The organism is Leuconostoc lactis KCTC 3528 = DSM 20202 (genome assembly GCF_014651235.1).
GTDB classification, from domain to species: Bacteria; Bacillota; Bacilli; order Lactobacillales; family Lactobacillaceae; genus Leuconostoc; species Leuconostoc lactis.
Genome location: NZ_BMWM01000008.1, coordinates 1 through 57671 on the forward strand (window position 1 = coordinate 1; position 57671 = coordinate 57671).

A 57671-nucleotide genomic window follows, 5' to 3' on the forward strand; every position below is an offset into this window, starting at 1 on the left:
ACCATTAAAGACCTTGATGGGTTTTTCTGTCCACTTAAATGTTCAACTTAAATTTTACAATCTGCCATAATGAAAAATGTAAGCGGTTACAAAAGGAGAAAATCATGCAATACATTAACTACTTTAACCATGATGCCTACACAAACATTGCCATGGATGCGTGGTTATTAAAGCATTTAAAACCAACCGAACCAGTTTTTGCTTTGTGGCAAAATCAACGGGCCGTCATTGTCGGTGAAAATCAAAATACGTTTTCTGAAGTGAACGCTGACTATGTCACTGAAAATGATGTGCAAGTTGTCAGACGAGTTTCTGGTGGTGGGGCAGTTTATCATGATTTAGGGAACATTTGCTTTACTTTTTTTGTACCGGTGGTTAGTAGTGCCAGCGTTGATTTTCATCAATTTGTGCAGCCAATGGCAGATGCTCTAGCAGCAGTTGGCATTGACGTGACCATTTCGGGTCGTAATGATTTGGAGATTGATGGCAAGAAAGTGTCTGGTAATGCGCAGCGCTATGCGGGTGGTTATTTAATGCATCATGGCACATTGTTGTGGGATACCGATGTGGATGCAATGGTAAGGTCGTTAAACGTGGCTGACGAAAAGTTTATGTCGAAAGCAGCAAAGTCAGTTCGCGCACGAGTGGGTAATATTAAGGATTATGCCCCTGATAATTTGACCATCGATGAATTTATCGCACAATTACGCTATTATCTCACTAATGAAGGGCGAGATGGGGAATATCAGTTAACCGACACACAAAAAACGGCGATTTTAGCCTTACGTGATCAACAGTTTGCGCAGTGGTCATGGAATTATGGGCAAAGTCCGGATTTTATGTATCACAACCATGCGAAATATCAAGGTGGCAGCATCGACGTACATGTTAATGCGGTTGATGGCAAAATCACTGATATTGATTTCACGGGTGACTTTTTGGGTGTGCGTGATTGGCGTGAGATTCAACCACAATTTATTGGCTTACCGTTTACCAAGACTGCAGTGGCTGGCGTGTTATTAGCAAATCAAGATGGCCAGTACTTTGGCACGATCACGAACGAGGAACTTTTGGCAGTATTTTTTCAGAAAGATGAGGTAGAAACGCATGTCTGATATCACAGTAACAAATGAGAAAATTTTGGACTTTAGTGGCCAATTAGCGCTGCAGGATGAGACATTTCCAACGCTGCAGATTTTAAATCCTGCGGGTGAGATTGTTGATGAAGCTGGTTTAGCACGTGCAAACTTGTCATCGGAAGACTTAGTCCAAATCATGCAGCGGATGTTGTTGAGTCGACAGTTGGATATTCGGTCAACCAAGCTTGCTAAACAAGGACGCTTTGGCTTCTTTGCGCCAACAGCTGGCCAAGAAGCCTCACAAATGGCATCTTCTTATGCCTTTAATGATAATGATTGGCTTATGCCAGGTTATCGTGACATTCCACAAATTATTGTGAAAGGGTGGCCGATTTGGAAAGCGATTCTTTGGTCACGTGGTCATGTATTAGGTAATGTGTTCACAACGGCAGATGAGCAACCCGTCAATGCTTGGATGCCACAAATTATTATCGGCGCGCAATACGTTGAAGCAGCTGGGATTGGTTTAGGACTCAAAAAGCGGCAAAAAGACGCGGTTGCCTATGCCTATACGGGTGATGGCGGTTCGTCACAAGGTGACTTTTACGAAGGGGTCAATTTTGCTGGTGCCTATCAAGCCAATGCCGTCTTCTTTATTCAAAATAATGGCTACGCCATTTCAACACCACGTGGGTTACAAACGGCAGCAACCCATTTGGCGGCCAAAGGTTGGGCTGCTGGAGTACCGAGTGTCGTGGTTGATGGGAATGATCCAATTGCCGTTTATTTGGCGGCTAAGGAGGCGCGTCAGTGGGCAGTATCAGGTAATGGGCCAGTCTTGATTGAAACGCTGACAGATCGCTTAGAGCCGCATTCAACTGCGGGTGACGATCCATTGCGTTATCGCACACAAGATGACATTGATGCTTGGTGGGCAAAAGAACCTCTTATCCGCATGCGCAAGTTTATGACCGACCAAGGTATTTGGGATGAGGAAAAGGAAGCAGCTTATATTGCGGAAGTCAATGCCTTAATTGATGAACAAATTAAGATTGCGGATAATGTGCCAAAGCAAAAGATTTCTGATTTAATTAAAAATACACTTGAAGTCCCAAGCTATGCCATGACGGAACAAATCGTAAAGTTTGAAAGTGAGGGAAAGTAAAATGGCTGTTAAAAGTTATATTGATGCTGTCCGTGAGGCAATGGATCTTGCCCTTGGTCAAGACGAGAACGTCCTCATTTTTGGTGAAGATGTTGGCAAAAATGGTGGGGTGTTCCGAGCCACGGATGGTTTGCAAGCCAAATACGGCGAAGATCGGGTGTTTAACACGCCTTTAGCTGAATCAGGTATTGGTGGACTTGCCATTGGCTTAACCACACAAAATTATCGGCCAGTGATGGAAATTCAATTCTTTGGTTTTGTGTTTGAAGTGATGGATTCCATTGCTGGGCAAATGGCTCGTAATCGTTTCCGTTTTGGTGGGACAAAGCAAATGCCAATTGTGGTTCGCGCACCCTATGGCGGTGGCACGAAGACACCAGAAATGCATGCGGATAATCTCGAAGGGATTGTGGCCCAAATTCCTGGGATTCGGGTCGTGATGCCGGCTAACCCAGCAGATGCTAAAGGCCTACTGCTCAGTGCAATCGAATCAAATGATCCTGTGGTTTTTTTGGAAAACTTGCATCTCTATCGTTCATTAAAAGGCGAGGTGCCAGAAGGTTACTACACAACGCCACTTGATCAAGCAGCAATTGCGCGTGAGGGCAGTGATGTGTCAATCATTTCCTACGGTGGCGGAGTACCAGTCGCGTTGAAGGCGGCAGAAGCCCTAGCAAAAGACAATATTTCGGCCGAAGTTCTAGACTTACGGACGGTTTCGCCACTTGATATTTCGAGTATTGGTGCCACAGTCCAAAAAACTGGTCGCGTGGTTGTTGTCCAAGAAGCCCAACGCATGGCTGGTATTGGTGCCAATGTCATGAGTGAAATTGCTGAGCGCTTTATTTTAGATTTGAAAGTGCCAATCGGTCGGGTGGCGGCACCGGACTCAGTTTACCCATTTGGTCAAGCTGAAAACGATTGGATGATCAAAGCAGATGATGTCGTGGCAAAAGTGATGGAGGTTGTGAATTATGACTGAGATTTTTAAAATGCCAGATATTGGTGAAGGGATGGCCGAAGGCGATATTACGTTATGGCTGGTTAAAGTTGGCGACACGGTTGCCATGGATGATCCCGTTGCCGAAGTGCAAAATGATAAGTTAATTCAAGAAATTTTATCACCCTATGCGGGGAAAGTCACCAAGTTATTTGTCGAGGCGGGGGCAACAGTATCCGTCGGCGATCCTTTGATTGAATTTGATGGGGATGGCAGTGGTGCTGCTACTGCAACGCCAGAATCAGCATCTGAAATGGCATCGGTTGCATCTGAACCTGAGCCAACACGGCCGACCCCCGAACCTGCTACCAGCACGGTTCAGACGGTGAATGGGCACGTCTTGGCGATGCCTTCAGTGCGTCATTTGGCGTTTGAAAAAGGCATTGACCTGACGCAAGTACCCGCTACGGGTCGGCATGGCCATGTGACTTTGGCCGATGTGATGAACTTCCAAGTAGATACCACAGCAGCGCCCACACCGGTGGCTGCTGTGGCCCCAGCGGCACCAACCCCACCAAAGCCTGCAGATAACAAGCCAGAACAACCTGTTGCACCAGCGCCACTACATGAAGGTCGGCAACCAATGACACCAATCCGGAAGGTCATTGCCAAAGCGATGGCCAACCAGAACGCAACGATTCCGGCGGTCACTAACTTTGATAGTGTTGAGGTGAGTCAACTGGTGGCACATCGTCAACAGTTTAAAGCACAGGCGGCTGCACAAGGGATTCATTTGAATTACTTGGCTTATGTGGTGAAAGCGTTGGCGGCGACGGCTAAAAAATTCCCAGAAATTAATGCCAGTTTGGATATGACCACCCAAGAAATTGTTTACCATGATGAGGTTAACATGGGGATTGCGGTGAATGCACCGTCTGGTTTGTTTGTACCGGTCGTGGCGCAAGCTGACCGGAAGTCGATTTTTCAAATTGCCAAAGAAATTGCCATCTTGGCCGATGCCGTGCGTGATGGGTCGATTTCGCCTAAGCAAATGCAAGGCAGCACGATGACGATTTCTAACCTCGGTTCAGCACGAGGCACTTGGTTCACACCGATTATTAATGGCCATGAAGTGATGATTCTTGGCTTAGGCTCAATTGTCAAGGAGCCAGTCGTCAATGCAGCTGGAGAAATTGTGGTGGGTCAGAATATGAAATTGTCCTTAACTTATGATCACCGGTTGATTGATGGTATGTTAGGTCAAAGTGCCTTGAATTATTTGAAGCAGTTATTGGCCGATCCGGCGTATATGTTGATGGAGGTGTAAGATGGTTGTTGGCGCACAAGCACGTGAAATTGATACAGTTGTGATTGGTTCTGGGCCTGGCGGTTATGTGGCAGCCATTCGTGCCGCCGAATTGGGGCAAAAGGTGACCATTATTGAGCGCGACGCCATTGGCGGCGTTTGTCTGAATGTCGGCTGCATTCCATCAAAAGCGTTAATCCATGTTGGTCATCGCTACCAAGAAGCCCAATCAGACACACCATTTGGTCTGACAACCAGTGGGGCAACCTTAGATTGGCAACAAACCCAAGATTGGAAGCAAAATCAAGTCGTGAATACCTTAACCAGTGGGGTGGCGATGCTGTTGAAAAAGCATCAGGTAGAAATTGTCTACGGGGAAGCGACTTTTACCGATAATGAAACATTAAACGTGGTGCAAGAAGATGGCCACGAATTATTACAATTCAACAACGCTATTATCGCAACTGGGTCGCGGCCGGTTGCGATTCCAAGTATGCCATTTGGTGGTCGTATTATTGACTCAACGGGTGCCTTAAGTTTACCTGAAGTGCCTAAGCGTTTAATTATTGTCGGTGGCGGTGTCATTGGTTCTGAGTTAGGTGGTGCCTATGCCAACCTTGGTGCACAAGTCACCATCATTGAGGGACTAGATCATACCCTCAATGGGTTTGACGCCGAAATGACACGACCAGTTTTGGCTGACTTTAAGCAAAAGGGTGGCGTGATCGTCACTGACGCGCAGGCCAAGGCAGCCACGCAAACTGATGATGAGGTGCGTCTCACGTACACCGTGGCTGGCGAGGCGCACACGATTACTGGTGATTATCTACTCTTGGCGGTTGGCCGTCGGGCAAACACGGATACCTTGGGCTTAAACAACACGGATGTGAAACTCACAGATCGTGGATTGATTGAAATTGCGGATAACATGCAGACGAGCGTGCCACATATTTATGCCATTGGGGATGTAACTGCAGGGCCACAACTGGCCCATAAGGCGAGCTTCCAGGGTAAGATTGCCGCTGCAGCGATTGCGGGGGATCCGCAAGCACATGACCTGCATTATGGGTTACCAGCCGTTGCGTATACGCAAGTTGAGCTGGCAACTGTTGGCGAGACACCAGAATCAGCCCAAGCCAACCAACTGGACGTTAAAGTGTCCAAATTCCCCTTTGCGGCCAATGGTCGTGCCATTTCAATGGAAGAAACGGCGGGGTTCATCCGCTTAATCAGTGATAAGACCTCCAATGCAGTGTTAGGGGCGCAAATTGTTGGCCCAAGTGCTTCGGATTTGATTTCAGAGTTGGCTTTGGCCATTGAAAATGGCCTGACCACACAAGATATTTCATTGACGATTCACCCACATCCAACCTTGGGTGAGGCGATTATGGATACCGCTGAATTGGCAGATGGGTTACCCATTCACATTTAACATGCAATACTGACATAAGCAGCAAATGACGTTGCCAACACTTGGCAACGTCATTTTAATTCTAGGAGAGTTATGGTTTATATTACAACAAACGACAACGTACAATTAGCCTATCACGTTTATGGGATTGGCCAGCCAATTGTCTTAATTGCTGGCTATTCTGGCAACCAAGCGACGTGGACAGCACAAATTCCGGCATTCGTAGCAGCCGGGTATCAAGTGATTACTTATGACCGCCGCAATCATGGGCAGAGTGATCAGGTGGCCTATGGGATGCGGCTATCGCGTCACGGGATGGATCTCGCCACGATTATCTCAGCCTTAGCACTCAAACAACCCATTTTATTAGGGCATTCGATGGGCGCCAGCACAATTTGGGCGTATTTGTCACTATTCGGGGATGCTGACATTCGTGCTGTGATTACTGAAGATCAAATCCCCAAAATGATTCAGACAGCGGACTGGCCGTATGGTTTGTTGGGGGCTGATGGGCAACATTTGCAGGCGGCCTTGACCCAATTACCCGTCACCAAATTGACCAACATGAAGCTCTCGGCTGACATCAAACGTGCCATTGGACAACATTTCTACCCATTTGATTTCAATTTCAATGCCCCGTTATTACTGAATAGTGCGGTGCAAGATTGGCGGGATGTTTTGCGGCGTGAAGCGGTGCCGCACTTGTTTATTGCGGGTGGCCAGTCACCATTATGGCCAGCTGAACATGCCAAAGTGTTAGCACAGATGACGGCGCATGGGCAATACGTCATTCTGCCTGAAGCCGGCCATATCCCCCATATTGAAGATCCAGCGACGTTTAATGACGCAATTTTGACTTTCTTAAAGCGTTTATAAAAAAGCAACGGCCATCATTGGCTGTTGCCTGGATAATCAGTTAGCATTAAGCAAACAAAAAAATCAGCCGTTAATGGCTGATTGGTTTTAAAAGCGTGATTGATGTGCCGCGACGCTGCGACGAATAGCTTGCTTTGACACTTCTTCGTGTTGTGCTTCAGCTTCTTCGGCTGGCTTGATAACTGTTTGGCGATACCCAAGTGCAGAAGCAGCAGCAACAAGGGCTGATCCAATAATACCAACGATAACGCCTGACTTAAATGACTTCATAATCCCTCTCTTTTCTTACGTTTTTCTAAAGTCTATTATCAACTATTTTGCCTTATTTGTAAATGAATTTAGTATAATAAAAATTATGACAAAACAAACACAAATTATTGCGCATCGCGGTTATCGCGCGGTGGCCCCTGAAAATACATTACCAGCGTTTGAAGCAGCCTTGGCGTATGACATTGATATGCTCGAAATGGATTTGCATCGGACCAAAGATGGCCACCTTGTCGTGATTCATGACGAAACGGTTGATCGCACAACGAACGGGACTGGTCTTGTCAAAGACCTGACTTTAGCTGAGATTAAAGCGTTAGATGCCGGCCAATATAAAGACCCCAAAATGCTCGGCGTGACGGTGCCAACTTTTGCGGAATTTTTAACGTTTTTGCAAGCACAACATTTTGCTAAAACGTTACTGATTGAAATTAAGACAGATCATCAGGACTATCCAGGTATTGAGGCTGATATTTTAGCGTTGGTGGCTGAGTTTAAGCCAAGTTATCCAATTATTTATCAAAGTTTTAATTTGGAAACCCTAAAGACCATTCGTCGGTTAGCGCCAACAGCTGATATCGCAGCGCTAGCGGTATGGGGCGGCTATAAGGTCTATTGGTTAAAATGGCGTGGGGTCTTTGATTATGTCCATGTCGATATGCGTATTTTAAAGCATAAGCCGAAAATTTTTTGGCGCTCAAATTGGCATACCCGTGTTTGGACTGTGGACAACGAAGCTGATATGCGCCGAGTGTTTAAAGCGGGGTTACGGGGTTTGATTACCAATAACGTGGCGCTGGCGACGCGCATTCGTCAAGAAATGCAAGGAGGGCAGCATGACTAAAATTGTCGTAATTGCAGGGCCAACCGCTTCTGGTAAAAGTGATTTGGCCATTAAAATGGCGCAACAATTTAATGGCGAAATTATTTCTGCTGACGCCATGCAAATTTATCGGACGTTAGATGTGGGTACAGCGAAGGTGAGTCCAGAGGAGCAAGCATTGGTGCCGCATCATTTAATTGATATTGTTGATGTGACAGCTAACTTTTCAGTCGCGGATTTCGTGGCGCAAGCGGATCAAGCGATTGCTGATATTGTGTCACGGGGGAAATTACCGATTATTGCTGGCGGGACTGGTTTTTATGTGAAGGCCCTACTTGGCGCGCAACCACTAGAGTATGTGGCGAGTGATGTGACGGAAGTGGCTGCCTTACAAGCTGAGGCGTTACCTGACTTAGTCGCAATGTTGCAGGGATTAGATCAATCGTTGGCTGAACGGGTTGACTTAAACAATAAACAACGCGTTATCCGCGCCATCCAAATTGCACGGCATGGCAAACACGATGCGCAACCAGCACGACCAAACTATGAGGCCTTCGTGGTGGGTTTGGATTGGTCACGTGAGGTTTTGTATGAGCGGATCAACGCCCGCGCCGAGAAAATGTTAGCAGCAGGGGTGCTTGATGAGGCTAACCGGATTTTAGCGGCGGGTGGTGAAACCATTCAAGCTGGTAAAGCCATTGGGTATAAAGAATTCTTCCCGTATTTAACTGGGAATGTGACACTCGCGGAAGCCACTGCGCAAATGCAACAAGATTCGCGCCGTTATGCAAAACGCCAATTGACTTATTTGCGGCATCAAATTCCTGGCTTGATTTGGTTACCAGGTCAGCATGCGGCTACGATGTTGTCAGACTGGTTGACAACGTGGTTAGCCGCATCAGAATAAAAAAACACGCCATGTGACAACACATGGCGTGTTTTTTTATGCTTCGAGTTGTGTTTGTTGCAACTGGAGTGATTGTGCCTGGTTAATTTCAGTATACAGTGCAGTTGCTAAAGCAACTGGAATTTTATCCGTTGCGACTTGTTGTTGAACAAACGAGTATTCTGCCTGGAAGGCTTGGATATACCATTGACTATCAACAGGTGGTTGACTGGTGTCATAATCGCGACGCACGCGGGCAAAATAGTGATTAAACGCACGGCGGACGAGATGAATATCATGGGTATCCTGCTTTTGGTCAACACGGGCCTGTAAGAGATCATCCAAATGGGCATTGACAGTAGTGTCAACCGCATCATTTAAAGCAAGTAAATCGGTGATGAGTGCTTGCCAAGCGGCATGTTGTGGGTTATCGGCTGTTTGTTGCGTTGCTGGGTGTGTTTTTAAGAAGTGTGCCTGCAATCGTTGCCATTGCCAACGGCGCACTAACTGACGTAGTCGACGACTGATGTTCTGTCGTAATTTTGACCAACCATGCGCATCGCTGTCATGTTGTTGCATCAGAAGGGTCATAATTTTCTGATAGGCCAAAATCACGTGATCAGGATAAGCCGTCATGACGGGTTGGCTTTGAAGATAGTTAGCAATAAAGGCTTGTGTTTGACTAAATAAGGTCTGGTAGGCGGCTGTCACGGTCTGTTTATCTTCGGTAGCGTGCCAACCTTTTTGTGATTGCAGATAGTTCGTTACCGTTTCACGGGCTTGTTGATCAGTCATTTGTTGTCTAATTTGTAAAATGGCAAAATCAACCATGGCATTACGCGTTGCTATGAGTTGTTGCTGCGTGTAGGTTACTTGCTTTTTGGGTAAAATCAGTGGTAATGCCACTGCCGAGACGATCATACTGAGCAAAATGACTATAGTCGCTACAATAATTAACTGTTCGCGAAAAGGAAACGGCTGTTGCCCAATTATATGCGGTAGGGAGAAGGCCATTGCCAAAGTCACGGTACCGTGGACACCACTGGTAGCAAAAACACGCGCGTTGAATGTGTGTGTTTTAGTGTGTTGTGGGCCAAAAAATTCCTTTGCTTGGCCTTGTTTTTGATAGGTTGCCCAGATAAAGCGGACCGCAAACATCAACAGATAGATCAAAATGGCTAACCCAACGAGTTGTAATGTGGCGACAAAGCCAATTGCTGTGATTTCTTGCCAAACAGTTGGCAAAGCAATACCCAATAACAAAAAGACAACGGCATTGAGCAAAGTGGCAATCATTTGCCAAATTGTGGTCTGCGTTAATTGCACGTTAGTTGATGTTAGCTTGAGCTTCCGTGATTCCCAATTATGGACAATACCCGTTGCCACAACTGCTAAAATACCGGATGTTTGGGCACTTTCAGCTAATAAATAAATGGCAAAAGGTGTCAGTAAGCTAATTGTGATAACGGTTGTGTCAGGGTTGAGTGTGCGGAAAGTAATGTTGCTGCGGACCCAAACAATCGCAAAACCACCAATAATGCCGATAATGACCCCAACACCGGCGACAAAAACAAAGTGCGCGAGACCCTCAAATAGGGATAAATGGCCATTTTTTAAAACAGATAGGGCGAGATCTAAGATGACCAAACCAGTGGCGTCGTTAAATAATGATTCGAGTTCTAAGGCATTGTTAACACCAGTTGGCATTTCTGTTCCAGCGGTAAGTGATTTAACGGCCACAGCGTCTGTTGGGACAACGATGGCTGCTAAGGCGATGGCTAATGGCAACGGCCATGCGGATTCAATCCAGCTAGAGAGGAAACCGACGGCAATCGCAGAAACGGCCGCCAACAAGACAGACAGGGTAAAAATCATCCGAAAGCGTTTTTTAATGACAGCAAAAGATTGCTGCTGGCCATCTAAAAACATCAGCGGGGCAATCACCACCAACATAAAAAATTCTGGTTCGAGTTCAAAATGATGAAATGTCGGGGTAAAAGATAAGCCAATCCCGACTAAAATAAAAATAAATGTTTCTGGCAGTTTGGGTATAAATTGTTTAATCATATTGGTACTGATGATACCAATCAGTAATAGGGATACAACGGTTAGGGTCGTCATGTGCTAGCTCCAAGGGTTTAAAGTAATCAATGTGTGCTGGTCGATGCTAAAAAACGTGCAAATTGGGCAATTGGCACGTTTGACAGGTTAACTTTCCGGATTAGGGATTGTTAAGGCATTATTATGGATATAGCTGCGAAAAGTTTTAAAGGTGTCCGCAAACAAATCATCTGGTTCGATGCTTAACATGTCTTTTGGGAAGAAGAACCGCTGATCTAATGACGCTTTACCCTTGATGGCAGCAACTAAGGGGGATAACTCTGACAATTCACGGTGTGAGCCGTCATCTAAAATAAATTCAATCTGTGTTCGCGGCTTAGCCACATTCGGCTTATAGTCATCATAAGGGAGATCATAGGCGTCATTTCTAGCTGTGTAATAAACTGGATTGTAACCAGTAAAGGCCACTAATTGTTCCAATTCTTCTAAAAGTGGTGCGGTATTATCGTCAATAACAATCGACTTTAACGGTCGACGATCGAGGAAACGACGGGATAAATCAGATAAAATCTTATCTGGGTGATCGCGCCACATCGCAATGTAAGCCATAAAAACATGGTCATCTAGGCGTAAATAGTCTGCGGTCGATAATTGTTCACCGTTAAATAATGGCGTGAGTAAGGGGCCAAACGTGCTGGTATTTTGACTCGATTCGGTGCGGTAAAGTTCTTGTGCACGCCGCAGTAAATGTTCCAGCAAAACTTCCATTCCACGTGATACGGGATGGAAATAAACTTGCAGATACATTTGATAGCGACTCACGACATAATCTTCAACCGCATGCATCCCGGCAATATCAAAGCCAATCCCTGTTGGGGTTGGTTTCATCGTGCGTAGAATGCGGTCAATATCGAATTCACCATATTTTGTCCCAGTATAGTAAGCATCGCGTAGGAGGTAATCCATGCGATCGACGTCAAGCTGACTGGAAATCAGTTGGACGACTTGTGGATTATGATAAGTTTTAGCGATAACACTGGCCACTTTATTGGGGAAATCAGGGGAGACACTGGCCAATACGGTATGAATTTCACTGTCACCGGTAATAATAGCTTGGGTCATCGCTTCATGATCGGTGTTAAAAAGATGTTCGAAAGTGTGGGAAAAAGCACCATGTCCAATATCGTGCAATAGGGCAGCAGATAACGTCACGAGCCGTTCGTTGGTATCCCAGAGGCCATCTTCTGGTGAAGTGGACGCATAATATTGCTCAAAATGCTCGGTAATGCGACGGGCAATTTCATAGGCACCAACAGAATGGCCAAAACGTGAATGTTCGGCACCGTGAAAAACAGCGCTGGTAATCCCAAGCTGTTGAATTCGGCGTAAGCGTTGAAATTCAGTCGTATTAATGAGATCAAGGATCACACGATCTTGAATGTGAATGAATTTGTGGATGGGGTCGCGTAGGACCTTCTCGTTGTGTAATTTATCTGTTAACATCATTTGTCCCTTTTGACCTTTCTTATATTATAATAGATAATTAACGAAATGAATGAAAAATGTCGGCGGATTATCAGATGTGTCACACAACCGCCGGCTGACACAAAATAGGCTAGTGTGTCGTATGACCTGAGTCTAAGGGGGGAACTATGTCACAAACACAAAAACAAATGGTGCCATTATCATTAACAACAACTGTTCGTCAAGATGACGACGTCGAGACGTTTAATTTTGACACCGCGGGGGAGTTGTTGGTTAAAAATGACCATGTTTACTTACGTTATACGGAAAACATTGCAGAACAACAAACCAAAGTACGATTTAAATTTGAACCAGACAGTGTCCGCTTGTACCGAACAGGTGACGGACAACAAACTCAACTGGTTTTTGTGCTGGACCAACAGGTGCCAGCTTTCTATCAAACACCGGCGGGGCAAATGCATTTGGCCACTTATACGACCCAGTTACAGACAGCAATCGACCCGGAAAAGGCACAAGGCAAAATTGCAATTGACTATCAGCTCATTGCTAATGACCAGATTGTTGGCGAATACGCGTTACGGTTGCAATTCCAAGCCAAATCTAGTAAACTTAATTAGTTAGAAACTCGAAAGGACGTGCACTATGGCACTCACACAATTAGGCAATCACCCAAAAGAAGAATTAGCATTGGTTGAAATTGCAACTGCAATTTTGGCAGAGCACAAGACAGTTATGCCATTTAGCTCACTGGTTCAAGAAATTCAGGACTTTTTGGCAGTTGATGCGGAGACGTTCCGGTCACGTCTCTCACAATTTTATACCGACTTAAATACAGATGGCTCATTCATCTCACTTGGTAACAATGAATGGGGCTTGCGTGCCTGGTATCCAGTTGATGCCATTGACGAATCAATCCATGAAATGGATGATGACGATGACACACCAAAGCGTAAGAAGGTAGCAAAGAAGGTTAGCGTCTTTGCGGACTCAGCAGCAGATGATGATGTGATCGATTATAACGATGACGATCCTGAAGACGAAGACTTTGGTGAAGTTGCTGAAGAAGAAGTCGACGTGGACGTTGACGACGCTGAAATTGAAGTTGAAGACGATGATGACGAAACAGACATTATTGTTGGTGACGATGAATCAATTGATGATAACTTAACAGAATTAGCCGGCACAAATGATCTTGATGATTTGGGCGACGGTGATATTGAAAAGTAATATTAAAATGCCGTGTTAGCGGCATTTTTTTTTGTGGCTATTGCCGTGTTGGACGCCTAAAATAACGGGTTTTGATGATGTATTAAAAATGTAATAAAAAAGTTTTTGAAAAAGGGTTGCATTTTTGGCGTAACATCTGTAATATATATAAATGTGCTACGGCATGTTTGCTCCTTTAACTCAGTTGGTTAGAGTAGGGGATTTTTAATCCCAAGGTCCTCGGTTCGAGTCCGAGAGGGAGCACTGATTTAACTATCAGGTGACCTTTGGGATATTCCAGGAAAAGCAAGTAACTTTGTTACTTGCTTTTCTTTTTGTTTAAAAGACATTGCAAAAAAAATTGAATCATAGTATTATTGATACAAGCGTTGAGACGGACGGGTTACTAGGTTACCTTAGTAGAGACATCATGGTTGGTGAAAATGATGAAGGGACTAGTGGACTAACTACCGTTGATGCATAATCTGATTAGGTGCAGACTGAAAGGATTGTCGGTGTAATTGGCCGTTACCCCAATTGTTTTAAGTGGTTTGTCAACAGACAGACTTGAAATTGGGTTGGTACCGCGCAAAAGCGCCCCTAGATTAGGTTCTAGGGGCGCTTTTTTTATGCCGTACGTGCAACGAGGGAAAAGTGTGAGGAAAGAGCAATGTTAGATAAACGGAACAGAGAGTTAAACCGAGATTTATCGTCAAATCAAATGCAAATGATTGCCTTGGGCGGGACGATTGGGGTCGGCTTGTTTATGGGATCATCGGCGACGATTAAATGGACCGGTGTGTCAGTTATTTTTGCCTATGCGTTGGCCGGATTTGTTTTATACCTGGTGATGCGAGCGCTAGGGGAAATGTTATTTGTTGATCCAACAGTCGGGTCATTTGCCAACTATGCAACAAAATATATTCATCCACTAGCCGGTTATTTAACCGTCTGGGCGAATGTCTTTCAGTGGTTGACGGTTGGGGTCTCAGAAACGATTGCCGTCGGCGTCTATCTGAATTACTGGTTCCCAGGTGTGCCAATTTGGGTCACTGGGGTTGTCGTCTTGGTAACGTTGACCTTAGCAAATATGGCCACAGTGAAAGCTTATGGGAATATGGAAACTTGGTTTTCAATGATCAAAGTGGTCACGATTATTTTAATGATCATTTTAGGCTTTATGGTAATCTTGCTGGGCTTCGGGAATAATTGGCATCCCATTGGTTTTTCTAATTTGTGGACGCATGGCCCATTCTTTGCTGGTGGCTTAAAAGGCTTTATGTTTGCCTTGTCAATTGTCATGACCTCTTATCAAGGGATTGAAATTATCGGGATTACGGCTGGGGAAACGCAAGATCCGAAGCACGCGATTGTGTCAGCCATTAAGTCAATTGTGGCGCGTATTTTAATTTTCTACATTGGTGCTATTTTTGTTATCATCACGATTTATCCATGGGATAAGTTAGATCAAGTTGGCTCACCCTTTGTGGAAACGTTCTCACGTGTCGGCATTACTGCTGCTGCGGGTATCATTAACTTTGTGATGCTAACAGCTGCCATGTCTGCTTTGAACTCTGGTATTTTTAGTTCAAGTCGCATGCTTTACACGCTGGCGTTGAACAAGGAATTGTCGCCAAAGTTTTTGAAGCTGTCAAAGCATCGTGTACCAACGTTGCCAGTGTTGGCGATGTCAGGTGGTATTTTGATTGGGATTGTGCTTAATGCGTTATTACCACTCTTTTGGCGCGGCAGCTCTAGTGTCTTCGTGCTCGTTTATTCGGCAAGTACGTTGCCAGGTATGGTGCCATGGTTTGTCATTTTGATTAGCCAGATTAAATTTAAGCGTGACAATCCAAACCTACTGGAAGGACATCCGTTTAAGATGCCTTGGGCACCGTACACCAATTACTTTGCCATTGCGATGCTTGTGCTGACATTGGTTTACATGGTGATTAATCCAGAAACACGGATACCATTACTCATTGGCCTAGCCTTTTTGCTGGTGATGTCGGTCGTTTTCTTCATCACCCATCACAAATCAGCCAAGCAATAATCAGAATATCTTCGGCGGCTGGTCGTGAAAAATGATAAAATAGATAAAGATTGAAATTTGGAGGCTAGGGTTGCTAGGTCATATCGGTCAAAAATTGGCTGGACCAGCAACCAACGATATAGATGACTAAAAAAATCGCAATAGACGCCATGGGTGGCGATTACGCCCCGCTTGAAATTGTCAAAGGGGTTGAGCTGGCACGTGACCGCTACCCTGAACTAGAATTTCTGCTATTTGGCACTGAATCAGCGGTCAAGCCACTGGTTCAAAACTGGGAGCGCTTGACACTGATCCCTACAACAGAAGTGATTGAGATGGGGGATGAACCTGTCAAAGCCATGCGTCGTAAGAAGGACTCATCAATGGTGCAAGCAGCTTTGGCAGTTAAAGATGGCCGGGCCGATGCTTTGTTTAGTGCCGGCAATACTGGTGCGTTGTTGTCCAGTGCCATTTTCTTGGTGGGTCGGATCAAAGGGGTCGATCGACCGGCTTTGGCAACGGCTTTACCGAGTTTTGGTGGGGCACATGATCAATTTGTCTTTATGGATTTAGGCGCCAATGCCGAGAGCAAACCAGCCCATCTTTACCAATATGGTATTTTGGGCAGCTTCTATGCCTCACATGTCCTTGGCATTGCGGATCCAACGGTGCGCTTGTTGAATAATGGCGCGGAAGAAGATAAAGGCGATGAAGTGCATAAAACAGCCCATCTTTTGATGAAAGACACGACAGCCTTTAACTTCTTAGGTAACATTGAAGCCCGTGAATTACTGGCCGGAACTGCTGATGTTGTTGTGGCGGATGGTTTCTCTGGTAACGCCGCTTTGAAAGCAACAGAAGGGACTGCTTTAATGATGCTTAAGCAACTTAAAGCAGCAATTATGGCTGCCGGTGTGCGTGGTAAGTTGGGTGGTGCGCTTTTAAAGCCTGCCTTTAAGACAGTGCAAAAGCAACTCGATTATAATGAAGCCGGTGGCGCAGTTATTTTGGGTGTGAAGGCGCCTGTTGTTAAGACGCACGGTTCAGCGAAGGCACCGGCAGTGGCCAACACAATGGGGCAAATTAAGACCATGTTGGACCACCAATTGGTGCCAGATATTGAAACGTTTATTGCAGCACACAAAGACGAATTACAAGCTGGAAAAGAAGCTTTAAGTACACAAGTTAACGGCTAATAGCGAGCTGTGACGATTTGAAGAGATATTGGAGAATAACACATGGCGATGGAAAAAGAAGCAATCTATAACATGATGGCAGATGAAATTGCAACGCGTTTTAGTATTAAGCGTGAAGCGGTGACGCCAGATTTAAACTTTTTGACGGATGTTAATGCGGATTCAATTGATTTTGTTGAATTGGTGTTAGAAGTCGAAGATATGTTTAACGTCAGCATTTCAGATGAAGATGCTGAAAACTTGGTGACGTTACAACAAACAGTTGACTATATCGTCGCACATCAAAATTAAAAATTAGTCATTTGACAGGCGTGCGACATTAAGCTATACTGATTTTCAAGTTAATCATTTTTAATGTGTTGAGAAGAGTAATGTTGTTGGAGTGTCCAGCGAGCTGTGTTTGGTGAAAACAGCCACTTTGGCAATGTGAAGATGAACTCATGACACACGTTCGTGCAGTGCAAGCTAAGCGATCGGTGGGAACCGTTATCTTCCCTAATCGTGCTGACCAAAAGGCAGCGGATTTTTTGAGGTAGTTAACACTACGAACATGGGTGGTACCACGCAAGCAGCGTCCCTATACGAATCATAGCGTTCGTGTAGCGACGCTTTTTTAATACAATAATGATGACCACAACTAAAACAGCATCTTTGGAGGAAAAAACATGTCAGCAGTTCAATCACCAGCACCACTCATTTCTCAGTTACTTGACACTTGGATTCAAGGTGAGGGGAGCCAAGACTTCCCGATGGCCAACTATGCCAATGCGGCGGCTATTTTATATCAAAACGTTGCCGACATTAACTGGGTTGGGTTCTATCTTTATGATGACACTCAAAATCAATTAGTTGTTGGCCCATTTCTGGGCAAGCCAGCAGTTGCGTTGATTGCACCGGAAGCTGGGGTTGTTGGGCACGCATTTAGTGTCCAAGAAACCGTGGTGGTTGATGATGTGAACACCTTTGCCAATCATATTGTCTGCGATCCTAATTCAAACGCTGAAATTGTGATCCCATTGACAACAGCTGGTGGGCGCCGTCTTGGCGTCTTAGACATTGATTCACCAACGCGTCAGCGTTTCTCGGCACAAGATCGTGCGGACTTAGAACATTTTGTGCAAACGTTATTAGCCTATGTCAAATAGTGCCAATAACGCAACAATATTAAATTAGGGGCAGGGCGCATTATCATGCGCCTTGAGGTTTGTGTGTTTAAGACACATAACCGTACATAAAAGGGTAACAAACATGTGGCAAACACTCATGACGCGTCACGATCAATTCGTGACAGCGCTATGGCAACATATTCAATTAACAGTCGCCGCACTCGTGATTGCGGCACTGATTGCGATACCATTGGCGATTTGGGCTGAAAATCATCGGCGCTACGCAGAATGGTTATTACAACTAACGGGTCTCTTTCAAACCTTGCCGTCACTGGCAGTTTTAGGATTACTGATTCCTGTGGTGGGGATTGGGGCACCTGCGGCATTAATTGCCCTGGTGATTTATGCGTTATTACCAATTTTTCAAAATACTTATCTTGGGTTAACGGAGGTTGATCAAGATGTCCGCGATGGGGGTCGTGCTTTAGGGTTATCTCGCCGACAGGTCTTGCGACGAATCCAATTACCATTGGCACAGCCAAGTATTATGGCTGGTCTACGGACGGCCATTGTATTGATTATTGGGACAGCTACCTTAGCGGCGCTGATTGGTGCTGGTGGCTTAGGTGATTTCATTTTGCTTGGTATTAACCGGAATAATACCGATCTTATTTTAATCGGGGCGTTTGCATCAGCGGCCTTAGCGTTAGTTGGTAGTTTTGGCGTTCGGTGGCTTGCCAAGTTGCAGCAAACTTGGCGCCGTGTGGTGTTGGTTGGTTTGAGTGTGCTCTTTATTGGTGGTAGTGTCGCGCCGTTATTACCGCAAAGACAAGCCCCCCAGACGATTACCATTGCGGGTAAACTGGGATCCGAACCAGAAATTCTAATTCACATGTATGCGGCATTGATTAAACAAGCGCAACCAGAGACGCGGGTGATTTTAAAACCAAATTTTGGGGTGACCACCTTTCTGTATGAAGCGTTGACTAGCAAAAAGATTGATCTTTATCCAGAATTTACCGGAACGATCACCGCAACGCTGGCCAAACCGCCAGTGACCTTACCAGTAGGTGCTGATGCCAAAACGACTTATTTAGCTGCTAAAAAGGTTGCGCAAGCACAACAGCTGACGATAACGCAACCCATGCAATTCAACGATACGTATGGGATTGCCGTACCGCAAGATTTGGCCAAGCAATATCATTTAACAACAATTGGGGATTTGCAGCACCTCCCGCACGCCAAGGCAGGGATGACGGCAGAATTCTTAGATCGACCTGATGGCATGCTGGCAATTGAGCAGACGTATGGGTTGAATTTACCCAAGGTGAGTTTGGACCCAGCACTGCGTTATCAAGCTGTGCGTGAACAGCAAGTATCAGTGGTCGATGCTTACACGACTGATTCACAATTAAAGCAATATCATTTGAAGGTGTTGGCTGATGATCGGCATGTTTTCCCAGTTTATCAAGGAGTTGGTCTGATGCGCTCAGATTTTGCCAAAACGCACCCAGAAATTGTGCGTGCGGTGAATCAATTGGCAGGTCACATCACCAATGAAGAGATGCAAACGATGAATTATGCGGTCAATGTCAACCATCAATCGGCAGAGCAAGTCGCCATTAATTATTTGAAAGCACACAAATTACTGAAATGATGACACCAGCAGAATTACAACAGCGCGTGATGTTGCTCTCGCAACAAGCATTTGGTCGACCGTTTCAACATCAAGCCACCTTTAATGCCCGTTTAAAAACGACTGGTGGGCGTTATTTTACGCATAGTCACCATCTCGAGTTTAATCCGAAAATGGCAGCGCTACCTGAATTTGATGGGATTATTAAACATGAATTAGTGCATTATCATTTGCATCTGCAACATCAAGGTTACCGGCATCGTGATCGTGACTTTAAGCAGTTACTGGCAGCAGTCGGTGGCGCGCGCTATGCCCCTAAATTAGCGGTGACAACAGCGCCCAAGCCAAAACGCCTGTGGCGTTATCAGTGTTGCAATGGTCATGTGCTAACCAGACAGCGACGCATTCAAGTCGACAAGTACCGCTGTGGCCAATGTCATGGGACGTTACGGTTGCTTGGGGAAGTTCCCAATTCTTAGTGGCAACATTCAGGTATAATAAAGACATCAGTAACGAGAAAGCGAGTGACATATGATACAACTTATTCTATCGGATCTTGATGAAACTTTACTCAACGATGACGGGACAATCCATCCAGAAAATATCGTAGCTATTCAGGCTTTTACCCAAAATGGCGGTTATTTTGTACCCAATACTGGCCGATCATACAAGTCTGTTTATGGGACATTAGCACAACTTGGCCTTAACAAAACAACGCAATACGTTGTGTCCTATAATGGTGGGGCTATTGTGGCGATTGCCCCAGATGGTCAGGAAGAAATTGTTGTTGAACACGACATGTCGTTGACATTAGCCCAAAAAATATTTGATTTGGGCCAAGTAAACGATGTCGTCGACACGCACGTTTATACGCGCGATAACTTGTACATTTACAATATCTCAGCCACCGATCAACGTTACATGACAGAGCGACAAGTGCCTTATACTGAAATCACGACAACCGATTTGAGCTTTATGGCCAACGAAGGCCCTGTTATGAAGGTTATTTTTGAACATCCCGATCCTGCTGTCCAACAGGCAATCGCTGATGCGGTGACCGCCGTTGTTGGCGATGAGATGTTGGTCACCTTTAGTTCAAACCGATACGTTGAGTTTAACCCGAAGGGCGTTGATAAAGGGGTAACAGGCTTAGAGCTAGCCGATATTTTAGGCATTGCCCGTGACGATACAGCGGCGATTGGTGATAATTTGAATGATGCAGCACAAATTAAAGCCGCCGGTGTTGGTGTTGCCGTTGCCAATGCTAAACCGGAAATTAAGGCCTTAGCTGATGTTGTGTTAACGACAACCAATAACGAAGCGGCAGTTGCCGATTTTATTCAGCACTATGCCCAAAAATCATAAATTAGCGCTGTTGCTTGCACGATTCTTACTTGGCGGACTAGCGATTATATTATTTTTGACGCTATTTCTGGTGAGTGATTGGCAGCATTGGTCATTAGCCTTAACGTTAGGTCTGACGGTTGTTTTGTTTGTCCTCGTCAACGTGGGTTATATTTGGTTATTTTGGCTGGCTCGGCGACAACAGTTATTACATGAAGAAAAGGATGATGAATAATTTTGCTTGATTTATCCCAAAATCCAAACCCTAAATCATTAGGTCGACGCCTGTTTAATTTTATCGGGCTGGCTTTTTTGTTGGTCTTAACGCCAAGTTTGTTAGTGGCCGCCAATTCGCAGCAATCCGTTGGTCAACAACTCCTGTATGTGAGCTTGATGTTAGTGAGCTATAGCGTGTTAGGCTACCTGGCGTATCGATTGTTGAAAAAGACGACGCGCCAACCAGTTTTTCACCAACCAAATATCCGTGATTGGCGTCATCTGTGGTATATTGTCGGCATGTTTTTTGTCATGGTTGGCCTAGAATATGGGATTAATATGATTCGAATGGCTATCACTGGCAGTGTTGATACTGAAAATCAAGTGGCTATTGAAGCGCTCGTGTCACAGGTCAACATTACCATGGTTGGGATGTTGATTTATGCGGTATTTTTAGCGCCCGTCGTTGAAGAAATTGTCTTTCGTGGGTTAGTGGTTAATTATTTTTTCTGTCACAGTTGGTGGTGGGCCAGCATTATTTTGTCTGGTTTGTTATTTGCCTTCCCACACATGGGTGATATTCCAACGAACTTGCCCGACTTATTGAGTTATGCCTTGTACATGAGTATGGGGATGGTTTTAGCTTATGTGTACAAAAAGACTGGTAATATTCAAGATAGCATTGCTATCCATTTCTTGAATAATGCGTTGTCCATGTTACCGCTTATCTTACAAGTTTTCCGGTAATGCAACACTGAAAAAGACCCTAACGGCTGTGTTAGGGTCTTTTGTTTTAGAATTGTTGTAATGTTTTTGGCGTGTGTGTGAAAGGGACGAACCCATCGGGACTCATATAGCCAGAATCTTCAATTCGGACACCAGCAACATCAGGGATATAAATGCCTGGCTCAATCGAGAAGACCATCCCTTCTTGTAGTACCAAATCGCTGCCAGCCATGATTGAAGGGTATTCATGGACAGAAGCCCCAAGACCGTGGCCGAGGCGGTGGACAAAATAATCACCGTAACCGGCCTTTGTAATAATATCACGGGCAATGGCATCTAGTTCACCAGCGGTTATGCCAATTTTGGCCTGAGATTGCGCAGCCAATTGGGCTTCAAGGGTGACGTCGTAGATAGCTTTAGCTTGGTCGCTGATGGGGCCAAAAGCAACTGTACGCGTTGCGTCAGAGGCGTAACCCTCAGTCATAGTGCCTAAGTCAAATAGCGCCATTTCGCCAGCATGTAACTGGCGTGATGATGTCGCCCCATGGGGATCAGCGGCATGTGCGCCAAACTGGACCAACGTGTCAAAGCTCATACCTGGCACACCAGAAAGCTTGAGTTCATATTCCAATTTGGCAGCAACGCCTAATTCGGTAACGCCTTCAGCGAGGGCAGCAAAACCAATCTCAAAAGCGCGATCAGCATCACGGCCGGCCGCTAACATGTGTTGAATTTCATCAGGTGTTTTAATCAAACGTAACCGATTAATTTCAGCCGTAATGTCCTTTTGTAACGTGACATTTGGTAAAGCAGTTTGTAAGGCGTTGTAGCGGGTGACAGTTAGATTATCCGCTTCAATGGCAAAGGCGGTACCGTGAGATTGCGCACGGATATGTTGTGCCAACTTGGCCCAAGGATTTTCTTGGTCATCATAACCGTAGGCTGGGTAAGTCCAGCCACTGGCTTTCATGCTATTGACTTCAAGGGCTGGTCCGAATAGAAACGGCTCGTGGTCAGCGAAAATAACCAAAGCGAGGACACGTTCCATGGGGTCAGATTCAAACCCCGAAAGATAGGCCACACTATGGAAATTCGTTAAGATGGCACCATCTAATTGTTGGTCCGTGAGCCATTGTGTTAGTGTCGTGAGTTTTTGATTAGTCATTTATCGCTCCTTTGTTAAAATGTATTATTTCCATTTTAACACTTTCACAAAAAAGTGTCTTTTCTTGTAACAAACAGAAACAATGATGAAAACTTGACGATATAGCCTTGTAAGCGTTTGCAATCTGATTGATTTTTGCTATAATAAAAAGAGGTATATGAAGATGTAAACGGTTTCTTAAAGATAAATGTAAAAGAAGGTTAACTATGCAGAAAAAAAGTTCAGCAACAATTTATGATGTGGCGAATCGTGTCGGGGTGTCGCTAGCGACTGTGTCACGGGTGGTCAATGGCAATAGCAATGTCCGCGATTCTACAAAACGTAAGGTACTTGATGCCATTGAAGAGCTTGGCTATCATCCGAATGCTGTTGCCCGTGGGTTAGCTTCAAAGAAAACAACAACAATTGGCGTGGTCATGCCAGATGTCACTGATATGTACTATGCCGAATTGGCACGTGGGATTGATGACGTGGCGAATATGTATCACTATGATGTCTTGTTGACCAATACGGATGAAGATCCAGTTCGGGAAACAATGGCTGTGAACAATTTGTCTAGCAAACAATTCGATGGCATTATTTTCATGGGTAATGAGTTAGATCGCGAAGTCTTGAATACAATTGCTGCCGATGCGCCCGTGGTGTTAGCGGGTTCAGTAGACAGCGAAGGCAAGTTGCCAAGTGTCAATATCAACTATGTCAACGCCATTCAAGAGGCAACAGAGACGGTCATTAATCATGGCCATCGTCGTGTGGCGTTAGTGACAGGGCCAATGTCACATGCCATTAATCGCTTGCATCGATTAGTTGGTTATCAAGCAGGTTTAGAGGCTGCTGGTATCGAATTTGATGAAGGTTTGCTCTTTACGGCACATCAAGATTATGCGGCAGGGATGCAAATTGCTGAAAAAGTATTGCAAGCAGGGGCAAATGCTGTCATTGCTTATGATGATGAAGTGGCCTTGGGCATTATGAATTATGTGCAAGAACACGGCCAACGCGTGCCAGAAGACTTTGAAATTATCACGTCTAACGATACCAAGTTTGCCATTGTGACACGGCCAGAATTAACGTCAATTGGGCAACCAAAGTATGACATTGGGGCGGTGGCGATGCGCATGTTGACGAAGTTGATGAATAATGAAATTATTGACGATACACAGGTACAATTACCCCATACATTAGAACGTCGCGGGACAACCCTTGATTGATTTCTCATTTTAAAGAAATATAATAGTAACAATTGACATTTAAACGTTAAAAAAGTAAACTAGTGAGAGTAGTTTGCTTTTTATTTTGCCATTAGTGCTTGAAGGGGTTCGTTCCAAATGAGAAAAAGACGTTACATCACAGGATTTGACGGCCTGCGTGCCATTGCCGTTATTGGTGTTATTGCCTTTCATCTTTTACCAACTCATATCGTTGGGGGTTGGTTGGGCGTACCGCTTTTTTTTGTGTTATCAGGTTATTTGATTACAGATCTGTTAATCCAAGAATATGATCGTCATGACAAAATTGCACCGTGGCAATTTTATGCGCGCCGGCTTAAGCGTCTTTACCCAGCACTAGTGGTCTTATTATTAATTACGGTGACGATTATTTTCTTATTTGATCGGCAACTGATTTATAATTTACGCTATGTTGTGCTGACTAATTTGTTGTACGTTTATAATTTTTGGGCCATTGGCCATGGCGAATCTTATTTCCAACAATTTGGCGGTGCTTCACCCTTTACCCATCTGTGGTCATTGTCGATTGAAGGTCAGTTTTATCTCATTTGGCCGTTTGTTTTATGGGGGATTTTAAAACTACGTCTAAAACGCCAATATGTAGCGCTTGGGTTGTTGGGACTGTCAGTTATCAGCGCGGTGTTAATGGCGGTGTTGTATGATCCTAGTAACATTAACCGGAGTTACTATGGTGCTGATACGCGTCTCTTTGCTATCTTACTTGGGTCAGCGTTAGCTTTTATTTGGCCCGCAACACATCTCAATCCGGCAGTGCACCCTGAAGTTAAAAAGGGGTTAGACATTGTCGGTGGTGTGGCATTAGCTATAACGATGATTGGCTTTTTATGGTTAAATGGCCAAATCCCAGCGACGTATTATGGTTTGATGTACTTGATGACTACCATTATGGCTATTCTTATTGCCGTAGTGGCACATCCGTCATCGTGGCTCAGTCAGGGATTAGATAATCCGATGATGTCGTATCTGGGGACACGGAGTTATAGTATTTATCTCTATCAGTTACCCGTCTTTATCTTTTATGAAAAGTTCATACCAAATTATCGACCAACCTTCTGGCATCTCTTTTTAGAAGTGATTATTGTGCTGGCTGTGAGTGAGTTGAGTTATCGGTTTGTCGAAACGACTTTCCGACGACAGGACTACTTTAAGCGCCAAATCGCACATTTGTCTGAATCACGTAATCGCTTCTTTATTGTCTTGGCGGCCACAAGTGCGGTCATCGTGTTGATTGGTTATGGTTTGTTGTTACCACAAGCTGGTCAATCCCGACCAGAAACGGCCTTGGAAAAGAAATTACGCCAAAACCAAGCAGCGGTTGAAAAACGCAACGCGTTGGCCAAGAAAAATAGTGACACCAGTGCGGCTAAAAAAGGGCAGTCGACGCACTTGTCACCAGAACAGCAAGCCCTTGTTAAAAATTATGGCTTACAGCCAGCCCAGTATCTCGCTTTCCAAGCCATGCCATTTCAAGCTTTTGGTGATTCGGTCATGTTAGATGCTGCGCCTTATCTACAAGAAGTTAATCCGCATATGGTGGTGGATGCGGCAGTCGGTCGACAACCTTATCAAACGCCAAAAATCATGGCGCAGGTCGCAGCCGCACAACCATTAGCAGATAATCTGCTCATTGGCTTAGGGACAAATGGGACGATTAAGAAGCAAGACTTAGATCAAATTATGGCAATTGCCGGTAAAAAGCGTCAGGTCTATTGGATGAATAACTTTGTGCAGTCTCGTCCTTGGCAGGATAGTAACAATCAATTGTTACAAACCGCGCAGAAAACGTATAAGAATTTGCACGTGGTTGATTGGTACGCAGTGGCCAAGCAACATGGTGACTGGTTTGCCGATGATGGGGTACATCAAGGACCGTTAGGCGATCGCCAGTATGTCCGGTTGCTCGTTGAAACGGTGGGTCGCGTGTCAGGTGTTAAGTAAACTACCGTTAGGTAGTTTTTTTATTTATTTGGGGGTTTAGCAATAAAAAACAAGCCGTAACCCTTTACAGTCGATTTTTATTCGCTTAAAATATAAGACAGTATAATTTGGAGGAAGTGTGTCGCGTGACACATCAATATAATAAAATGAGTCGTTTATATCAGCACGGAACATTGGCAATGCTTATGGGCAAACAAATGCAAGGCACGATTACAGTTGCTGAATTGCGACAACATGGCGATACCGGCATTGGCACTTTGACAGGCTTAGATGGCGAAGTCATTTTGTTAGATGGCGAAGTCTATCAAGCGCAAAGTGATGGACAAGTTAACCACATTACGAACCCAGATACGTTGATGCCGTTTGCTTCGGTACATTTTGATACACCGACGCAACAATTACCGTTTTCACAAGTTGATTTTTCAACGTTAAGTGCAAAACTAAAAGCAGAACAGTTACAAAATGTGTTTGCGGCAGTAAAGTTTCACGGTGAATTTTCTCGTGTGCATGTACGCATTGCGCCTAAACAAGTCCCACCATACCCAAGTTTGTTGGCCGTTGCGGAAAACCAACCGGAATTTGAACGTGAAAACGTGACAGGTACGGTTGTGGGTTATTTTGCGCCGCAAATTTTTAATGGCCCAACAGCCGCTGGTTGGCACGTGCATTTCTTGTCGGATGATTTGCAATTTGCCGGTCACATTTTAGATTTTTCAGCAAGCCAAATCTCAGGGACGCTGCAAGTATTTGATGAGTTTTTACAACATCTACCAATTCATGATCCGGCATACCGCGAGATGACGCTTGATTTTGATGGCTTACTGGCCGGAATTGAAGCGAGTGAAGGAGGGCAACAATAATGGCAAATAAACCTTTAGTGATTGGCATTACAGGTGGTTCTGGTTCAGGTAAAACCACAGTTAGTCGGGAATTAGTCCGACGGTTAACGGCTGATGGATCAGTCGCAATTTTGCTACAACAAGATTCTTATTATAAGGATCAGTCAGACAAGCCCATGTCAGAACGGGTGTTGACGAACTATGACCACCCAGATTCATTTGAAACGGATCTTTTTGTTTCTGATTTGCGGCGTTTATTGCGCAATGAACCCATTGATAAGCCAATCTATGACTATGCCAACCATACGCGTTCTAAACAAGTGGAACGGGTTGAACCAGCTAATGTTGTGATTGTTGATGGTGTTTTATTGTTTAATGATGAGCGTGTCCGTGATCTTTTGGATATGAAAATATTTGTTGATACCGATGACGATATTCGCTTCCTACGCCGGCTTGAACGCGATATTGAAGAACGTGGCCGTACGGTTCGTGGGGTGATTGAGCAATATTTGGCAACCGTGAAGCCAATGTATCATCAGTTCGTGGAACCCACAAAACGTTATGCCAACATTATTGTACCTGAAGGTGGCGAAAACCTTGTCGCTATTGATATGTTAACCAACCAAGCAAAAGCCATGTTGAAAAAAGATTAAAAAAAACAACCAAACGGTCATACCGTTTGGTTGTTTTTTAGTTAATGGGCGCGTGTTTCTTCGATGACGCTACGCATGTTATCGACCACGTTTTGGGTATTTTGTGAAAAATAGGACCCCACCAGGGTAAAGAGCGTATCAATCAAAGTGATTTGGGCAATGAGCGAACTCATCGACTCACTACGGAAATTGATTTCTTCGGCCAACGACAACAGGACTAAATCCGCAATTTTTGCCAGCGCTGAGTCCGCAAAAGACGTAATGGCAATGACTTTCACGCCATTTTGTTTTAACTTTTGGGCAACAAGTAATGTATCCTTGTTGCGACCAGAATGAGAAATCACCACGGCCGCATCGTCATGGTCTAACTTAACAGCCTGCATGAGTTGAATGTCATAATCTGGGTGCGCAATGACATCGAGAGGTGTTCTTAAGAACTTGTGATACGCATTAAAGGCGACAATGGAGGAACCGCCAATGCCAAAAAAGCCAACACGCCGTGCTGCGATCAGATAACCACTAGCAGTTTCCAAATCAGCAGCGGTTAAATGATTTAACGTGGCATGTAAAGCATTGGTAGCACCCGCAAAAACTTTTTGTGAAATCGCCATGGTATCGTCGTCATCGGTAATTTCACCGAAAAAGTCAACGGGCGTTGCGGTTGAGGCAGCGCTAGCAATTGCCACAGAGAATTCACGAAATGAGTCAAAGCCAATTTTTTTCGCAAAGCGTGAAATTGTTGCTGTGGACACCCCAGAGCCGTTAGACAGTTCTTGAATGGTTGCTTCTTGCGCACGTTTTGTGTCAGCTAAAATATAATTAATTAATTTGTTTTCAGTCGCATTGTACTGATTTTTTTGTGCGCGCAGTTGCGCGATAATATTGCGAGCCATGGGGCATCTTCCTACTGATAGTGCGCAGTGCGCAAAGTCACGTCATTTTTATAAATTAACTATACAAGAAACGAAAACTTTTTACAATCATTTGCTTGCAATGTGTAAAATATTTTCATATAATAAGAGTGTAGTAAAAATACAAAAAACATAAGAGGTATGTAAACCATGAAGTTTGCGATGATCGGCCTTGGTAAGATGGGCTTGAACTTGGTAAAGAACTCCGTTGATAACGGCCATGAAGTTGTTGCGTTCGATTTGAACCCTGAATTTGTTCGCGAAGCAACTGAATACTCACCAGCTGTTGAAGGCGCAACTGACATTGACGACATGTTGTCAAAGTTGCCTTCACCAAAGATTGTTTGGGTAATGGTACCAGCTGGTGCCCCAACAAACTCAACAATCGACACATTGATTGAAAAGATGGACAAGGGCGACATCATCATCGATGGTGGTAACTCTAACTACAAGGACAACTTGGAACAAAACAAGCGTACAACTGCTGCTGGTATCAAGTTCTTCGATGCCGGAACTTCTGGTGGTATGAACGGTGCCCGTAACGGTGGTAACTTCATGATCGGTGGCGATGACGCCGAAGCTTGGAAGACAATCGAACCATTGTTCAACTCACTTGCTGAAGAAGATGGTTACTTGTACACAGGTCGTTTGGGTTCAGGTCACTACTTGAAGATGGTCCACAATGGTATCGAATATGGTATGATGCAAGCCATCGCCGAAGGTTTCGATGTTTTGGAAGCGTCACAATTCGACTACGACTACGAAGCAGTTGCTAAGTTGTGGAACCACGGCTCAGTTATCCGCTCATGGTTGATGGAATTGGCTGAAGAACAATTCGCTAAGGATCCTAAGTTGGATGCAATCACTGGTCGTATGCACTCATCTGGTGAAGGTAAGTGGACTGTTGAAGAATCATTGGATCTTGAAGTACCAGCACCTGTTATCTACTTGTCACTTGCTATGCGTTACCGTTCATTGCAAGATGACACATTTACAGGTAAGGTTGTTTCAGCTTTGCGTAACGGCTTCGGTGGTCACGCAATGGATTCAGCAAAGTAATTAACTTTTAACCTGCTCAATCTTTTTGAACAGAAAGCTCCCGCTAGGGAGCTTTTTCTGTATCTGCACAAGTTGTTGAACGATTATCATTGATATATGAGGGAAAACTATGGATTATATGATTGGCGTCGATTTGGGCACAACATCAACAAAAGCGGTGTTGTTTGATGATCGCAATCAAGTTGTTGCCAGTGCTAATAAAGGCTACAAACTGTATCGCGATGCGCCTGATATGGCTGAAGAAGATTTGGATGAAATTTTTGAGGCCTTGATTGATGCCTTAAGTGAAGTGGTTCGCGCAGCAAAGTTACAAGGTGACGATAAAATTGCTGCTGTATCGTTCTCATCAGCGATGCATTCGCTGATTGCCTTCGATCAAGATTGGCAACCGTTAACACGGGTTATCACTTGGGCAGATACGCGGGCGGTCAAATACACGGAAGAGTTGAAGGCGACCGGCTTAGGACAAGAGATTTATAGTCAGACGGGGACACCCATTCACCCAATGGCACCCTTGTCGAAATTGCTGTGGTTGAGAGCAGAACACGCTGACATCTTTAACCAAGCAGCCCATTATATGGGGATTAAAGAGTATTTGTTCCACCGACTTTTTGGGACTAACAAAATGGATATTTCGTTAGCTTCTGGGACTGGCTTGTTTAATATCTTTAAGTTAGATTGGGATGAACAAGCGTTGGCGGTGACAGGGATTACGAAAGCGCAACTGCCAACACCAGTTGAACCTTATGAATATGAAACGACCATGGCGCCTGAATATGCTGCGGTAATTGGGATTCCGGCTGATACACCGTTTGTTTATGGGGCTGGAGATGGGCCATTATCAAATCTTGGTGTCAATGCGGTGAAGCCTGGCGTTGCCGCGATTACCATTGGCACATCTGGTGCCATTCGGGTGGTATCAGATCAACCAGTGATTGATCCAAAAGGGCGTACCTTTACGTATGCCTTAGACAAGGATCATTGGGTTGTTGGTGGGCCAGTAAACAATGGTGGAGATGTCTTCCGTTGGGCGCGTGACAATATGTTTGATGCAGAAAAATCAACGGCCGCATTATTAGGTTTCGACGCCTATGATTTTATGACACAAATTGCCGCCCGTGTGCCAGCGGGCTCTGACGGGTTAATTTTCCATCCGTATTTAGGTGGCGAACGCGCGCCGATTTGGGATGCTAATGCTCGAGGGTCATTCTTTGGTTTAAATCATGGGCATACACGGGCGCATATGTTGCGTTCAGTTCTTGAAGGCATTACCTTTAACGTTTATATGGTGAGTTTGGCTTTGGAAGAAGTTGTGGGTGATTTAAAGGCCATTCAAGCAACTGGTGGCTTTGCTCGTTCACCATTATGGCGACAAATGTTTGCTGATATCTTTGAACAACCGGTCACGGTACCAGAAGCGTTTGAATCTGGTTCATTGGCAGCCGTGATTGTGGCACAAAAAGCCTTAGGTTTGATTGATGATTTATATGACATTGAACAATATGTCGGCACAGCTAATACGTACCAACCAATGCCAGAAAACTTTGAAGCTTATCGTGAATTAGCGCCAATTTTCATCCGTTTATCACGGCAATTGCAAACGGAATATGACAGTATTGCAACTTACCAGCGAAAACATACAAAATCATAATTTGTGGTATTATCGGCGTAATGAGCAGGGTTTTATCAACCCTAGTGACCATATCATTGAAAACAGAATATATCATTCTGTTTTTTCATTGACACTAATATTAGAAAATGTTAATATTATTTGGTAACTTTGTAACCTTTGGAGGGATAGATTCATGTCGGATTCAAAACCGAAGACTGGCTGGCTGCATAAAGCAAGCCCCGCAAGTTTTTCACATAGCGATGCACATTTGCACAAAACACTAGGTGTCAAAGACATGTTAGCGTTGGGTGTGGGGACAATTGTGTCAACTGCTATTTTCACATTACCAGGGATTGTTGCGGCGGATCATGCCGGACCTGCTGTCGCCATTTCATTTGTGATTGCTGCCATTGTGTCAGGACTTGCAGCCTTTGCGTATGCTGAATTTGCGTCCGCATTACCATTTGCTGGTTCAGCTTATTCATGGGCGAACGTTGTCTTTGGTGAAGTGTTTGGCTGGATTGCTGGTTGGGCCTTGCTGGCTGAGTACTTTATTGCCGTGGCGTTTGTCGCCTCTGGTTGGTCAGCTAACTTTAAGCTGTTCCTAGCATCACACAATCGCGTCTTGCCACCAGCATTAGCCGGTTCTTTTGCTGCCGGTAATGGGGGTGTGATTGATATTTCGGCTTTGTTTGCTGTGTTAATCGTCACCGTGTTACTGTGGCGCGGCACAAATTCTACCGCACGTGTGGAAAATATCTTAGTGGTTGGAAAAGTTTTGGTCATTTTGATTTTCATTGGCGTTGGTTTGACGGCTATCCATCCAGGTAACTATACGCCATTTATTCCAGAACATAAGCCAGGCACAACGTTTGGTGGTTGGCAAGGAATTGTTGCCGGTGCCTCACAAATCTTCTTGGCTTATATTGGGTTTGATTCGATTGCGGCCAACTCTGCGGAAGCCAAGGATCCTAAGCGCACAATGCCACGTGGTATCATTGGGTCACTGGTGGTGGCCACGGTATTGTTTGTGACGGTTGCTTTGGTATTGGTCGGTATGTTCCATTACTCAAAGTATGAAAACAACGCAGCACCTGCGGCTTGGGCTTTGCTTCAATCAGGTCACGGCTTTACGTCTAACTTGTTGTCTGTTGTGGCTTTGGTTGGGATGTTTACTGCCATTATTGGCATGATGTTGGCCGGTTCACGTTTGTTGTACGCCTTTGGTCGTGATGGCTTATTGCCAAGCTTCCTTGGGGATGTGAATGGTAAGGGTCTGCCAAACAATGCGTTGTTGGCTTTGTCAATTATCGCTATCTTAGTCGGTTCAGTCTTTAGCTTTACAGAACTTGCTGGCTTGATCTCAGCTGGGACGTTGATTGCCTTTATTATTGTGTCATTTGGGATCTATGCTTTGCGACCACGTGAAGGAAAAGATATCCAAGAACCAGGCTTCAAGATGCCATTTTACCCAGTTTTGCCAGCTTTGGCAGCCTTGGGTTCAGGCTTCATTTTCTTTAATTTGGACAACCAAGCGAAACTCTATGCCTTTGGTTGGTTTGTGATCGGTTTGATTATCTATGCGGTCTATGGGGCGCGTCATAGTAATTTGTCAAAATAAGTTGTTTTACCTTCAATCCCTGGTTAACCAGGGCTTTTATTGTCAGAAAAAAAGGGTGGACCATGTCAAACAATCAAGAAATTTTAGCTGCGGAACAACAACATTTGGCAGCGGTATCACGGGTAAATTATTTTGACCTGGTCATTGATCATGGGCAGGGCGCGATTGTGACGGATGCGGATGGTCGAGATTACATTGACTTGTTGGCCAGTGCGAGTGCCACCAATGTCGGTCATGCCCATCCCAAAGTTGTGGTCGCGATTACACAACAGGCCCAAAAGCTAATTCAGTACACACCAGCGTATTTTGCTAATACGACTACGGCACAACTGGTGCAACGCTTGACAGCGCTTACGCCAGGGACATTTGAAAAACAAGCCTTGTTTGGCAATTCGGGTTCCGATGCCAATGATGCCATGATCAAATTAGCGCGCGCCTACACGGGCCGATCCTATATTGTGAGTTTTACAGGTGCCTATCATGGGTCGACTTACGGCGCCATGTCTATTTCGGGGGTTAGTCTGAATATGACACGGAAAATGGGCCCACTCTTGCCAGACGTTGTGAAAGTCCCTTATCCTGATCCGTCACAACGATTAGCTGGTGAAACGGATGCGCAATTCTCGCAGCGTTTATTTCAAGCGTTTAAGTTACCGTTTGAGACATATTTGCCAGCCGATGAAGTGGCTATGGTCATTATTGAACCGATTCAAGGCGATGGTGGCATCATCAAAGCACCACAAGCATATATGGAGTTGGTGTATCAATTCACGCGGGAACATGGGATTGTTTTTGCGGTGGATGAAGTCAATCAGGGCCTAGGGCGCACCGGAAAAATGTGGTCGATTGATCACTTTGGGATTGCGCCGGATTTGTTAAGTATGGGTAAATCACTGGCCAGTGGCTTGCCGTTAAGTGCCGTTGTTGGTCGTCGGGAGATTATGGCCAGTCTCGCGGCACCAGCAAATGTTTATACGACGGCTGGCAATCCGGTCACTGCTGCAGCTGCCTTGGCGACACTTGATGTATTAGACGCAGAAAATCTGGTTGCGCGTTCCGCAGAATTGGGGGCTATCGCCCGTGAATTTTTCGAGCAGGCTGCACAAAAGTATCCGTTTATTGGCGATGTACGGCTATATGGGTTAAATGGTGGGATTGAGATTGTGACCGCTGATGGGCAGGCTGACGTTGCGGGCACCACTAAGATTATCTATCGTTTATTTCAATTAGGCGTGATTATGATTAGTTTGCGTGGTAATGTGCTACGCTTTCAGCCACCGCTTGTCATCACGCGGGCACAATTACAAACCGCTTTTGATAAATTAACGCAAACGTTTGAGGCGTTCATGGCCGATGAACTCGACTTACCAGAAACTGATCATCATATTGGGTGGTAATGTGCTATAATAACTAAAGAAATCTGGATATACAAAATTTGCGCGATGCCAGTCAGAAATGTGTTGGTTAATGCAAAACACACATCACAAATTTTGCGCTCCCAGATCGTATTGTAACCGAAAGGTTACCGCACCTCAGCGTTATGAGTTTATGAAGGTAAAGATTGAAGATCATTACAAAATGCGGTGGTACCACGGTGAAGCGTCCGCACTTTGTTCTGGTCTTTTTATATTTCAAATCAAGGAGAATTACCAATGAAAGAATTGACGTCAGCAGAAGTCCGTCAGATGTTTTTGGATTTCTTTGCATCAAAAGGGCATGAAGTTGTCCCTTCAAAAAATTTGATTCCACAAGATGATCCGACTTTGTTGTGGATCAATTCGGGTGTGGCCACATTAAAAAAGTATTTTGATGGGACTGTCGTACCAGAAAATCCCCGTATTACGAATGCGCAAAAGGCCATTCGGACCAACGATATTGAAAATGTTGGCAAGACAGCTCGCCACCACACATTATTTGAAATGATGGGGAACTTTTCAATTGGCGATTATTTCAAGGAAGAAGTGATTCCTTGGGCTTGGGAATTGTTGACGAGCCCGGAATGGTATGGTTTGGATAAAGAACGTTTGTATGTGACTGTTTATCCAAAAGACCAAGAAGCCAAGAAGATTTGGGAAGAAAAAACGGACTTGCCAGCTGGTCATATTTACGAAGTTGAAGACAACTTCTGGGATATTGGTGAAGGGCCTTCAGGACCTGATTCAGAAATCTTTTTCGATCGTGGCCCAGCCTTTCAAGATTTACCAGATGATGATCCAGAAATGTATCCAGGTGGTGAAAATGAACGTTACTTGGAAATTTGGAACATCGTCTTCTCACAATTTAACCATTTGCCTGGTATGACGGATAATTCACAGTATCCAGAATTACCACACAAGAACATTGATACGGGAATGGGGCTCGAACGTGTCGTTTCAGTGTTCCAAAATGGCCGGACAAACTTTGACACAGATCTATTCTTACCAATTATTCGTGCAACAGAAGCTTTGTCACCAAACTTTAAGTATGATGGGACAAAAGATTCTGATAGTAACACCAGTTTTAAAGTGATTGCTGACCATATCCGGGCCATTACGTTTGCCATTAGCGATGGGGCGATGCCTTCAAACGAAGGCCGTGGTTATGTCATTCGGCGCTTGCTCCGTCGGGCGGTTTTGCATGGTCAAAAGTTAGGCATTCAAGGCGAATTTTTGACGCAACTCGTGCCAATTGTTGGGGAAATTATGCAAAGCTATTATCCAGAAGTGCTGGAAAACGCGGCACGTATCCAAAAGACGGTTGCAGCTGAAGAAAAGCGCTTCAATGCAACGTTGACTGGTGGTTTGGCTTTGTTGGACGATGTGATTGCAGCGGCAAAGGCCGACGGAAAAACACAAATTTCTGGTGCAGATGCCTTTAAGTTGTCAGATACGTATGGCTTCCCACTTGAATTGACGCAAGAACAAGCTGCCGAAGCTGGCTTAACTGTTGACGTGGACGGCTTTAATGAAGCCTTACAAGCACAACGTGCCCGTGCGCGTGCAGCGCGTTCAAATGACAAGTCAATGGGCGTCCAAAATGCTGTGTTGACCGATTTGAAAGTTGCTTCTGAATATGTTGGTTGGTCAGAAACAGCGGTTGATTCAGCTGAAGTTGTGGCCATTATTGGTCAAGATGCCGATGGCATTGATGCTTTGCTTGATCAAGCAGTCGCTGGTGAACAACGCCAATTAGTCTTTGATAAAACACCGTTCTACGCTGAAATGGGTGGACAAGTTGCTGACTTTGGGACAGTTTTGAACAAGCAAGGTGACGTTGTGGCGGAAGTGATTGATGTCCAAAAGGCACCAAACGGCCAACATGTGCATACTGTTAATGTGCTGGCTGACATTACGCTTGGGGAAAACGTTGTTTTGCGGGTAGATATGGCACGCCATGTTGCGGTATCAAAGAACCATACGGCGACCCACATGTTAGATCAAGCCTTGCGGAATGTGCTTGGTGGCGATGTCCACCAAGCAGGATCATTGGTTGAACCTGACTATTTGCGTTTTGATTTCACCAACGAAGGACCAGTATCTGCCGCCGATCTTGATCAGATTGAAGCGATGGTGAATACGGAAATCGCTAAAAATGAACCGATTTCATGGCTGGAAACAGATATTGAAACAGCGCAACAAATGGGGGCTGTCGCAGTCTTTGGCGAAAAGTATGGCGATGTTGTCCGGGTCGTTTCAATTGGTGACTTTAACAAGGAATTTGATGGTGGTACCCATGCGCAGTCAACGGCCGAACTTGGCTTGTTCAAGATTGTCTCAGAATCTGGCATTGGGGCTGGTGTACGCCGTATTGAAGCCGTTACTGGCTTAGACGCACTTGCACTATATAAGGCAGAAGAAAACGCCTTGAAAGCAGTTGCCGCCCAAGTGAAAGCACAAAAAATTACGGATGCGCCTGACAAGGTAGCCGATTTGCAAGCCGAATTAAAGGCAACACAACGGACATTAGAATCAGTTGAAGCGAAATTGGCGAATGCAGCCGCTGATGAAGTCTTTAACGACGTTCAAACAAGCAACGGCCACACTTACATTGTGGCGCAATTGCCAGTTTCTGGCATGGATGGCTTACGTCAAGTTGCTGATAATTGGAAAGCAAATTACCCATCAGAAGTGTTAGTGCTAGCAGCTGACATTGATGGTAAAGTCAACCTCATTGTTGCGGCTTCACCAGAAGCCAATGCAGCTGGTATTAAAGCAGGTGATTTGATTAAAGCCGTTGCCCCACGCGTTGGTGGCGGTGGCGGTGGTCGCCCAGACATGGCGCAAGCTGGTGGTAAGAATCCAGCTGGTATTCCCGATGCCTTTGCGGCAGTCGCTGACTTTTTGGCACAAAACTAACATCACTTATTTAGAATCTTATGGTTCTGTGATATATTTGTCATATTTATAAGGTAAAATAGATTTAGGACAATTAGTCACGCTAGACTGAGTCGTCAGCGTGAGCAACTAAAGAAAGGAGCGTGTGCGATGACAGTAGGAGATGAAACAGCAATTTTCGACTTTGGCAATCAACAGCCCAAGGCGATTCATGAAACGCTAGAGATTGTTTACCAAGCTTTGGAAGAAAAAGGATATAACCCAATTAACCAAATTGTCGGTTATTTGATGTCTGACGATCCCGCTTATATTCCGCGTTTGAATGATGCACGTAATTTGATCAAGCGTCACGAACGTGACGAGATCATTGAAGAACTTGTGCACGCCTATTTGAATAAATAATGCGTATATTAGGATTAGATGTCGGTAGTCGAACAGTTGGTGTTGCGGTGAGTGATCCCATGGGTTGGACAGCCCAAGGGGTTGAAATCATTCGCATCAACGAAGATGAGGCAGAATTTGGCCTCGAACGATTGGGTGAAATTATCAAGGCCAAGCAAGTTAAAGGGGTTGTCTTAGGTTTACCTAAAAACATGAATAATTCCGAAGGCCCACGTGCTGAAGCAGCCCGGCGTTATGCCAAAATGGTTGAAGAAACATTTGGTTTGCCAACTGATTTTCAAGATGAACGCTTAACAACGGTACAAGCTGAACGCATGTTGATTGAAGAAGCAGATATTTCACGTAAAAAGCGCAAGCAGGTCATTGACAAAATTGCGGCAGAATTTATTCTGCAAAACTATTTAGATGCTAATGGTAAATTAGCCAAGTAAAGACGCGAAACAACGTTTCTAGGCGAAACGTTGTTTTTACGTTATAATAGAGATACAAAAATTGAAGGGAGTGCGTGGGAGAAATGGTGCTGACAACCGATAACGTTGTTAGCGCACGATACGCGCAAAGCATTTATTATGGCAAACCAAGAAGATATTCAAAAGATCACACTTGTCGACGAAAACGGCGACGAAGCATTATACGAAGTCTTATTCACTTTCCATTCTGAAGAATATGGCAAGGACTACATCTTGCTTGTACCAGAAGGCGTGGAAGATGATGAAGAAGTGGACATCCAAGCTTACATCTTCAACCCAGATGAAAATGGTGATGCAACTGAAGAAGATTTGATTCAAATCGAAGATGATAAAGAATGGGATATGGTTGAAGAAGTCCTCAATACTTTCTTAGAAGACGATTCAAATTTTGAATAAGCATGAAGAAACGCGATGGCGTTTTTTTTGTTACAAAAGTTTAACAATTTGATGGCTTATCGAGTGATAAACTATTATATAGAAGGGTGAGCAAGCAGCTTGATCGCTCAAATATTAGACGATATAACTGCTTTAAGTACGCATTAGTGTTGGCGAGACGAGTTATATTTTGGAGGAACACATGGTTACATTAGTAGGGATACTTGACCTTGCGCGTTTTCAATTCGCAATGACAACGATTTTCCACTTCTTCTTTGTACCGATGTCAATCGGGCTAGGTGTCGTGGTGTCAATCATGGAAACGATGTATGTCATCAAAAAAGATGAAACATACAAGAAAATGGCGCAATTTTGGGGTAAGATTTTCTTGTTGAGTTTTGCGGTAGGGGTTGTTACCGGCTTGATTCAAGAATTTCAATTTGGTATGAACTGGTCTGAATATTCACGTTATGTCGGGGATATTTTCGGTTCATTGTTAGCCATTGAAGCGCTGGTTGCTTTCTTTGCGGAATCAACATTCATTGGCTTGTGGGTATTTACTTGGGATCGTTTTAAGCCAAGTATCCACGTTTTGTTCATTTGGATTACAACAATTGGGTCAATGATGTCGTCGCTTTGGATTTTGGCGGCTAACTCATTTATGCAAAACCCAGTTGGTTATGCGATTGACAATCACATAGGACGTGCCGAATTAAAGAGCTTTAGTGCGTTACTTGCTAACAAGCAGTTGTGGGTTGAATTCCCGCACGTGGTTGTTGGGACATTGGTCACAGCTGGTTTCTTGGTTGCGGGTATGTCAGCTTTCAAATTATTGAAGTTGAAAAAAGGTGACAGTGAGATTCCCTTCTTCCGTAAGTCAATTAACATTGCCTTAATCGTTGGTTTGATCGGTATTGGTGGTGCCTTGATTTCAGGTGATAAGCACGCTTATGATTTGCAATCAATGCAACCTATGAAGTATGCGGCGATGGAAGGTGTTGATAAGACCATCAATTCAGCTGACCGTAAGGATAAGGCACAACCTTGGTCATTGATTTCAGTAACCAATCCCAAGACACACGAAGTGATTGCTAACGTTGAAATCCCTTATGTTTTGTCAATTTTGGGTAACCACTCATTGACGGGTGGCAAGACAATTGGGACAACTGAATTAGAAAAGGAATTCCAAAAGAAGTACGGTAAGGCAAATCCTGAGATTAAGAGTTACTATGTGCCTGAAAACACATTGTTCTACTCATTCCGTGTCATGGCAATGGGTGCTGGCGCACTCTTGCTATTGGCCATTGTTGCCCTTTGGATGAACCGTCGTAAGTCACAATTAATTTTGACACAACGTTGGTTCTTGTGGATTATGGGGATTGCAACTTTTGTCCCATTCTTGATCAATACAGCCGGTTGGTTAGTGACTGAATTGGGTCGCTATCCATGGGTTGTTTACGGCCTAATGCCAATTAGTGAAGCTGTTTCACCAAATGTGTCAGTGGCTTCGCTATTGATTTCAAATATTATTTACTTCTTGACATTTGCCTCACTCGGTGGCGTGATGATTTGGTTGGCGCGTCGTGTTTTGCACGCTGGCCCAAATGCGGAAGATACAGAACACTTGTCTCCAAGTGATCCGTACAGTCACTTGGCCAAGGGAGGTGAAGCCTAATGAATACACTAGAAATTTTATGGTTCGTTTTAATTGGCGTTTTGTGGGCTGGCTTCTTCTTCCTTGAAGGATTCGACTTCGGTATCGGGATGCAATTCATCTTTAACGCCCGCGATGAAAATGATCGTGATGCGCTATATGAAGCAATTGGTCCTAACTGGGATGCCAATGAAGTGTGGTTAATCACAGCTGGTGGGGCGATGTTTGCAGCCTTTCCAAACTGGTATGCCTCATTGTTCTCAGGCTTCTACTTAATGCTATTGATTGTGTTGTTGGCTTTGATTTATCGTGGGGTTTCCTTTGAATTCCGTGAACAAATGCCAACCATTCAAGGGGCGCAACTTTGGGAACGCTTGATTGGGATCACATCAGTGATGGTCCCATTCTTCTTAGGCATGATCTTTACTGCCATGGTATCAGGGACACCAATCGATGCCCGTGGTAACTTAACGGCTGGTTTCTTTGATTACGTGACACCATTTACTTTGGTTGGTGGTATCGCAGTGGCTTTGATGAGTTATGTGCACGGCTTAAACTATACACGCCTACGCATTATTGGCCCATTGCGTGACCGTGCAGTAACGCAATTAAAGTTCTTGTACCCAGTTTTGTTAGCTGGGGAAGCGTTGTTTGCCGTGTTGCTCTTCTTCTACACGGACTTTATTCAAACAAAGCCAGTCTGGACATTGGCAATTTTGGCCCTAATTGTGGTGACGACGTTAATGAGTTGGTATACAGCGTTGAAGACAAAGTCAGAAGCTTGGCCATTTGCTTTGTCAGGTTTGGCATTAGTTGAAGTGGTTGTCTTACTCTTCGTTGGGCTATTCCCACGTGTGATGGTGGCCAATAACCCATTGCACACGCTAGATATTATGAATGCGTCATCAACACCTTACACCTTGAAAGTGATGACAATTGTGGTGATTACAGCTTTGCCAGTAACCCTTGCTTATCAAATTTGGAGCTTCTGGGTTTTCCGCAAGCGAATCGTTTCCCACAAAGTGGTTGAATAACATTGAGAAAAACGTTTACAATTGACTGTAGACGTTTTTTATTTTTAATTGGCAATGAGATGATCAACATAATCTCAAATCAAGATAACTTGTAGGAATAGATAAAGATAATATGATTGATAAAAGACTTTTCAAACTAAAAGGGATCATGACCACATTGCTGGGACTCGTGATTTTAACTGGGATTCAAGGTCTAGCGATTCTGGCCCAAGGTATTTTCCTGGCACGGGCGATTGTGAGTCTTTGGCAAGGCCAACCGGTACAATCGGCATTGGCGTCGGTCGGCTGGTTTGCGGTAGCATTTATTGTGCGACAAATCTTAATCGTGGTTAAAAATGAATTGATGGCCAACTATGCGAATCGAGCCGTTGAAACGTATCGAGTACAATTGTTGGCACGTTATACTGCGTTAGGTTCAACGCTGGTTGCTGAACAAGGGACGGGAAACACCGTGACCACGTTGGGGGCTGGGCTAGACAACGTGAAGAACTATTTTCAGCTCTTGCTAGTGAAAGTATTTGATTTAGGCATCATTCCTTGGTTGATTTTAAGCTATATTTTTTACCTTAAATGGGAACAAGGCCTCTTTTTGCTCTTGATTTTTCCAGTGATCATTGTTTTCTTCGTGATCTTAGGTTTGGCTGCGCAAAGTAAAGCCGATGCGGAATTTGCCAACTTTAAAAATTTGAACAACCGATTCGTCGATGCGTTACGTGGGTTACCAACTTTAAAGCAGTTGGGGTTAGCTGAAGATTACAGCCAAGAAATTTTTAAAATTTCAGAAGACTACCGGAAAACAACCATGCGGACGTTACGGATTGCGATGACGTCAACGTTTGCATTGGATTTCTTTACCACGCTATCAATTGCGGTTGTGGCTGTCTTTCTAGGGTTTGACCTGTTGGATGGTAAAATGACGTTATTGCCGGCTTTGACAATTCTGATTCTCGCACCGGAATATTTTTTACCGTTACGCAATTTCTCTGATGATTATCATGCGACCCTCAATGGTAAAAACGCCTTAACCGATGTTTTGGAGATGTTAGACAAGCCAGAAGTGACGCAACGTGATGTCTTGCACTTATCAACGTGGACGCCAACGTCAACTTTGTCAGTGAGCGACATGAATTTTGGGTATGACGGCACGTTAGTGTTAAAAAACATGACGTTACAGGCTAAAGGGTATCAAAAAATTGCGATTGTTGGGGAAAGTGGCGCTGGTAAGTCTACCTTACTGAATCTCTTAGGTGGCTTTTTGCGCCCAAACAGTGGTGATTTTGAAATTGATGGCCAAACGATTCCGCATTTTGCGCAAAAAGATTGGCAAAAACAATTTTTCTACATGCCACAACACCCTTATATTTTCCATGAAACGCTGCGCGATAATATCACTTTTTACGCCCCACAGGCTTCTGATGCAGCTGTTGCGGCGGCCATTGAGCAGGCAGGGCTACAAAGCTTGGTGGCAACGTTGCCCGATGGTTTAGACACGGTGATGGGAGAAAGTGGACGCCAGGTGTCTGGTGGGCAGGCGCAGCGCATTGCGTTAGCACGGATGTTGCTGGATGAACAACGGCATGTGTTGTTGTTTGATGAACCAACAGCTCATCTTGACATTGAAACTGAGTATGAGTTGAAACAAACGATTGCACCCATCTTGGCGAATCATCTCGTCTTTTTTGCAACGCACCGCTTACACTGGTTAGATCAAATGGATTATGTGTTGGTGATGCGTGATGGGCAGATTGTCGAACAAGGTGAACCGGCCGTCCTATTGGCTGATAGTCAGAGTGCCTTGAATCACTTGCGCTCAGAATTACGAGGTGGACAATGACAAAAATAAAACAACTTTTACGTCGCGATCATTGGATCGTACCCTTCTTGAAAACACAAAAGAAAGGCTTGTTTTGGTCCATTTTTTTGGCGTTCTTAACCACGTTTGCGGCTGGCGCGTTGATGTTTGTGTCGGGTTATTTGATTTCACGCGCAGCCCAGCGGCCAGATAACATTTTGTTGATCTATGTACCGATTGTTTTGACACGTGGTTTTGGTATTGTGCGCCCAGTCTTTCGTTATGCACAACGCCTCGTTTCGCATAATTGGGTGTTGAAATTCGTGTCAAAGTCACGGCAACGTCTTTATGAAAGTGTGGCCAGTACCGCAAGTAGCATTCGTGGCCGCTTGCAAACTGGTGAAATTCTAGGGTTGTTAGCGGGTGACTTAGATCAATTACAGAATCTGTATTTGCGCACGATTTTCCCACTTGGCGCCGGCTTAATGTTATATTTGTTTGTCAACTTAGGGTTTGGCGTGGTGGACTGGCGTTTCATGATTTGGTGGTTTGTGATGTTGACCATCATTTTGGTGGTGATTCCGCTCCTGAGTTTTTGGGCAAATCGTCAGCGGATTCAGCGTCAAAAGCAATTACAAGCGCAACTCTATACGGAAACAACAGATGCCGTACTTGGTTTACAAGACTGGGTGTTGTCAGGCCGTCAAGCTGATTTGATGGCGCGTCAAGGGCGTACAATGGCGGCATTATCCGCTGCTAAGCATTGGGGCATGTCGTTTGGTTGGTGGCGTGATTTTATCATCCAAATGCTGGTGTTGGTGTTAGCAATGAGTACCATTTTTTGGGCCGGCCATCAATTTGCGGGTCACACGATTGCGGTGAACTATATTGCTGCCTTTACGTTAGCGATTTTCCCATTAGTCGATAGCTTTTTGGGTGTTAACCAAGGTGTGAGTGAGGCGCCTTTTTACGAAGACAGTCTTCAGCGGTTAAATGAGCTGCCAGTACCAGAACTAACACCAGAAAGCCCGATTCATGTGACTGATTCAACGATTGCGTTGCATGATGTAACCTTTCAATATGATCAGCAACGGATTATTGATCACATGACTCTGACGATTAAACCAGGTGAAAAAATCGCTTTACTCGGGCGTTCAGGATCAGGGAAGACGACGTTGTTGCGGTTGATTACGGGTGATTTAACACCGACAACTGGGCAGGTAACTATTGGCGGACAACCAGTACAAGCGCTACGTCATCAACTGGCGCGGCTTGTTGCAGTGTTAGATCAGCAAGCTTACTTGTTTGATACGACAATTTTGAATAATGTGCGGATGGGTAATCCTGGGGCGACAGATGACCAGGTGAAAGAAGCCATTCGTAAGGCTGGTTTGCAGCCATTGATTGATCGTTTGCCAGATAAATATGACACTCAAATGCAAGAAGCGGGGCAACGCTTTTCCGGTGGGGAACAACAGCGGTTTGCCTTGGCACGAATCTTGCTACAAGATGCGCCAATTGTTATTTTAGATGAACCAACTGTTAGTTTGGATCCCAGAACTGAACGCGCCGTGTTAGACCAGATTTTCAAAGTGCTACATGATCGCACGATTATTTGGGTAACGCATCACTTAACGGGGATTGATCAAGTTGATCAAGTCTATTTCTTGGCAAATGGGCACTTTACACTATCAGGTACCCCACAGTACCTACGGGAAACGTCCCAACACTTTAGACAATTATTAGCACTGGATACTTTTAACTAATGGCAAAAAAAAGACAAAAACGCGGCAGAAAACGTTTATTGAAACTAGATTTATGGCTCTGGGTGAGCACGATTTTAATACTGGCAATTGTCGCTAGTTTTTGGTCACAAACAACGATTTTTAAACCAGCGCAACCGACCACTAAACAAGACGATATTAAAGCACAACGCATCGCGTGGATTAATGAACTTGCCCCTTATGCACGTCAAATGCAAGAACAGTATGGCGTGATTGCTTCAATTAGTATCGCGCAAGCCATTCTTGAATCCAATTGGCATACGTCAATTTTATCGACGCAATACAATAATCTTTTTGGGATTAAGGCGCGTGCGGGTCAAAAAAGTGTCGTATTGCCGACCCAAGAGTTTGAAAATGGCGAATGGAAAACCATTCAAGGCCGTTTTGCAGCTTATGATTCTTGGCAACAAAGTATGAAAGCACACGCAGAGTTACTTTATCATGGTACCAGTTGGAATGCTGCCCAATATCAACATGTCTTAGCCGCAAAGGATTATCAAGCCGCTGCTGCCGCTTTGACACGCGATGGCTATGCCACGGATCCAGCTTATGCGGAAAAACTCATTTCGATTATTCAAACTTGGCAATTATCACGATTTGATATCCCACAAAAATAAAACGAGCTTCGGCTCGTTTTTTTGTGGTTGACGAACTGCTGTTCGTGTGGAAATCTGGTATAATAATAGGAGTTAATTTACACTTTAGGAGCACACATGTCAGTAGAAGAACTCATCAATGGAATGAACGACAAGCAGGCCGAAGCTGTCCAAACAACGCAAGGCCCACTTTTGATTATGGCAGGTGCCGGATCAGGAAAAACGCGCGTGTTAACGCACCGGATTGCCCATTTGGTAAAAGATTTAAACGTGATGCCATGGCGCATTTTGGCGATTACCTTTACCAATAAGGCCGCTAAGGAAATGCGCGAACGAATTGGTGCGTTGTTGTCTGAAGATGTGGCGCGCGACATTTGGGTGTCAACTTTCCATGCTTTGGCGGTGCGCATTTTACGTCGTGATGGTGAAAATATTGGCTTGTCTCGTAATTTTACGATTATTGACACTAGTGCGCAGCGCACATTGATGAAGCGTGTCATTAATGACCTCAACTTAGATACGAATCAATACGAGCCACGTACCGTGCTTGGGATGATTTCCAATGCGAAAAATGACATGTTGCGGCCAAAGGACTATGCGCAACAAGCCGATAACGCGTTCCAAGAAACTGTGGCAGAAATTTATGCGGCGTATCAAGCCGAATTGAAGCGCGCGCAAAGCGTGGACTTTGATGATTTGATTATGTTGACAATTGATTTGTTCCAGTCATCACCTGACGTCTTAGCACGCTATCAAAATCAATTTGACTATTTACATGTCGACGAGTATCAAGATACCAACGATGCGCAATATACCATTGTCAATATGCTTGCGCAGCGCTCACAAAATCTCGCCGTGGTCGGTGATGCCGATCAGTCAATTTATGGTTGGCGTGGCGCCAACATGAACAACATCTTGAACTTTGAAAAGGATTATCCTAACGCACAAACGATTTTGTTGGAACAAAACTACCGTTCAACGCAAAATATTTTGGATGCGGCCAATGCCGTCATCAACAATAATAATGAACGGCTACCAAAAAATCTCTGGACGCAAAATGGACAGGGTGACAAAATTACGTATTATCGCGCGCAATCTGAACATGATGAAGCGAATTTTATTTTAGCCAATATTCAAAAAATGCGCGCCGAAAAGCAAATGGCGTACAGTGATTTTGCCGTGTTGTATCGCACCAATGCGCAATCGCGAAACGTCGAAGAAGCCTTGGTGAAGGCTAATATGCCTTATACAATGGTTGGTGGTCATAAGTTCTATGAACGTAAAGAAATTCTGGATATTATGGCTTACATGCAACTGGTAACCAATCCCAATGACAATGCAGCGTTTGAACGGATTGTTAATGAACCCAAGCGTGGCTTAGGCGCAACGTCGATCACACGGTTGCGGGAACTCGCCAATCGGTTGAATGTTTCATATATGACAGCGATTGAAAGCATTGAATTGGCCCCCGCGATTTCAACGAAGGCGACGTCAAAGTTCCTCGAATTTGCTGAAATGATGCATGAATTACGCCAGCAAGCTGAGTTTTTGAACGTGACGGAACTCGCTGAAATTGTGATGACACGGTCTGGTTATCGGCAAATGCTAGCGCAAAAAAATGATCCGGATAGCCAAGCACGTTTGGAAAACTTGGAAGAATTCTTGTCGGTGACCAAAGAATTCGATGCCAAGTATCAACCAGATGATCCAGAAGCCATTGATCCGATGACGGACTTCTTGGGCACCACTGCTTTAATGAGTGATTTGGATGACTTTGAAGAAGGCGACGGCGCGGTGACATTGATGACGTTACATGCAGCCAAAGGCTTGGAGTTCCCTGTTGTCTTTTTGGTGGGCATGGAAGAAGGCATCTTCCCCTTGTCACGCGCGTTGATGGCTGAAGATCAGCTTGAAGAAGAACGACGCTTGGCGTATGTTGGGATTACCCGCGCCATGAAAAAACTGTTCTTAACCAATGCCTTTTCGCGTTTGTTGTATGGCCGAACACAATCTAATGAGGCTTCTCGCTTTATTAATGAAATTTCTCCAGCCTTACTTGAGACTGAATATGATCAAAATACACGGGTAACACCACATCGTGATTTGCCGTTTGATCGGAAAAACCAGCGCGCGCAAGCAACAACTTATCGTGCGACCCCAGTGACTAAAACAACTAGTGGCACGACTGGTGGGGATCAAATCACTTGGGCGCCAGGCGATAAAGTCTCTCACAAAAAGTGGGGGATTGGGACAGTGGTTGCCGTTAGTGGTGATCGTTCGGACCAAGAACTTAAAGTGGCCTTCCCATCGGAAGGGGTGAAGCAGTTACTGGCAGCCTTTGCACCGATTACAAAGGTTAACTAACCAAGTAAGTGCGACTTTAATATGAGATTAGGAAAATAGGATGTTACCAGAATTTACACCAATTGAACAATTGTCTACGTCAGCAGCACAACAAGAAGTTGCCCAGTTGCAAGCTGATCTCACTGAATATGGGGTCGCCTACTATGAACAAGATGCCCCGCTGGTTGAAGATCATGTCTATGATGCGCTTTATGCGCGATTAGTGGCGCTAGAATCAGCTTTTCCACAGTTTGTGACGCAAGATTCCCCAACCCAAAATGTTGGTGGTGCCTTGACAAAATCTGGCTTAGCCAAAGTGGAACATCCGGCACCCATGTTATCTTTGGGGGATGTTTTTAGCTTAGAAGAGTTAGCAGCTTGGGATGAACGGACGACCAAAAGTCTCGGTTTTCAATCGCCTTATAACCTTGAATTAAAAATTGATGGGTTAGCGGTGGCGTTGACTTATATTGATGGCCGGCTTGTCCAAGCGTCAACCCGTGGGAATGGGACAATTGGCGAGGATGTCACGCGTAACGTCAAAACGATTAAGGCTATTCCACAGCAATTAACGGAACCCTTAACCATTGAAGTACGTGGCGAAATTTATATGCCTAAAAAGAGTTTTGCCGCTTTAAATGTACAACGTGAAGCCGATGGCTTGGAACCGTTTGCTAATCCTAGAAATGCGGCAGCTGGCTCATTGCGGCAGCTTGACGCGCAGGTGACGAAACAACGCGAATTATCAGCCTTTGTGTATTATACGGCTGAACCAGAGGTACTTGGTGTTACCACCCAAAGTGGGGCGTTGGCCCGTTTTGCCGAGCTGGGTTTGCCGACCGATACGCATAATAAAGTGATTGAAAAAATGGCTGATATTGCTGATTTTATCGCCACCTATACAGCTAAGCGTGACACGTTGGCCTATGGAATTGACGGGGTGGTGGTGAAAGTCAATGCGCTGGATAATCAAGTGGAGCTTGGTAATACGGTGAAAATTCCGCGCTGGGCGATTGCCTATAAGTTCCCACCAGAAGAAGCCTTAACGGTGGTTCGCGATATTGAATGGACCGTGGGTCGGACGGGCGCCGTCACACCAACGGCTGTCATGGATCCTGTTCAACTAGCTGGGACCACAGTGCAACGTGCTAGTTTGCACAACCCTGATTATTTGCAACAAAAAGATATTCGCATCGGGGATACGGTCACGTTGCATAAGGCTGGTGATATTATTCCGGAAGTTGGCCAAGTGATTTTATCTCAGCGGCCAGCCGATAGTATCGCATATCCGATACCAGTTGCCTGTCCAGCGTGTGGGTCAGAATTAGTCCACATCTCAGGTGAAGTGGCGTTACGTTGTATTAACCCTTTCTGTGCGGCACAAATCCAAGAAGGGTTGACGCATTTTGCTTCACGTAATGCGATGAATATCGCCGGTATGGGGCCACGTGTGATTGACCAATTATTAAAAGCCAACTATATCAAGGATGTGGCGTCAATTTATCGCTTAGATATGACGCAATTATTATCTCTGGATAAGTTTCAAGAGAAATCAGCGGCTAATTTGTTAGCCGCTATTACGCAATCAAAAGAAAATTCGTTAGAACGGTTATTATTTGGTCTAGGGATTCGACTTGTTGGGGCAAAAGCGGCACGTTTGGTGGCAGAAAAGTTTAAGACCTTATCGGCGATTGCCGAAGCGACCGTAGCCGAAATTGCTAGCATTGATGGGATTGGGGAGGCGATTGCCCAATCGATTGTACAATACTTTTCACATCCGGAATCACAACAACTATTAATTGAATTAACCGCCGCTGGCGTGAATCAGACGTATTTATCAGACGTTGAAGTTGATGAAAATTCGTTTTTCTATGGTAAAAAGATCGTCTTAACTGGTAAACTAGAACAGAGCAGCCGACCAGCAGCAACGAAGTGGTTACAAGATCATGGGGCACAGGTTGCGGGTTCTGTATCAGCAAAAACCGATTTGTTGATTGCTGGTGCTGATGCTGGTAGTAAGTTAGAAAAAGCGACTGCACTAGGGGTGCTTGTTTGGACAGAACAAGAATTTTTAGAAGCACAAGCAAAAGAAGGTAGTGAAAAATGAAGCGAATTGGATTCCGAGGCTATATGATCATTGCAATCGCCATCCTGGTTGTCGCCGTTGCGGGACTTTATTTTTTTAATATGAATCGCGTCACCCCAACAGCGACTAAGAAAGCACAAGGCGTGCAAATTACGCAAAGTGCACCAGGACAATACCAAACCGTGATTAAGGATGGCCGTTATTTAGTCAGTGCGGCTCGTGGTATTACGGCCAGTTCTGAGCCGAATAATTTAGATGTGAAACACTTTGAATCAGGGTTGTTGGACTTAGCGAAAACAAAGTTTAAGCCCAGCCAATATATTTTCCAAGAAGGCCAATACCTGTCAGCGGATACGGTAACCAATCTCTTAGACCGTAAGAGTAACAGTAACCCAGATGGTTTGAACCCAGAAGATAATGGCAAAACGGATGACTCACGTAATCCAATTTATGTTCAAACCTTAACCGAACAAGATTTCATGTCAAAAGAAGGCAATAATTTGAAATTGGCTGGTATGGTCGTTGGGGTGGCGATGAATACCCAAGATGAGTATCAAAAAGAGCAGTATGGGGCAACGTATACGCAAAATATTTCGGATGCTGATCGGATTGCCTATGGTAAAAAGATTGCGCCTAAAATTGTGGCCAAAGTACGCGAACAAGCTGGAGTATCAAAAGATACACCAATTGTGATTGCCATGTATGCCAACGCGCCATCAGATTCGCTGGCACCAGGGAATTTTTATGCTGAAGCTGTTAGTGATCAAGGGACAACGTTAAAAGATTGGCAAACTTTTTCTAACCAATCGATTGTCTTGCCAAAAGAGGCGACAGATACGTCTAAGTTAGGCACGGATGAAAACAATGGTTTTGCCAACTTTAAAAATGACGTGGCTAATTTCTTCCCAAACATCGCTGGGGCAACGGCGGTGGCGAACTTTAAGTCAGGGACACTGTCAAGTATGAACGTGACGGTGACGACGCAATTCTACAGTCAGACAGAAATTGAAAGTTTTACCACTTATGTTGCGCAGTCAGCTTTGAAGTTCTTACCAAGTAATGTGCCAATTCGGATTGAAGTCCGCACAGCTAACGAGCTCCAAGCTATTTTGACACGACAAGCCAATGATAAGGCCTTTACAATCACACTTCTCAATTAAGCATAGCGTGCTATGCTTTTTTGTATATATACAAAAAATGGTATAATTAAACTATGTCAGAATCGGAAAAATATTTAACAATTCGTGCCCTTACGGCCTATTTAAAAAGGAAGTTTGATGCCGATCCATACTTAGAGAAAGTCTATGTGACGGGTGAAATTTCGAACCTTGGTCGTCGTCGCGGTCGGCACTTATACTTTTCCATTAAGGATCCGGAAGGCCAAGCGGTTATTTCAGCGGCTATGTTTTCCTATGCCAATCGGTTGAAATTTGTCCCAGAAGAGGGGATGAAAGTGAATGCTGTTGGTCGGATTCAAGTTTATGAGCCCAGCGGGACTTATTCAATTATTCTGGAACAGATGACGCCTGATGGGATTGGGGAATTATTTTTAGCGTATGAGCAGCTGAAGAAAAAATTAGCTGCTGAAGGGTTATTTCAATTGCCAAAGCGGCCGTTACCCGTTTTCCCAAAAAAAATTGCTGTGGTGACATCGCCCACTGGGTCAGTGATTGAAGATATTGCGCGCACCGTGCAACGGCGTTTCCCCATGGCGCAGGTCGTGTTGTTTCCTGCTCTAGTGCAAGGGGACAAAGCTGCTGCATCTGTGGTCAAACAAATTAAGCGTATTGATGCTAGCGGCGAGTATGATACGCTAATTGTTGGTCGTGGTGGTGGTGCCATTGAAGATTTGTGGGCCTTTAATGATGAAACGTTGGCGCGGACTATTGCCGCTGCTAAAATTCCGATTATTAGTTCCGTTGGTCACGAAACCGACAATACGTTGGCTGATTTGGTGGCGGACCATCGTGCCGCAACGCCGACCGCGGCTGCTGAATTAGCTACACCCGTTACTCTGGCGCAATTGGTTGCGCGTTTGAACGAATTGCAGCTGCGTTTGACAGTTCGCATGAAGGCACTGATAACGAGTCGCCAGCAACGATTAGCACGCGTGGCCCAACGACCAATCTTTCAACAGCCGGATCGTTTGTATGTTGGCTATAATCAGCGTGTTGATCAGCTATCACAACGACTCAGCCAGCAAATGCAGCAGCGCCTGGTGATGGCACAACATCAATTAGACAATCTCACGCAACGCCAGCGTCAGTTGCGCCAAACATTATTACAAGCACCGCGGGAAAAAGTGCAATTACTGACCGCAAAATTAGACTTGATGAGTCCACTAAAAATCTTGACGCGCGGCTATGTTGTGCTCTCTAAAGCCGACCAAGTCGTCCGTCATGTCGATGAATTGCAACCTGAAGATAAGGTCACGGTACGTTTGGCTGATGGCCAAGTAACTGCAAAAATTATAGAAACGAGCCAGTTAAAATGAGTGAAAAAGTGACTTTTGAAGACAAGCTAGAACAATTGGAAGCGATTGTGAGCCAATTAGAACAAGGGGATCGGCCACTAGAAGGCGCGTTAGCTGATTTTCAGACTGGCGTTGGCTTGGTCAAAGAATTACAAGAAACGTTGAAAAATGCCGAATTAACGTTGGCAAAAGTCATGTCAGACGACGGTGAATTAAAGGATTTGGAATTAACAAATGACTAAATTTGCAGAATTACGAGCGACTTATGGGCCGAAAATTGATGCACAATTAGCACAGGATTTAAAACAAATCACAACGGATGCCCAGTTTTCAGAGATGATGGCTTATGCTGTTTTGAATGGCGGTAAGCGTTTACGGCCGTTATTAACGTTGGCTGTCATTTCAAGTTTTCAACAAACCATTACACCGCAAGCCCTGAAGTTGGCGACAGCGGTTGAATGGGTGCATTCTTATTCACTCGTGCATGATGATTTGCCAGCAATGGACAATGATTTGTTACGGCGCGGGCAACCAAGTGTCCATGCGAAATTTGGGGAAGCCGCAGCGATTTTAGTTGGGGATGCCTTGTTAACGGGCGCTTTTGAGGTGGTCACAACGGCTAATACCTTAGCGCCAGCTGAGACCATGATTCCCGACCAGACTATTGTGACAATTGTCCAGAATTTGGCCCATTTTTCGGGTGCTGCTGGCATGGTGATTGGCCAAATGCATGATATGGCCAATCATGGCCAAAACTTACAGACAGCAACAGACTGGTTGTTGCAAGAAATTTATACCCCAAAAACGGCGGCTTTGATTCAATTTTCGGCGCAATTAGGGGCGCAATTAGCCACACTTCATCAAACACAAGTACCAGAAGAGACGCAAGCCATGGCGCAATTTGGGTTGGATTTCGGCTTGGCCTTCCAAATTCAAGATGATCTTGATGATTTTGAACAAGATGATACGGCAACCATTGGCGCTTTGCCACACTTGATTGGCGTGTCGGCAGCGCGGACGCTGCGAGATCGTTACTTGCAAGATGCTAATGACCGTTTGACACAGTTAACAACGCTAGTGCCAGCGTTTGACCGAACACTATTGGATGATTTTTTGACTTTAATTGGAGATTAAGTATGGGTGCAGTAGATAAAGAGCGCGTAGATGTGTTACTCGTCCAGCAAGGGTTATTTAGTTCCCGTGAGCAGGCTAAGCGTGCGGTAATGGCTGGGCAAATTCTGGGTGAAAATGAAGAGCGCCTGGACAAAGCAGGAGAAAAAATTCCCGTGACTACGGCGCTACACTTTAAGGGTGAGCGCTTGAAGTACGTCTCACGTGGGGGCCTTAAGTTGGAGAAAGCCCTTAATGATTTTGATATCACAGTGCAAGATAAAGTGGTACTCGATATTGGGTCATCAACGGGTGGTTTTACCGACGTCGCCCTAAAAAATGGGGCTAAATTGGTCTATGCTTTAGATGTCGGGACCAATCAGTTGGCCTGGAAATTACGTTCAGATGACCGTGTGAAAGTGATGGAAAATACGAATTTCCGCTATTCACAATTACAAGATTTTAAGTTTGGGCAACCGGAATTTGCTACGATTGATGTGTCCTTTATTTCGTTAGGCTTAATTTTACCGCCATTAGCCAACATCCTACAAATGGGCGGGCATGTTGTGGCGTTGATTAAACCACAATTTGAAGCTGGACGAGAAAACGTCGGCAAAAACGGGATTATTAAAGACCCCAAAGTCCATCAACAAGTTTTACAAAAAGTAACGCAAATGATGGTCAATGATGGTTTTTCGGTGACAGAGCTCACGTATTCACCAATCAAAGGTGGTCAAGGGAACATTGAATTTTTGGCTGTCTTAACTCGCGATGACAAGCCCAAAATTGCCGACAAAATCGACATTGATGCGTTGCTCACGCAAACTTATGCACAATTAAACCACACAGGAAGCAATGAGCATGAATAAGAAGACGCGACAAAAAACGCTTCTGGCTTTGATTCAAACCCAACAAGTTGGGCGACAAGAAGATATTGTGGCGCATTTTGAAACGCTTGGGGAAACTGTCACCCAAGCGACGATTTCGCGTGACATTAATGAACTCGGCTTAATTAAGGTCCCCAACGCCCATGGTGGGTTTCATTATCATTTGCCAAAACAAGATGATCGCCCACATTTGCAGCGGTTACGCCGTGTTTTGCAACAATCATTTTTGAGCCAACGGGCGCAACGCGGCCAAATCTTTTTAAAAGTACAACCTGGTAGCGGTCAAATGGTTGCGAATTTGTTTGAACAAGTCAATTTCCCAGAAGTCTTTGGGACACTAAGTGACGATAGTTCAGTCCTCGTATTATTGAAAGACGGCGTGACGGCCAACCAAATGACGAATATCATTCAAAAATTACTGGAAAAATAACGAGAAAGATAGGTGCCTTGGCACGGTGATCGCAATGCTAGAAAATTTGATTATTGAAAACTTTGCCATTATTGAAAAAGTTAATTTGCAATTTGAAGCCGGTATGAGTGTGCTCACGGGTGAGACTGGCGCCGGTAAATCCATCATTATTGATGCGCTATTAATGCTCACAGGTGGTCGTGCCAGTTCGGAAATGATTCGTCATGGTAGTCCAAAAGCTGTGCTACAAGCCGTTTTTCGCTTACCAGAAAACGACAAGTTGTTGGCACATCTTGCCGAAATCGGGGTACTAATCGAGGATGGGGAACTAATTATTTACCGTGAGTTGAATGCCAATGGTCGCAGTTTAATCCGCTTAAACGGCGTGGTTGTTAATTTGAAAACGTTGGCTCGTGTCGGGCAGTATTTGGTCGATATTCAAGGGCAAAATGATACCCAACAGTTGCTGAATGTGGATGAACATCTCATTTTGCTAGATGGTTTTGGTGGGGAAAAGTTACAGGCCACTAAAACGGCTTATCAACAGGTTTTTCAAGAATTTCGCGCCATTACTCAACGATTACGTAAGATTCAAACGTCGCAGCAAGATATGACGCAACGGTTAGATTTACTTCAGTTCCAGCAACAAGAATTAGCTGAAGCTGATCTTCAGCCTAACGAAGAAGAGTTTTTGCTCGATGCACGCGGGAAACTGTTAAATCATAAAAAGATTGCGGATCGTTTGCAAAATGCCCAGTTGGCTTTGAATGGCGAACAAGGTGGTGCCCTAGACATGCTGGCACAAGCCATGCATGAATTACAGGAAATTGCAGAATTCGATGCGACTTATGCCGAATTAGCGACAACGATTGCCGATAGTTATTATACGGCACAAGAAGTTGGCCGTGATGTGGATGAACAAATCGGCGCGTTAACTTATGACGAATCGGAATTGTTACGCATTGAAGACCGCTTACAGCTGATTCACACATTGGAACGAAAATACGGCCCAACAGTTGCTGATGTCTTGCAATTTAAAGCTAAAATTGATCAAGAATTAGCAGCATTGGACCATGATGAGTTTGATATTGAACAATTGCAAGTGAAACAAAACGAATTGCGTCAAGTGGTCCGCAAGCAAGCAGTTAAATTGCGTGAGGTACGACAAGAAGTGGCACGGCACTTAGAGCAAGCTGTCAATCAACAATTAAGTGAATTGTTGATGTCAGGCGCTGAATTTGCAGTGCGCTTTGAACCAATTACTGGTTACATTTCTTCGGGCGCAGACAAAGTTGAATTTTATGTCCAAACCAACGTCGGGGAAGGCCTAGCACCATTAGCTAAAATTGCGTCAGGCGGTGAAGCGGCACGTTTGATGCTCGCGTTAAAAACAACTTTTGCCAAACAACAACACATTGTCTCCATTGTGTTTGATGAGGCAGATACAGGGGTTTCTGGTCGCGTGGCGCAAGCTATTGCACGTAAGATGCTCACGATTGCTGCCGATTCACAAGTTTTGGCCATTACGCATTTACCACAAGTTGCCGCTGCGGCAACCCATCATTTTCTGATTGCCAAAACAACTGAAAATGACCGTACGGTGACGCAAGTAACTGCCTTAGATGAGGCTGGTCGTGAAGGGGCCATTGCCATGATGTTGTCTGGTGAAGATATTACAACTACTGCATTAGCCAATGCACGAGAATTACGCCAACAAGCACCAAAAATTAAGCACAAAAAAAACAACTGACTGCATATGTCAGTTGTTTTTTTTGTGCTTAATGCGCGACAATCGCTAAGAAGATGACGAATAGAATAGCGAGACCATACATCAAAGCGTGTACTTGCTTACCACGACCTGTTGCAAGCATTGTAATTGGGTACAAGATGAAGCCCAACGCAATCCCATCTGAGATTGAGTAAGTTAGTGGCATACCAATCACAACCAAGAAGGCTGGTGCTGCAACGGCAAGGTCATCCCATTCGATTTGACGGAGGCTCTTGGCCATCAAGACACCGACCACGATCAAAGCTGGTGCTGTGACTTGTGATGTTACCACTGTCAACAATGGTGAGAAGAACAAAGCAAGCAAGAAGAACAAGCCAGTAAAGACGCTCGTCAAACCTGAACGACCACCAACAGCGATACCAGATGATGATTCAACATAAGCTGATGTTGGTGATGTTCCAACAACCGCACCGACAGTCATACCAACAGCGTCAGCCATCAAGGCACGACCCGCACGTGGCATTTCATTGTTTTTCATGAAACCAGCTTGTGTAGCCAAGCCAATCATAGTACCAGCTGTATCAAAGAATGTGACCAACAAGAACGTAATCACAACTGTGATCAATTGAATTGAGTTGATGTCACCAAGATGTGTGATACTTTGACCAAAAGTTGGGGCTAATGATGGTACAGGTGATACTAAGGAAGAAGGCAACTTGATGAGACCAAAGATGATCCCAACAATTGATGTCAACACCATTCCGACGAAAATCGCCGCTGGCATTCGCATTGACAAAAGGACAAATGTGACAATAATGCCAAAGATGGCTAACAATGATGTTGGCGATGTGAGGTGACCAAGGGATACCATGGTATCCTTGCTAGCCACAATCAAGCCTGCATCGTGAAGGCCAATAAAGGCAATGAACAAACCAATACCTGCGGCAATGGCTAATTTCATGTTTTGTGGAATCAAGTTGATAATCTTTTCGCGGACCTTAAAGAATGTCAAGACCAAGAAAATTAAGGCGGCTACTAAAACACCAGCCATGGCTGTTTGCCACTTAACGCCCATACCAATGACAACAGAATATGAGAAGAAGGCATTCACCCCAAGACCAGGGGCGATAGCAATTGGGTAAAGAGCGACAATACCCATGAATAATGTGGCAATAGCGGCAGAAACGGCTGTCGCTGTGAAAACTGCGCCTTTATCCATGCCAGCTGCGCCAAGCACAGAAGGGTTAACAAACAAGATGTAGGCCATCGACACGAATGTCGTGAGACCAGCGATGAATTCAGTACGAACTGATGTGTTCAGCTCATCGAGCTTAAAATACTTTGCAATCGTAGACATGATTGCCTCCCAAAAAATAATGTAACGTTACAACGTTCTACTTAAGTT

The 57671-nt window shown here is 44.7% G+C and carries 51 protein-coding genes and 1 tRNA gene; 46 read left to right on the forward strand and 6 right to left on the reverse strand.

Going from position 1 to position 57671, the window contains the following annotated elements; all coding sequences use genetic code 11:
• Nucleotides 1–104: 104 nt before the first annotated feature.
• The 6 genes from lplA to IE039_RS03450 all read left to right on the forward strand — a co-directional run bounded on the left by lplA (nucleotide 105) and on the right by IE039_RS03450 (nucleotide 6777).
• Nucleotides 105–1115 carry a lipoate--protein ligase gene (gene lplA, locus IE039_RS03425; RefSeq protein WP_068850554.1) on the forward strand — a complete coding sequence of 337 codons (1011 nt, stop codon included), beginning with the start codon at nucleotides 105–107 and terminating at the stop codon, nucleotides 1113–1115.
• Nucleotides 1108–2244: a thiamine pyrophosphate-dependent dehydrogenase E1 component subunit alpha gene (locus tag IE039_RS03430; protein WP_010003885.1), complete on the forward strand. Its 1137-nt coding sequence runs from the start codon at nucleotides 1108–1110 to the stop codon at nucleotides 2242–2244. The genes lplA and IE039_RS03430 overlap by 8 nt, the downstream gene beginning before the upstream one ends.
• A 1-nt stretch (nucleotide 2245) precedes the next feature.
• Nucleotides 2246–3226 (forward strand): alpha-ketoacid dehydrogenase subunit beta, encoded by a 981-nt coding sequence (locus tag IE039_RS03435; protein ID WP_010003883.1) that lies wholly within the window; start codon nucleotides 2246–2248, stop codon nucleotides 3224–3226.
• A complete protein-coding gene (locus IE039_RS03440; protein ID WP_189428733.1) occupies nucleotides 3219–4511 on the forward strand; it encodes a dihydrolipoamide acetyltransferase family protein in 1293 nt (430 codons plus the stop codon). Before IE039_RS03435 ends, IE039_RS03440 begins: the two co-directional genes overlap by 8 nt.
• Nucleotide 4512: 1 nt before the next feature.
• Nucleotides 4513–5922, forward strand: coding sequence for a dihydrolipoyl dehydrogenase (gene lpdA, locus IE039_RS03445; protein WP_010004200.1), 1410 nt, complete (start codon nucleotides 4513–4515; stop codon nucleotides 5920–5922).
• Nucleotides 5923–5994: 72 nt separating this feature from the next.
• On the forward strand, nucleotides 5995–6777 hold the full coding sequence (locus tag IE039_RS03450) for an alpha/beta fold hydrolase (protein ID WP_048700141.1): 783 nt from the start codon (nucleotides 5995–5997) through the stop codon (nucleotides 6775–6777).
• 87 nt (nucleotides 6778–6864) lie between these two features.
• On the opposite strand, the gene IE039_RS03455 is transcribed toward IE039_RS03450, so the two are convergent.
• Complete coding sequence (locus IE039_RS03455) at nucleotides 6865–7047, reverse strand: DUF3042 family protein (protein ID WP_019040836.1); 183 nt, start codon at nucleotides 7045–7047, stop codon at nucleotides 6865–6867.
• An 85-nt stretch (nucleotides 7048–7132) separates the two neighbouring features.
• On the opposite strand from IE039_RS03455, the gene IE039_RS03460 reads away from it, so the two are divergent.
• Together IE039_RS03460 and miaA are read left to right on the forward strand one after the other, a co-directional pair.
• The gene (locus tag IE039_RS03460) at nucleotides 7133–7888 is read left to right on the forward strand and encodes a glycerophosphodiester phosphodiesterase family protein (RefSeq protein ID WP_010004649.1); all 756 of its coding nucleotides are present in this window, start codon (nucleotides 7133–7135) and stop codon (nucleotides 7886–7888) included.
• A complete protein-coding gene (miaA, locus tag IE039_RS03465; RefSeq protein WP_010004650.1) occupies nucleotides 7881–8774 on the forward strand; it encodes a tRNA (adenosine(37)-N6)-dimethylallyltransferase MiaA in 894 nt (297 codons plus the stop codon). Before IE039_RS03460 ends, miaA begins: the two co-directional genes overlap by 8 nt.
• 36 nt (nucleotides 8775–8810) lie before the next feature.
• Here the strand turns inward: miaA and IE039_RS03470 are convergent, their stop codons facing one another.
• Nucleotides 8811–10874: a cation:proton antiporter gene (locus tag IE039_RS03470; RefSeq protein WP_189428734.1), complete on the reverse strand. Its 2064-nt coding sequence runs from the start codon at nucleotides 10872–10874 to the stop codon at nucleotides 8811–8813.
• Between the two features lie 87 nt (nucleotides 10875–10961).
• Complete coding sequence (locus tag IE039_RS03475) at nucleotides 10962–12317, reverse strand: HD domain-containing protein (protein ID WP_019041234.1); 1356 nt, start codon at nucleotides 12315–12317, stop codon at nucleotides 10962–10964.
• A 149-nt stretch (nucleotides 12318–12466) separates the two neighbouring features.
• Here IE039_RS03475 and IE039_RS03480 point away from each other — a divergent pair, with 149 nt between their 5' ends.
• The 12 genes from IE039_RS03480 (at nucleotide 12467) to IE039_RS03535 (ending at nucleotide 21782) form a co-directional block, all read left to right on the forward strand.
• Entirely contained in the window at nucleotides 12467–12916 is a 450-nt protein-coding gene (locus IE039_RS03480; protein WP_010004597.1) for a YwiB family protein, read from the forward strand.
• A 25-nt stretch (nucleotides 12917–12941) separates the two neighbouring features.
• Nucleotides 12942–13526 (forward strand): DNA-directed RNA polymerase subunit delta, encoded by a 585-nt coding sequence (gene rpoE, locus IE039_RS03485; RefSeq protein WP_189428735.1) that lies wholly within the window; start codon nucleotides 12942–12944, stop codon nucleotides 13524–13526.
• Between the two features lie 169 nt (nucleotides 13527–13695).
• Nucleotides 13696–13769: transfer RNA gene (locus tag IE039_RS03490), tRNA-Lys, on the forward strand.
• 406 nt (nucleotides 13770–14175) lie between these two features.
• Entirely contained in the window at nucleotides 14176–15558 is a 1383-nt protein-coding gene (locus IE039_RS03495) for an amino acid permease (protein ID WP_146976399.1), read from the forward strand.
• Between the two features lie 122 nt (nucleotides 15559–15680).
• Entirely contained in the window at nucleotides 15681–16733 is a 1053-nt protein-coding gene (gene plsX / locus IE039_RS03500) for a phosphate acyltransferase PlsX (protein WP_029509050.1), read from the forward strand.
• Nucleotides 16734–16775: 42 nt separating this feature from the next.
• The gene (locus tag IE039_RS03505; RefSeq protein WP_019040020.1) at nucleotides 16776–17024 is read left to right on the forward strand and encodes an acyl carrier protein; all 249 of its coding nucleotides are present in this window, start codon (nucleotides 16776–16778) and stop codon (nucleotides 17022–17024) included.
• Between the two features lie 374 nt (nucleotides 17025–17398).
• Nucleotides 17399–17878: a free L-methionine (R)-S-oxide reductase MsrC gene (gene msrC, locus IE039_RS03510; RefSeq protein ID WP_010005255.1), complete on the forward strand. Its 480-nt coding sequence runs from the start codon at nucleotides 17399–17401 to the stop codon at nucleotides 17876–17878.
• Nucleotides 17879–17981: 103 nt separating this feature from the next.
• Complete coding sequence (locus IE039_RS03515; protein WP_048700128.1) at nucleotides 17982–19496, forward strand: ABC transporter permease/substrate-binding protein; 1515 nt, start codon at nucleotides 17982–17984, stop codon at nucleotides 19494–19496.
• Nucleotides 19496–19954 carry a SprT family protein gene (locus IE039_RS03520; protein WP_189428748.1) on the forward strand — a complete coding sequence of 153 codons (459 nt, stop codon included), beginning with the start codon at nucleotides 19496–19498 and terminating at the stop codon, nucleotides 19952–19954. The genes IE039_RS03515 and IE039_RS03520 overlap by 1 nt, the downstream gene beginning before the upstream one ends.
• A 52-nt stretch (nucleotides 19955–20006) precedes the next feature.
• Nucleotides 20007–20840: a Cof-type HAD-IIB family hydrolase gene (locus tag IE039_RS03525; protein ID WP_010006235.1), complete on the forward strand. Its 834-nt coding sequence runs from the start codon at nucleotides 20007–20009 to the stop codon at nucleotides 20838–20840.
• Nucleotides 20824–21054 carry a hypothetical protein gene (locus tag IE039_RS03530; protein WP_029509055.1) on the forward strand — a complete coding sequence of 77 codons (231 nt, stop codon included), beginning with the start codon at nucleotides 20824–20826 and terminating at the stop codon, nucleotides 21052–21054. Before IE039_RS03525 ends, IE039_RS03530 begins: the two co-directional genes overlap by 17 nt.
• A gap of 2 nt (nucleotides 21055–21056) precedes the next feature.
• Nucleotides 21057–21782 carry a CPBP family intramembrane glutamic endopeptidase gene (locus tag IE039_RS03535; protein ID WP_010006365.1) on the forward strand — a complete coding sequence of 242 codons (726 nt, stop codon included), beginning with the start codon at nucleotides 21057–21059 and terminating at the stop codon, nucleotides 21780–21782.
• Between the two features lie 46 nt (nucleotides 21783–21828).
• Here the strand turns inward: IE039_RS03535 and IE039_RS03540 are convergent, their stop codons facing one another.
• Nucleotides 21829–22926: a M24 family metallopeptidase gene (locus IE039_RS03540; RefSeq protein WP_010006364.1), complete on the reverse strand. Its 1098-nt coding sequence runs from the start codon at nucleotides 22924–22926 to the stop codon at nucleotides 21829–21831.
• 206 nt (nucleotides 22927–23132) lie between these two features.
• On the opposite strand from IE039_RS03540, the gene IE039_RS03545 reads away from it, so the two are divergent.
• From IE039_RS03545 to udk, 4 genes are all read left to right on the forward strand, one after another.
• The gene (locus IE039_RS03545) at nucleotides 23133–24137 is read left to right on the forward strand and encodes a substrate-binding domain-containing protein (protein WP_010006363.1); all 1005 of its coding nucleotides are present in this window, start codon (nucleotides 23133–23135) and stop codon (nucleotides 24135–24137) included.
• A 117-nt stretch (nucleotides 24138–24254) separates the two neighbouring features.
• On the forward strand, nucleotides 24255–26114 hold the full coding sequence (locus IE039_RS03550) for an acyltransferase family protein (RefSeq protein WP_189428736.1): 1860 nt from the start codon (nucleotides 24255–24257) through the stop codon (nucleotides 26112–26114).
• Between the two features lie 146 nt (nucleotides 26115–26260).
• Nucleotides 26261–26974, forward strand: a complete 714-nt coding sequence (budA, locus tag IE039_RS03555) for an acetolactate decarboxylase (protein ID WP_068850501.1) — start codon at nucleotides 26261–26263, stop codon at nucleotides 26972–26974.
• Nucleotides 26974–27606: a uridine kinase gene (gene udk, locus IE039_RS03560; RefSeq protein ID WP_010002051.1), complete on the forward strand. Its 633-nt coding sequence runs from the start codon at nucleotides 26974–26976 to the stop codon at nucleotides 27604–27606. Before budA ends, udk begins: the two co-directional genes overlap by 1 nt.
• A 41-nt stretch (nucleotides 27607–27647) precedes the next feature.
• On the opposite strand, the gene IE039_RS03565 is transcribed toward udk, so the two are convergent.
• Entirely contained in the window at nucleotides 27648–28499 is an 852-nt protein-coding gene (locus tag IE039_RS03565; RefSeq protein ID WP_048700114.1) for a MurR/RpiR family transcriptional regulator, read from the reverse strand.
• Nucleotides 28500–28667: 168 nt separating this feature from the next.
• On the opposite strand from IE039_RS03565, the gene gnd reads away from it, so the two are divergent.
• The 22 genes from gnd to recN all read left to right on the forward strand — a co-directional run bounded on the left by gnd (nucleotide 28668) and on the right by recN (nucleotide 56287).
• Entirely contained in the window at nucleotides 28668–29576 is a 909-nt protein-coding gene (gene gnd / locus IE039_RS03570; RefSeq protein ID WP_010003126.1) for a phosphogluconate dehydrogenase (NAD(+)-dependent, decarboxylating), read from the forward strand.
• 109 nt (nucleotides 29577–29685) lie between these two features.
• Entirely contained in the window at nucleotides 29686–31227 is a 1542-nt protein-coding gene (gntK, locus tag IE039_RS03575; RefSeq protein WP_010003127.1) for a gluconokinase, read from the forward strand.
• 154 nt (nucleotides 31228–31381) lie between these two features.
• Entirely contained in the window at nucleotides 31382–32809 is a 1428-nt protein-coding gene (locus tag IE039_RS03580) for an APC family permease (protein ID WP_189428737.1), read from the forward strand.
• 62 nt (nucleotides 32810–32871) lie between these two features.
• The gene (locus tag IE039_RS03585) at nucleotides 32872–34206 is read left to right on the forward strand and encodes an aspartate aminotransferase family protein (RefSeq protein WP_189428738.1); all 1335 of its coding nucleotides are present in this window, start codon (nucleotides 32872–32874) and stop codon (nucleotides 34204–34206) included.
• A gap of 255 nt (nucleotides 34207–34461) precedes the next feature.
• Nucleotides 34462–37143 carry an alanine--tRNA ligase gene (gene alaS, locus IE039_RS03590; RefSeq protein ID WP_189428739.1) on the forward strand — a complete coding sequence of 894 codons (2682 nt, stop codon included), beginning with the start codon at nucleotides 34462–34464 and terminating at the stop codon, nucleotides 37141–37143.
• A gap of 129 nt (nucleotides 37144–37272) precedes the next feature.
• Nucleotides 37273–37524, forward strand: a complete 252-nt coding sequence (locus IE039_RS03595; protein ID WP_010006042.1) for an IreB family regulatory phosphoprotein — start codon at nucleotides 37273–37275, stop codon at nucleotides 37522–37524.
• Nucleotides 37524–37955, forward strand: a complete 432-nt coding sequence (gene ruvX, locus IE039_RS03600; RefSeq protein ID WP_010002042.1) for a Holliday junction resolvase RuvX — start codon at nucleotides 37524–37526, stop codon at nucleotides 37953–37955. Before IE039_RS03595 ends, ruvX begins: the two co-directional genes overlap by 1 nt.
• A 138-nt stretch (nucleotides 37956–38093) precedes the next feature.
• Nucleotides 38094–38390: a DUF1292 domain-containing protein gene (locus IE039_RS03605; RefSeq protein WP_029509018.1), complete on the forward strand. Its 297-nt coding sequence runs from the start codon at nucleotides 38094–38096 to the stop codon at nucleotides 38388–38390.
• A gap of 181 nt (nucleotides 38391–38571) precedes the next feature.
• The gene (locus IE039_RS03610; protein WP_010006044.1) at nucleotides 38572–40044 is read left to right on the forward strand and encodes a cytochrome ubiquinol oxidase subunit I; all 1473 of its coding nucleotides are present in this window, start codon (nucleotides 38572–38574) and stop codon (nucleotides 40042–40044) included.
• A complete protein-coding gene (gene cydB / locus IE039_RS03615) occupies nucleotides 40044–41057 on the forward strand; it encodes a cytochrome d ubiquinol oxidase subunit II (RefSeq protein WP_010006045.1) in 1014 nt (337 codons plus the stop codon). Before IE039_RS03610 ends, cydB begins: the two co-directional genes overlap by 1 nt.
• A 112-nt stretch (nucleotides 41058–41169) precedes the next feature.
• Nucleotides 41170–42891, forward strand: a complete 1722-nt coding sequence (gene cydD, locus IE039_RS03620) for a thiol reductant ABC exporter subunit CydD (protein WP_048700098.1) — start codon at nucleotides 41170–41172, stop codon at nucleotides 42889–42891.
• On the forward strand, nucleotides 42888–44615 hold the full coding sequence (gene cydC / locus IE039_RS03625; RefSeq protein ID WP_189428740.1) for a thiol reductant ABC exporter subunit CydC: 1728 nt from the start codon (nucleotides 42888–42890) through the stop codon (nucleotides 44613–44615). Before cydD ends, cydC begins: the two co-directional genes overlap by 4 nt.
• Nucleotides 44615–45250, forward strand: coding sequence for a glycoside hydrolase family 73 protein (locus IE039_RS03630; RefSeq protein WP_029509071.1), 636 nt, complete (start codon nucleotides 44615–44617; stop codon nucleotides 45248–45250). Before cydC ends, IE039_RS03630 begins: the two co-directional genes overlap by 1 nt.
• A gap of 96 nt (nucleotides 45251–45346) precedes the next feature.
• Complete coding sequence (pcrA, locus tag IE039_RS03635; protein WP_189428741.1) at nucleotides 45347–47593, forward strand: DNA helicase PcrA; 2247 nt, start codon at nucleotides 45347–45349, stop codon at nucleotides 47591–47593.
• Nucleotides 47594–47633: 40 nt separating this feature from the next.
• Nucleotides 47634–49679: an NAD-dependent DNA ligase LigA gene (ligA, locus tag IE039_RS03640; RefSeq protein ID WP_189428742.1), complete on the forward strand. Its 2046-nt coding sequence runs from the start codon at nucleotides 47634–47636 to the stop codon at nucleotides 49677–49679.
• Nucleotides 49676–50818, forward strand: coding sequence for a CamS family sex pheromone protein (locus tag IE039_RS03645; protein WP_129873311.1), 1143 nt, complete (start codon nucleotides 49676–49678; stop codon nucleotides 50816–50818). The genes ligA and IE039_RS03645 overlap by 4 nt, the downstream gene beginning before the upstream one ends.
• Nucleotides 50819–50871: 53 nt before the next feature.
• A complete protein-coding gene (xseA, locus tag IE039_RS03650; RefSeq protein WP_189428743.1) occupies nucleotides 50872–52152 on the forward strand; it encodes an exodeoxyribonuclease VII large subunit in 1281 nt (426 codons plus the stop codon).
• Nucleotides 52149–52373: an exodeoxyribonuclease VII small subunit gene (locus IE039_RS03655; protein ID WP_010002028.1), complete on the forward strand. Its 225-nt coding sequence runs from the start codon at nucleotides 52149–52151 to the stop codon at nucleotides 52371–52373. Before xseA ends, IE039_RS03655 begins: the two co-directional genes overlap by 4 nt.
• Nucleotides 52366–53265, forward strand: coding sequence for a polyprenyl synthetase family protein (locus IE039_RS03660; RefSeq protein ID WP_189428744.1), 900 nt, complete (start codon nucleotides 52366–52368; stop codon nucleotides 53263–53265). Before IE039_RS03655 ends, IE039_RS03660 begins: the two co-directional genes overlap by 8 nt.
• 2 nt (nucleotides 53266–53267) lie before the next feature.
• Complete coding sequence (locus IE039_RS03665) at nucleotides 53268–54110, forward strand: TlyA family RNA methyltransferase (RefSeq protein WP_189428745.1); 843 nt, start codon at nucleotides 53268–53270, stop codon at nucleotides 54108–54110.
• Complete coding sequence (locus IE039_RS03670) at nucleotides 54103–54558, forward strand: arginine repressor (RefSeq protein ID WP_010002025.1); 456 nt, start codon at nucleotides 54103–54105, stop codon at nucleotides 54556–54558. The genes IE039_RS03665 and IE039_RS03670 overlap by 8 nt, the downstream gene beginning before the upstream one ends.
• A gap of 34 nt (nucleotides 54559–54592) precedes the next feature.
• Nucleotides 54593–56287: a DNA repair protein RecN gene (gene recN / locus IE039_RS03675; RefSeq protein WP_189428746.1), complete on the forward strand. Its 1695-nt coding sequence runs from the start codon at nucleotides 54593–54595 to the stop codon at nucleotides 56285–56287.
• Nucleotides 56288–56315: 28 nt separating this feature from the next.
• Here the strand turns inward: recN and IE039_RS03680 are convergent, their stop codons facing one another.
• Nucleotides 56316–57623, reverse strand: coding sequence for an NCS2 family permease (locus IE039_RS03680; protein ID WP_029509077.1), 1308 nt, complete (start codon nucleotides 57621–57623; stop codon nucleotides 56316–56318).
• Between the last annotated feature and the right edge of the window lie 48 nt (nucleotides 57624–57671).

Excerpts from the sequence above, each read along its gene's own strand:
- lplA (WP_068850554.1), top strand. The coding sequence starts at position 105 with ATGCAATACATTAACTACTTTAACCATGATGCCTACACAAACATTGCC.
- IE039_RS03430 (WP_010003885.1), top strand. The coding sequence starts at position 1,108 with ATGTCTGATATCACAGTAACAAATGAGAAAATTTTGGACTTTAGTGGC.
- IE039_RS03435 (WP_010003883.1), top strand. The coding sequence starts at position 2,246 with ATGGCTGTTAAAAGTTATATTGATGCTGTCCGTGAGGCAATGGATCTT.
- IE039_RS03440 (WP_189428733.1), top strand. The coding sequence starts at position 3,219 with ATGACTGAGATTTTTAAAATGCCAGATATTGGTGAAGGGATGGCCGAA.
- lpdA (WP_010004200.1), top strand. The coding sequence starts at position 4,513 with ATGGTTGTTGGCGCACAAGCACGTGAAATTGATACAGTTGTGATTGGT.
- IE039_RS03450 (WP_048700141.1), top strand. The coding sequence starts at position 5,995 with ATGGTTTATATTACAACAAACGACAACGTACAATTAGCCTATCACGTT.
- IE039_RS03455 (WP_019040836.1), bottom strand. The coding sequence starts at position 7,047 with ATGAAGTCATTTAAGTCAGGCGTTATCGTTGGTATTATTGGATCAGCC.
- IE039_RS03460 (WP_010004649.1), top strand. The coding sequence starts at position 7,133 with ATGACAAAACAAACACAAATTATTGCGCATCGCGGTTATCGCGCGGTG.
- miaA (WP_010004650.1), top strand. The coding sequence starts at position 7,881 with ATGACTAAAATTGTCGTAATTGCAGGGCCAACCGCTTCTGGTAAAAGT.
- IE039_RS03470 (WP_189428734.1), bottom strand. The coding sequence starts at position 10,874 with ATGACGACCCTAACCGTTGTATCCCTATTACTGATTGGTATCATCAGT.
- IE039_RS03475 (WP_019041234.1), bottom strand. The coding sequence starts at position 12,317 with ATGTTAACAGATAAATTACACAACGAGAAGGTCCTACGCGACCCCATC.
- IE039_RS03480 (WP_010004597.1), top strand. The coding sequence starts at position 12,467 with ATGTCACAAACACAAAAACAAATGGTGCCATTATCATTAACAACAACT.
- rpoE (WP_189428735.1), top strand. The coding sequence starts at position 12,942 with ATGGCACTCACACAATTAGGCAATCACCCAAAAGAAGAATTAGCATTG.
- IE039_RS03495 (WP_146976399.1), top strand. The coding sequence starts at position 14,176 with ATGTTAGATAAACGGAACAGAGAGTTAAACCGAGATTTATCGTCAAAT.
- plsX (WP_029509050.1), top strand. The coding sequence starts at position 15,681 with ATGACTAAAAAAATCGCAATAGACGCCATGGGTGGCGATTACGCCCCG.
- IE039_RS03505 (WP_019040020.1), top strand. The coding sequence starts at position 16,776 with ATGGCGATGGAAAAAGAAGCAATCTATAACATGATGGCAGATGAAATT.
- msrC (WP_010005255.1), top strand. The coding sequence starts at position 17,399 with ATGTCAGCAGTTCAATCACCAGCACCACTCATTTCTCAGTTACTTGAC.
- IE039_RS03515 (WP_048700128.1), top strand. The coding sequence starts at position 17,982 with ATGTGGCAAACACTCATGACGCGTCACGATCAATTCGTGACAGCGCTA.
- IE039_RS03520 (WP_189428748.1), top strand. The coding sequence starts at position 19,496 with ATGACACCAGCAGAATTACAACAGCGCGTGATGTTGCTCTCGCAACAA.
- IE039_RS03525 (WP_010006235.1), top strand. The coding sequence starts at position 20,007 with ATGATACAACTTATTCTATCGGATCTTGATGAAACTTTACTCAACGAT.
- IE039_RS03530 (WP_029509055.1), top strand. The coding sequence starts at position 20,824 with ATGCCCAAAAATCATAAATTAGCGCTGTTGCTTGCACGATTCTTACTT.
- IE039_RS03540 (WP_010006364.1), bottom strand. The coding sequence starts at position 22,926 with ATGACTAATCAAAAACTCACGACACTAACACAATGGCTCACGGACCAA.
- IE039_RS03545 (WP_010006363.1), top strand. The coding sequence starts at position 23,133 with ATGCAGAAAAAAAGTTCAGCAACAATTTATGATGTGGCGAATCGTGTC.
- IE039_RS03550 (WP_189428736.1), top strand. The coding sequence starts at position 24,255 with ATGAGAAAAAGACGTTACATCACAGGATTTGACGGCCTGCGTGCCATT.
- budA (WP_068850501.1), top strand. The coding sequence starts at position 26,261 with ATGAGTCGTTTATATCAGCACGGAACATTGGCAATGCTTATGGGCAAA.
- udk (WP_010002051.1), top strand. The coding sequence starts at position 26,974 with ATGGCAAATAAACCTTTAGTGATTGGCATTACAGGTGGTTCTGGTTCA.
- IE039_RS03565 (WP_048700114.1), bottom strand. The coding sequence starts at position 28,499 with ATGGCTCGCAATATTATCGCGCAACTGCGCGCACAAAAAAATCAGTAC.
- gnd (WP_010003126.1), top strand. The coding sequence starts at position 28,668 with ATGAAGTTTGCGATGATCGGCCTTGGTAAGATGGGCTTGAACTTGGTA.
- gntK (WP_010003127.1), top strand. The coding sequence starts at position 29,686 with ATGGATTATATGATTGGCGTCGATTTGGGCACAACATCAACAAAAGCG.
- IE039_RS03580 (WP_189428737.1), top strand. The coding sequence starts at position 31,382 with ATGTCGGATTCAAAACCGAAGACTGGCTGGCTGCATAAAGCAAGCCCC.
- IE039_RS03585 (WP_189428738.1), top strand. The coding sequence starts at position 32,872 with ATGTCAAACAATCAAGAAATTTTAGCTGCGGAACAACAACATTTGGCA.
- alaS (WP_189428739.1), top strand. The coding sequence starts at position 34,462 with ATGAAAGAATTGACGTCAGCAGAAGTCCGTCAGATGTTTTTGGATTTC.
- IE039_RS03595 (WP_010006042.1), top strand. The coding sequence starts at position 37,273 with ATGACAGTAGGAGATGAAACAGCAATTTTCGACTTTGGCAATCAACAG.
- ruvX (WP_010002042.1), top strand. The coding sequence starts at position 37,524 with ATGCGTATATTAGGATTAGATGTCGGTAGTCGAACAGTTGGTGTTGCG.
- IE039_RS03605 (WP_029509018.1), top strand. The coding sequence starts at position 38,094 with ATGGCAAACCAAGAAGATATTCAAAAGATCACACTTGTCGACGAAAAC.
- IE039_RS03610 (WP_010006044.1), top strand. The coding sequence starts at position 38,572 with ATGGTTACATTAGTAGGGATACTTGACCTTGCGCGTTTTCAATTCGCA.
- cydB (WP_010006045.1), top strand. The coding sequence starts at position 40,044 with ATGAATACACTAGAAATTTTATGGTTCGTTTTAATTGGCGTTTTGTGG.
- cydD (WP_048700098.1), top strand. The coding sequence starts at position 41,170 with ATGATTGATAAAAGACTTTTCAAACTAAAAGGGATCATGACCACATTG.
- cydC (WP_189428740.1), top strand. The coding sequence starts at position 42,888 with ATGACAAAAATAAAACAACTTTTACGTCGCGATCATTGGATCGTACCC.
- IE039_RS03630 (WP_029509071.1), top strand. The coding sequence starts at position 44,615 with ATGGCAAAAAAAAGACAAAAACGCGGCAGAAAACGTTTATTGAAACTA.
- pcrA (WP_189428741.1), top strand. The coding sequence starts at position 45,347 with ATGTCAGTAGAAGAACTCATCAATGGAATGAACGACAAGCAGGCCGAA.
- ligA (WP_189428742.1), top strand. The coding sequence starts at position 47,634 with ATGTTACCAGAATTTACACCAATTGAACAATTGTCTACGTCAGCAGCA.
- IE039_RS03645 (WP_129873311.1), top strand. The coding sequence starts at position 49,676 with ATGAAGCGAATTGGATTCCGAGGCTATATGATCATTGCAATCGCCATC.
- xseA (WP_189428743.1), top strand. The coding sequence starts at position 50,872 with ATGTCAGAATCGGAAAAATATTTAACAATTCGTGCCCTTACGGCCTAT.
- IE039_RS03655 (WP_010002028.1), top strand. The coding sequence starts at position 52,149 with ATGAGTGAAAAAGTGACTTTTGAAGACAAGCTAGAACAATTGGAAGCG.
- IE039_RS03660 (WP_189428744.1), top strand. The coding sequence starts at position 52,366 with ATGACTAAATTTGCAGAATTACGAGCGACTTATGGGCCGAAAATTGAT.
- IE039_RS03665 (WP_189428745.1), top strand. The coding sequence starts at position 53,268 with ATGGGTGCAGTAGATAAAGAGCGCGTAGATGTGTTACTCGTCCAGCAA.
- IE039_RS03670 (WP_010002025.1), top strand. The coding sequence starts at position 54,103 with ATGAATAAGAAGACGCGACAAAAAACGCTTCTGGCTTTGATTCAAACC.
- recN (WP_189428746.1), top strand. The coding sequence starts at position 54,593 with ATGCTAGAAAATTTGATTATTGAAAACTTTGCCATTATTGAAAAAGTT.
- IE039_RS03680 (WP_029509077.1), bottom strand. The coding sequence starts at position 57,623 with ATGTCTACGATTGCAAAGTATTTTAAGCTCGATGAGCTGAACACATCA.